This is a genomic window from Natrinema sp. CRL1, assembly GCF_059162405.1.
Genome location: NZ_JBLVOY010000001.1, coordinates 881,109 through 937,706, shown reverse-complemented (window position 1 = coordinate 937,706; position 56,598 = coordinate 881,109). Strand labels below are relative to the sequence as shown.

The following is a 56,598-nucleotide window of genomic DNA, read 5'->3' as shown; positions in this document are numbered from 1 at the left end:
TGATCGATGACGATGTCGACCGGGAGTTCCATCTCGCTCGAGGTCGCGTGATCGACCAGGGCGACGGTGTCGTAGACCGAGTGGTCCTCGATCTCGTCCCACTGGACGAGGTCGATTCCCAGCAAGTTGACGAACGCGCGGTTCTCCTGATGGCCGACATCGCCGAGGTAGATGATGTCAGATTCGATGCCGAGGTGGTCGGCGATCGCCTGTAAGGCCGCCGCGCTGGCGATCGAGTCCGGATCGGGACTGTCCTGCGTGATGATCGCCAGCCGGGTCGAGGTCTCCTCGACTAACCCCGCGAGTTTGCCCGCGTTGTACTCGAGTTCCCCGGACTCGAGGGCTCGAAGCGCCGATTCGGCGATGACCGAGGACGGGTTGATGACGATGTCGGCACCGAGATCGGAGAGCTCGTCGCCGGAGACAGGATCGCTCGCACGGGCGACGATGAACTGGGTGTCGCCGTTGTTGCGGATGTGCTCGACGGCGCGCTTGTTCGATTCGACGTCCGAGGCGAGGATGAGGACGACATCGCGGTCGGCCACTAACTCGGCGATCTCGGATTCGCGAATGTCGGCCGTCTGGGCGTCGAGGTCCTGATCCCGGAGCGATTCGACGCGGCTCTCGTCACGGTCGATGATGGACACGTCCTTGCCCTGTTCGACGAGTTCCTCCGCGACCGCGTACCCCACGCTCCCACAGCCCAAGATAGCGTAGTCAGAAATCGACGAAATCGTAACCCCCGTGCTCATATGCCCGAGTGGTCGGACCCGTTGCACTTAACGCTCCCGAAGCGTCCGACGCCGTGAAACTTCGAACCGAACGCTCGAGGGCGGTAACGCCCCCGTGGATCACTGCCACGGTGCCCGCCAAGGGAAACGTATTTGAACGACCGAGGGAAAGTCGGGGGTACAGGGCCGGTAGCTCAGTCCGGCAGAGCGTCTGACTCTTAATCAGACGGTCGCGTGTTCAAATCGCGCCCGGCCCGCTACTCTGCTGCGAACAAATTCGTGAGCAGCAGGTCGCTGAACCGGCGGGATTTGAACGCAGGGAGGTCGTGCGCAACGTAGTGAGCACGTCCGACCGTGTGTTCAAATCGCGCCCGGCCCGCTTTCTGACGGCGAACAAATTCGTGAGCCGTCAGTAACGGATCCGAAGCGATTTGAAGTAGACGAGTCGCAGTCCGCGAGCGAGTGAAACGAGCGAGCAGGAACGTCTCGGCGTAGTTCACAATCGCGCCCGGCCCGCTTTTGCCACGAGCAAGTTCGCGAGTGGCAAAACGATCACAAGCGATTTGAACTAGACCAGAAAGGCGCAGCGAAGCGAGCATTTCTGGGCGTAGTTCACAATCGCGCCCGGCCTGCTTTCTGACGACGAACGGTTTCATGAGTCGCGAGTAACGGATCGAAGGGGATTCGAAGTCGATGAATCGCTATCAGAACTGTTCGACGTACGTTTCTATGACCGACGTCGTATCATGCGTGCTCCACTGGTACTCCGTGAACTCCTCGTACAGTTTCACCTCGTCCGTCTTGGTCGTCCCACCAGGATTATCGTTCCGGGGGACACCCCCGGTTGTAATACCGACGACGTTCCCCTCGAGCGTGACGAGTGGACTGCCACTGTTTCCACTCAGGTTCGGGACCGATGTCAACAGGGTATCGCCGTGGCCATCTCTCACGTATTGCCCGATCGAAACTACCCAGTTTCCGATCGCGAAGGGGTGGCCGACCTGTACGGCGGGTTGATCGGTCTCGAGTGAGCTCGACGATCCGAGCGACAGATCGTTCGGCGGGGAAAAACTCGTCTCCAGCACTGCCACGTCGTGATACGGTTGACTCATGTGATCGGAGGATCCGACAAGTTCGGGAGTGAAGGAGTCGCCATCCACGGTTCGGCATTCGAAACTGGAGTTCCCGTCGACGACGTGACTGTTCGTTATTAGATCGCCGGTATCGAGAAACCAGGCTGTTCCGCCACTTCCACGGTCACCCTCGATCGTTACGACTGCCTCGCGTACTTGCTTTGCGAGCGTTCGCGCCTGTGTTAGTTCCGCATCAGAAAACTCGGCAAACGCCTCGTTCTCCGTTTCCGGCGTCGCCCCCTCCTGCTCTTTCAGTTCTTCGAGCTCGGATTCGAGCGTTTCGATACGGTCGTCCCTCTCAGATAACTGCTCTTTGAGGAGTTCGATTTTCCCCTCGAGTTTCGCCATCCGTTCCCGCAACTCCTGCTTCGTGGCGTCTGTCGTATTCGTCGATGTGTCCGACGGGTCGGATTGGCGTACCCGCGAACACCCCGCGAGACCCGCAACGATTCCCGAAGAACCGATTTTGAGAACGTCACGTCTCGAACGGCCATCCATGAAGCACACAGATCAGTGAAATTGTAAATAGATTCTGGCCTTTTCACATACTCACGCGGAATGGGAGCCGAAATCGTCGGACCGTCCATTGCTACGGGTAGTGACACCGACGTAGGTACGAACACTCGGTCTCGAGGAGGCATCGGTATCCGATTGTCTCGGTGATTGGCATATCCCGATCGCCAGACGGCAAACTGAACAGCCGACCTATAAGACGACCCCTGACGTACTCTCGAGCCACGATGACCGTCACGCACGAGGGACTCGAGTTCGACCGACTCGGCCACGCGAGTGTCCGCATCGAGACCGACGACGGACTCGTCGTCTACGTCGATCCGTGGGGCGAGGTGCTCGCGGACGAACCGGGCGACGGCGACGTGGTCTTGGTCACGCACGACGATATGGACCACTACGATCCGGACGCGCTCGAGGCCGTCGCGAGAACCGACGCCACCGTCGCCGTCTACGAGGGGGTCGACACCAGCGACCTCCCGTTCGAGGTCATCGACCTGCCACTCGAGGGCGAGACGACCGTCGCGGGGATCGACGTGCGGACGGTTCCGGCCTACAACGACCCGGAGGGGGATCACCTCGACGAGGATGGCGAACCGTTCCACGCAGAGGGGGAGGTGATCGGCCTCCTGCTCGCGCTCGAGGGGACGACAGTCTTCTTCCCGTCGGATACGGATTTCCTCCCACATCACGAGTCGATCAGCGCCGATGTCTTCGTCCCGCCGATCGGCGGCCACTTCACGATGGATCGCCGCGAGGCCGCGGCCTTCGCGCGCAGCGTCGATCCCGACCTCGTCTTGCCCGAACACTACGATACGTTCGAGCCGATCGAGACCGACGCGGAGGCGTTCGTCGACGACCTCGCGGCCGACGGGATTCGCGTCGAACTGTTCTGACTCAGTGAGGTGTTTTCGCGCTGCCCGCTCGAGGGTGGCTCTCTCGAGATCGGTACTATTCGTCTGACCCGTAGAGACGCCCCCGTATTTAAAGACCCCCAATTCGGCGGATTTTGGCGGTAGCGTCCCCAACGCGTGGGAACGGACGGGTTCGGTTAAAGAATAGAGTGGATAGGTCCCCGTGTATGCTACCGAAACGCTCCGCCACACGAGGTGGTCGGTGATGAGTCTCTCGCGACGCGATTTCCTGGCGGCGGCCGGGACGGGGTCGGTCGGTGCCCTGCTCGGCTCCGCGTGGGGAGCGACGCAATCGGTCGATACGATCACGCAGGTCGACAACCCGCTCAAATCCTATCCGAATCGGGACTGGGAGCAGGTCTATCACGACATTTACTCGTACGATCGGGTCGACTGGACGGTCTGTCACCCCAACTGTACGCAGTCGTGTGCCCTGAACTTCTACATGAAAAACGGGGTCCCGATTCGGGCCGAACAGATCTACCACGAAGAGGAGGGCAGCCCCGGACCGGGAAGTCCCGGCGGGTACGAGGAGGCGGGTGTGAGCCGCCACTGGAACCCCCGCGGTTGCATGAAGGGGCTGACGCTCCACCGCCGAACGTTCGAGCCCAGCCGGATCAAGTATCCCATGGTCCGCAAGGGCTGGAGTCCCGACGACCCCAACCCCGAGGGCCGCGGCGAGGACGAGTTCGAGCGCGTCTCGTGGGACGAGGCCATCGACCTGATCGCCGAGAAGATGGCGAGTCTCGAGGACGAAAAGCGGTTCCACATCTTCAACGCGATCAAGTCCGACGGCCTGATCACCCGCCACGGGGCCGGGCGACGGCTGGCCTCGATCTTTGGCGGCTGCGAGTGGACGGAGTACGACTGGTATGCCGACCTACCTCCGGGCCACGTCATCACGACGGGCTACCAGACCAGCGACGCAGACGCGTCGGCGTGGCGGGCCGCCGACTACACCATCATTCAGGGGAAGAACCTGATCCACAACAAGCTCGCGGACAACCACTTCTTACAGGAGACCCGCGAGCGCGGCGGGAAGATGGTCGGTGTCTACCCGGACTACTCGCCGACGGTCCAGAAGTGCGACCGCTGGCTCCCCGTCCGGCCGGGCAGCGACCCCGCGTTCGCGCTGGGTGTCGCCCACGTCATCATCGACGAGGAACTGTACGATGCCGATTTCATGCGGAAGTTCACGACGCTGCCGCTCCTGATCCGGCAGGATGACGGCAAGTACCTCCGCGCACACGAGGTGTTCGCGGACCACGAGCCGCCGGCCGAGGACAGCGAGCAGCGCCACGAGGAAAACGACTGGGGCGACTTCGTCGCCCTCGACGAGAACGGCGACCCCGTCCCCGTCACCCGAGAGGAGGTCGGCGACGAGACGCCCGTGACTCCCCAACTCGAGGTCGACACCGAACTCGAGTTGGCCGATGGCGCGTCGGTCGGCGTCCACACCGACTTCACTCGGCAGAAGGCGAACATCATGGACAACTACGATCCGGAGACGGTCGAGGACATCACGACGATCCCGGCCGACGCGCTCCGGACGACTGCTCGAGAGTTCGCCGACGCCGAGAAGGGCCAGTGGTTCACCGGCGAGGGGATCAACCACTGGTTCCACTCGAACGACTCGCTCCAGCGGACGATCTTCTTCGTCCAGTCGATGCTCGGCAACATCGGCGAACGGGGGGCCGGCTACTACAACTACTCCGGCCAGTACAAGATCGAGTTGCTCGACGGCTACCCGTCCTACGTCAACCCCGACGGGAACGCCGCCCACGGGATGTATCCCGGCTACGCGTTCGCGTTCTTCGGCGGCGAGCAACTCGACGCCCACGAGATCCGCGGGGACTTCGACCGCGAACTCGATCTGGTTCCACAGGGCGACGCCGAGGAGCCGGTGATGCCGACGAACGCGGAGTCGTACACGATGTCGAAGCCGACGATCCTGTGGACGATGAACTGCAACCTCCTGAACCAGACGAAACATCAGGAGCACGTCATCGAGAACTTCGTCAAACATCCGGACACGAGCAACGAGCTCTCGATCGTCTCGGACATGCACATGACCTACTCCGCGCGCCACGCGGACATCGTGCTCCCGGTCCCCTCCTGGCTCGAGTGTGAGTATCCCGACATCACGGTCGGCCCGGAGAACCCGTTCATCCACATGGACCACGGGGTCATGGACTCGCTGTACGACACGAAACAGGACGGCGAGGCCGTCGCGCTCGTCGCCGAGAAGTTAGACGAGAAGATCCCGCCCGAAGAGCGCAACGTCGACTCCTACCGGGCGTACTTCGATAAGTTCCTCGACGACGACAAGGACGTCCGCGACTACATCCAGCAGACGCTGGACGCGGGCATGACGACCCGCGACATCGACGTCGAGGACATCGAGGACGGCCCCGAGCGGCTGCAGCTCAAGACGTATCCGCGGATTCCCTTCTACTCCCAGATCAACGAGGACCGGCCGTTCTACACCAAGACCGGCCGCATGGAGTTCCACAAGGAGGAAGACCGCTTCCTCGAGCTGGGCCGAGCGGATCTGGATCACATCGAGAGCCCCGAGGGAACCCCATACGGGGTGAACCAGAAGTGGGAAGACGCGAAAGACGAGGAGAACCCGCTGTATCACGACGAGGAGTACCAGTTCTACTACAACACGCCCCATCCGAAGTACCGGACCCACTCCTCGTGGGGGATGACCGACTGGAACCTGATCTGGTCGGCGCGTGACTTCGGGTCGACCAACGCCGATCCAGAGGGGACCGAACGGTTGGTCGACGACTTCTCGTTCCCGCAAGGCGAGGGCGAGACGGAGGAGACGCCGCCGCTGGGCGAGGCCTTCGTCGAGATGCACCCCGAAGACGCCGCGAACATCGACGTCGAGAACGGCGACTACGTCCGGATTACCGGTAAGCGCGGCGACCTCGTCGTCCGCGTGATGGTCAGCGAGCGCCAGCGGCCGCGCTCGGCCGGTGACATGGGTCAACTGACCCTCTGGCACGGCTGGTGGCCCCAGCAGTTCCCCGACGACGAGGAGAAAGAGGACGGCATCAAGGGGTACAACGTCACGACGAACATCTGGCTCGATCCGGCCCAGGAGACCGACGACCTCGTCCACAAGGCCGTCTTCGGCGATCCGAACATCTCCGAACACGTCGAGGACGACATCGCGTGGAAGGGGGCCGAACTCGAGCACGGCTACGAGGAGACCGTCTGGGCACCGACGGGAACGAACCGTGACGACCTCGTGGAGGTCGAGAAGTACGAGGAAGCGGACTGGTGGCCGGGCGACGCGCGGAAAGACGAGTTGGTGCAGGACTACATCGGCGGTTCGTTGCAGGGAGGTGACAGCTGATGCCGGAAACGTACAATCCACAACTCGGGCGCGAGCACAGCTATCCGTACGAACACCGCGAGGAGGAACGCGACTGGCACTGGGGGATGATCATCAACATCAACCGGTGTATCAACTGTAACACCTGCTCGTTCGCCTGCAAGTCCACGTGGACGAGCGGGGAAGGCGAGGAGTACATGTGGTGGATGAACGTCGAGACCGAGCCCTACGGCGGCTACCCGATGGGCTGGGACATGCGATTGCTCGACGACCTGGGCAAAGACGAGACGATCTTCGAGGCCGCCGAGGAGGGCGAGGCGGCCAAGGGCTACGTCGCCCAGAAAGAGGAGTGGGAGTACCCCGCGCTGGGTGACGACCAGGTCCACGGCGAGTACCCGACCGGCGACGTCGTCGAGAGCGACCTCGAGGAAGACGAGTATCACGACATGTGGCAGTTCTACCTGCCGCGGCTCTGTAACCACTGCAAGAACCCCGCCTGCCTCGCGGCCTGCCCGCGGAAGGCGATCTACAAGCGCGAGGAGGACGGCATCGTCCTGCTCGATCAGGAGCGGTGTCGGGGCTACCGCAAGTGCGTGAAATCCTGTCCGTACCACAAGCCGATGTACAACCCCGAGACGGGCGTCTCGGAGAAGCCGGTGGGCTGCTTCCCGCGCATCGAGGAGGGCAACGTCCCGCGGTGTGTCTCCTCGTGTATCGGGAAGACGCGCCTGCACGGCAACATCAACCGCGGTCCCGACGCCGGCCATCCCAACGGGAACACCGACGCGGCGGCCGGCCGGAGTCCGGTCAACTACCTCGCCAAGAGCGACGAGAAGATCGCGCTCCCGCTGTACCCGCAGTTCGGGACCCGGCCCCAGGTGTTCTACATGCCACCGTACCACGTGCCGCCGGAGTTCCTCACACAGATGTTCACGCCCAACACCGAGGACAAGCAAAACGAGTGGCCCGGCAGCACCTTTGAGGAATCGATCAAGATCGTCCAGGACCGCGTCCGAAATCCGAGCCACCACGTCCTCGGTATCCTCCAACTGTTCGGCGCGACCACCCGCCTCATCGAGACCTACACGGTCAAAGAACACCGCGTGAAGGGGTGGGACCGCAAGGGGAACAAGGTCGTCGACATGCCCTTCGAGGAAGAGATGGAGGTCCGCGAGGGCGAGATGTGGACCAATCAGCCCTAACAGACCGATGACACCGAGTACTACCACAGCCGATTCCGACTACCACGCCGCGCGGGCCACGCTGTACTGTGCCGCCGCCGCGGCGCTTACCTACCCCGACGAGGACACCGTTCGCGAACTGCTCGACCCCGAGGCCTGCGAGGGAATCGAACGCGCCGCCGCGGAACTCACAGTTGCCGAGGAGGCGACCGCGCTGCTCGAGGCCCTCGAGGAGACCCCGGTCGAGGACCTGCAGGTGGCCTACAACCAACTGTTCGGCCTCCCCAGCGACGACGGGACCTACGCGGTGATCCCCTACGAGGCCCACTACACGACCCGCGACGAGATCAGCAGCGAGCAGCGCCGGATCGCGACCGTCGTAGGCCTGATGGAGGAGTTCGGCCTCGAGCCGAGCGACGACTTCGCCGAGCGCCAGGACCACGTCGCCGCCGAACTCGAACTCGCGCAGGTACTCGCCGGCCAGCGAGCGGTCGCACTCGAGTCGGGCGAGATCGCGGCCGCCGAGCGCGTCGGGAAAGCCGAGGCGACGGTGCTCGCCGACCACCTGGTCGAGTTCGTGCCGGCTCTGGCCCACGACCTGCGGCGGGCGACCGAGGAAGACGCCTATGCGGCCGCGGCGGACCTCCTCGAGGAACTGGTCACCTACGACAACGGCCAGCATCCGGAGCCGACGGTGTCGGCGGAGGCGGCCAATGGGGGTGAGGCCCCGTGAGTTCACAATCGTTCGAGATTGGCTCGGTTTCGATCGACCGCAGCGCCGCGCGCTACGCGACGAAACTGGCCGTGATCGTGCTGTGTCTGGTGCTGGTCGCCCAAATCGCGGTGGTCGCGGTCCTCACGGGCGGCCCGCTGCCGTTCACCTCGGTCGACACGGTGCCCGCGGAGCCGGACGCCGCCGCGTGGGACGACGCATCGACGAAAACGGTTTCGCTCGATAGCCAGCAGATGGCCCAGCCCCACGGCGGCGGGAGCGTCGACAACGTGACCGTCCAGGCGGTGACCAACGACACGCACGTCGCCTTCCGCATGGAGTGGGAGGACCCGACCGCCGATACGGAGATCAACGAGCCAAACGCCTACAGCGACGCCGCGGCGGTCATGCTCCGGAGCGGCAGCGAGCCGCCGGTCGCTATGGGCGCGGCCGGTGAGCCGGTCAACATCTGGTACTGGCGCTCGAGCTGGCAACACTCCGAGTCCGATCCGGGCGGCGACATGTACTCGTATCCCCACCCGGACAACCAGACGAAGCCGGGCGAGGCCGCGGGGAACCCGCTCTCGCAGTCGAACTACAACCGCTACGGGCAGAACTACTACGCTACCGGCTACGGCTCGCTGACCAACGCGGAGACTCAGCCGGTGGCGGCAAACGGCGAGCGAACTGAGGACGGCTGGGCGGTCGCGTTCCAGCGAGAGCACGACGCCAGCGGCGAGTACGACGCCTCCTTCGAGGAGGGCGAGCAGATGTATCTCACCTACGCGGTCTGGAACGGCAGCGCCGGCGAGGCGAACGGCGAGAAGTCGCTGTCGTACCAGTTCCTCACCCTCGACACCGACGACGGGACCCTCAGCGCGGTGGACTCCGACGGCGGCGACAGCGCCGACACGGAGAGCAACGACGGTATCGTGGCCAGCGCGACGGCGTCGGCGAGTTGGCTGGCCGGGGCTGCGACCAACTGGCCCGCCGCGATCGTCCTCGCGACGGTCGGCGCGTGGCTGGTCAGCTACTGGAGAGCGAAACCATGACCGAATACGCGAACCGAAGTGCCCGCGGCCGGGCACCCGACGACGACGAATCGACGCTCCGGACCCGACTCGAGGCTGATCGGGAGCGCGACCGCCGCCGCGCCGTACTCGGACTGATCGATCTGGCCGAGGACGGCGGGCTGGCACCGACAACGATCGGCCAACTAGCCGAACTGGCGACCGATGACGGCTCCGAAGACGTGCGGCAGTTCGCCGTCGAGGCGCTCGGGCTCGCCGCGGGTGCCGCCGAATCGGCCGCCGAAGACGCGGCCAGCGAGGCGATCCGGTCGGCACTCGCCGACGACCGCGAGTGGGTCCGCGCCGAAGCCGTCGTCGCGCAGTCTCGAGCCGCGCCGGGGAACGAAACCCCGCTCCAGGCGGCACTCGAGGACGACAGCGGCTGGGTGCGGCGCAACGCCGTCATCGCCCTGTCGAAGACGGGCGCGGCCTCCCAGGAGCTGCTGATCGAGCACATCAAGAACGATCCCCACTCCGGCGTTCGGGAGTACGCGGCCGACTATCTGCGGGAGTACGCCAACGACATGAGCGAGAGCGTTCGCATCCTCGCCGCGGTGCTGGCCCGGGACCCGGAGGCGTTCGTCCGGGCGAAGGCCGCGACCAGTCTGGGCGAACTCGGGACCGAGCGCGCCGAGGCCGTCCTCGAGCGCCACGGACTGAACGACCGCAGCGACGACGTGCGGCGGTCGGCAAAGCAGGCGCTCGCGACGGCCCGCGGCGTCGATCCCGACCAACTCGACATCGAACTGGATGACGAGGCCGCGCCCGGCGGCGGCCCCGGCTCGCGGCGCGAGCGCGAACGACAGGGGCCCGGTCCGGGACGTGGTCCCGCAAATTCGATTGACGGCCTCACACAGGGACAGCGTGATCGACGATGACCTACGAACTCGATAGCACACCCACGGACGAATCGCAGCCGGCCGACGGTCCACACGCGACCGGCGAATCAAACGCGGCCCCCGACCACGAGCACGAAAGCTCGGAGGAGGGCTGTACGACCGAGAGCAGCGCCACGGGGACGGGCTCGGGCCTCGAGGAGTCCCTCGGGGTTACGATCCCGGACGACCACGTCGGCGCGTTCGTCGCGCAGGCGTTCGAGGACGTCGAGCGCTCGACCGAGTGGACGGAGGCCGTCGAGGCCGTCGTCGCCGACGAGGCCCGCGACGCGTGGCGGTCGCTCTCCGCACAGCAACAGGTCGTCGAACTGCTGACGATGGCAGACCGCTACGACGAGCGAGCGACCGAACTGCTCGAGGGGATCCCCCTCGATCGGGGCGGGCTCGACGACGACCTGCGCGAGCGGTTCGAGGAGGCGACGCGACTGCGCAGAAACGCCGACGTCCTCCGGGACGGCATCGCCGCGGGCTACGCCGAGGGCCGCGTGACCGACGACGACCTCGTCGCGGCCGTCGAGGACTTCGAGTTCGATACCGCGTCGATCGCCGAACGCGAGGACGCGCTCGACACCGTCGCGAACACGTACGATCTCGACTTCCGGCCCTACGGCGGGACGTTGATGACCGAACGGGAACCCGACGAGGACGCCGACGAATTCGAGGCTTGGTAACATGGCAAAACACGATATCGTCCCCGAGGAGGTACCGACCGACGACCTCGCCGACCGCGTTCGCGCCGGCCTGCGGTCCGTCGAGGACCCGGATCTCGGCGGAAGTGTCCTCGAGTCCGGCCTGGTAGCGGACGTGTCGGTCGATGATCGGACCGTCCGAATCGCCGCCGATCTCGTTGGCTTCGACGAGCCGACCGCCGAAGATGTCACCGAGACGCTCCGGCGAAAGGCCCTCGCCACCCCCGGCGTCGAGCGTGCGACGGTCGAGGGCGAGACACCCGCAGACGCCGCGGCCGAGGATATCGACGGCGCGGCGGGCGTCGACACCGTGATCGCGGTCGCCAGCGCCAAGGGCGGCGTCGGCAAGACGACGGTCTCGACGCAGCTCGCTCGAGCGCTGGCGGCCGACCCCGACCGCGAGGTCGGCCTCTTCGACGCCGACCTCTACGGGCCGAACGTGCCCGAACTGCTGGATCTCGAGGGGCCAGTCTCGGCCAACGCCGAGGGCGACGCCGAACCGATCGATGACGGCGACCTCACGGCGATAAGCGTCGGGCTCATCGCGAACGACGAGCCGCTGGCGTGGCGCGGCGCGATGGCCCACGAGGCCGTCAGCGAACTCTTCGAGGACACCGCGTGGGGCGATCTCGACGCGCTCGTCATCGACCTGCCGCCGGGGACCGGCGACATCGTCCTGACGGCGCTGCAGTCGCTGCCGATCGACGGCGCGGTGCTGGTCAGTACGCCACATCCCACGAGCGTCAGCGATACGGCCCGCAGCGCCACCCTGTTCGAGGAAAACGGCGTTCCGCTGCTGGGCACGGTCGTCAACATGCGCGGCTTCACCTGCGAGTGCGGTCGCGAACACGACCTCTTCCCCGAGGCAGACATCGAGGCCGAACTCGATCAGCCGGTGCTGTGCGAACTCCCCTTCGACGAGCGGGTTCGGGACTTCGGCACGGAGGTGCCGGAGGAGACCGCGGCGCTGGCCGATACCGTCCTCGAGCGACTGGAAGACGTCGGCGACCTCTCGGTGCCCGACCACGCGCTCGACCTGCGCGGGCTCCCGAAGTCGATCCGCCACGAGCAGGCGACCGAGGAGTTCCGCGCGACCGAGCCCGGCGAGGCGTTCTACCTGATCAACGACCACGATCCGTCCCCGCTCGCGGCCGAACTCGTGACGGCCGTCGGCCGCGAGGGGCCGCCCGGCGACGCGTTCGCGGAGTACGCGGTTCGTCGGCAGGCCCCCGACGAGTGGGTGATGGTCGTCGAGCGATAGCGCCAAGTCGGCCGTCGAGCGGCCGCCTCGCGGGATCGTCCCCGGCCGCACCATCGGTCGGTCGAACGGATCTTGTCGGTATGACGGTGATCGAAACACATGTCTCAGGACTCGAGGCTGCGGGTCGTCTGTCTGGCCGGCCCGAGCGACGCCGGGAAAACGTCGCTCGTCGAGAGCCTCGTAGACCGACTCGCCGCGGACGGTCGCGTCGCGACCGTCAAGTCGATCCACCACGACATCGAGATCGATACGCCGGGAACCGATACCCATCGCCACCGGACCGCCGGTGCCGAAACCGTCGTCGGCATCACGCCGACCGCCACCTTCGACATCACGACGCGCGGAAAGCGAAATCCGCCTGTGTCCGCGATCGAGCCCCGCTTCGAGTCCGACGACCCCGAGATTCGGGCGCTGGCGAGCACCCTCGAGCGACTCGCAAGACGGGGTTACGGTACCGTGCTCGTGGAGGGGTTCGCCGAGTCGCCGCTGCCGACGATCCTCGTGGGCGATCGAGAGCCCGCAGCGGTGGGCGGGCCCGTCGTCGGCTGCGGCGACGACCCGATCGACGAACTGGCCGAGACGATCCGCTCGCTCGAGGGGCTCGCGATCGATGATCGGGAAACCGGAAAGCCGGACGACGACGCGGAGTAGCCGGCCGAGTAGGTCGCGGTTCGACGGCCGGTTGCGGACGGAATCGTCAGCAGTACGTAACCGAATTCGGTTATCTTCTCACAATATAGGAACCAAAACCAGTTGTATTTATGCAGGGGGTCGAACGGGACGTATGCACAGTCCCGACGGTCGCGACGACCGCGCCGGACCGTCCTGCTGGAGCCGGCGGAACGCGCTCACCGCGGCGGGCGGACTGACGGCGGGGCTCGTCGGTACGGCGGGTTGTCTCGGCGGCACCGCCAGCGTTCGCGTCCTCGCCGCGGGCAGTCTCGCCGTCGCGCTCGAGGACGGCGTCGGGCCGGCCTTCGAGTCCGAATCGGGGCTGGGATACGAAGGCGAGTACTACGGGACGAACGCCCTGTTGCGGCTGATCGTAGACGGGACGAAACATCCCGACGTCGTGATCGGAGCCGATGTCGATCTCCTGCGGGAGCGACTCTATCCCGCGCAGGCGGACTGGGACGTCGAGTTCGCCGCCAACGAACTCGTGATCGCCTCCGCGCCGGAGACGGAGCCGGGCGCGCGGCTCGCGGACGGCGAGCCGTGGTACGACGTCTTCGCCGACGCCGAGGAGGGCGCGATCGCGATCAGCGATCCGGACCTCGATCCGCTCGGCTACCGGGCTCTCATGCTCTTCGAGCTCGCCGAGCGCGAACACGGCCTCGAGGGCTTTCGCGACGCGATGGCCGACCGAGTCACCCGCGTCGCCGACGAGCCGCAACTGCTCGCCGGCCTCGAGAACGGCACGCGAGCCTGCGCGGTCGCCTACGGCAACATGGCCGCCGAGCGCGATGTCGCCGTCCGCGAACTCGACGACGCTTACAACTTCGGCGATCCCGCCCTCGCGGACCAGTACGCGACGGCGAGTTACACCACCGCCGACGGCCAGACGGTCGAGGGGTCGCCGGTCGTCTACAACGCGACGGTCCGAACCGACGCGGACGACCCGGACGCGGGCCGGGAGTTCGTTTCGTTCCTCCTCGAGAACGGCGACCTGCTCGCCGATCACGGGCTTCGCGTGGACGACTCCTTCCCTCGATTCCACGGTGAGCCGCCGGAGGGGATCGACCCGTGAGCCGAACGGATCGGGGGCTGAATCGGGACCGAAATCAGAGCCACGTCCGCGATTGTGACGGCGACGGCGAGTCGCCGGAGCCGACCGCGGACGCGCCCCGGTTCGACGCGGGTCTCGAGCGACTCTCGAGCGGGCTCGCCGTGCCGGCGCTGCTCGGCGCGGTGTTGCTCGCCTATTTCGTCGTCCCCGTCGCGGTCTTTCTATCTCGAATGCGAACGATCGACGTTCTCGGCGGGCTGGCGGATCCGACGATTCAGGACGCGATTCGAACCTCACTGGTGACGGCACCGGTTTCGACGGCTATCGCGACCGTCTTCGGCGTTCCGCTGGCCTACGTCCTCTCGCGGGGGTCGTTCCGCGGGAAGCGGCTGGTCGAAGCCGTCGTCTTGCTGCCGCTCGTGGTTCCGCCGATCGTGGGCGGCGTGATGCTGTTGACCGTCGTCGGCCGGTACACGCCCGTCGGCGCGGCCGCCGCCGCGCTCGGGATGCCGCTGACCGACAGCCGCGCCGGCGTAGTCCTCGCACAGACGTTCGTCGCCGCGCCGTTTCTCGTCGTCACCGCCCGCGCAGGCTTCGACGGTGTCGATCCGCGGCTCGAGGAGGCCGCACGGACGATGGGGTACGGACGGCTCCGGACGATTCGGCTGGTATCGCTGCCGCTCGCGCGCAACGCCATCGCGGCCGGGGTCGTACTGACGTTCGTCCGGGCGCTCGGCGAGTTCGGCGCGACGATGATGGTCGCGTACACCCCGCGGACCATGCCCACCCAGATCCGGGTCTCGTTTATCGCCCGCGGAATCGACGCGATCGTCCCGATCGCGCTCACTCTGCTCGCCGTCGCCGCGATCGTCGTCCTCGCCGTCCAATTGCTGGTCGGGACGCCCCGCCGACACTAACTCGTCGCGTCCGCGACGCTGTCGCTGTTTCCACCAATCGAACCGATCAGAACGCGTGTAATTCGCTCAAACCGCTTCTAAGTGCTTTGGAAGTGGGGTTATGGATGTCGTCGCCATACCCATAGATGAGACTCATGACATCCATCGCAGACATCGAGATCCCGGCCGACGGAACCGGAACCGGCGAGCTGTTCGAGGCCGTTCCCTCTCTCGCGTGTGAAATGGAGCGCGTAATCGCCTCGAGCGGCCACGGACTCTGGCTGTCGGGGCCGTCCCAATCGGAGATCGAGGACGCCCTCGACGAGGCCGGCGCGATCGGTGCGTACTCCCAGATCAGCAGCGACGAGGACCGCTGGCTCTACGACATCGAGTTCGAGCCGGACACCGTCGACCCCTTCGAGATCATCCTCGAGGAGGGGGGGACGGTCCTGAGTGCCTCGGCCTCGAACGGCACGTGGCTGCTCAGTGTGCGCGTGGTCGACCGCGAGAGCGTGAGTTCACTGTATGACCGCCTCGATAACAACGACGTGCCGCCGACTATCGTCCGACTGTTCGATCTGGCCGAGGAGAGTCACTCCCAGTGTGGCCTGACGACCCGCCAGTACGAGACGCTGGTCGCGGCGATCGATCACGGCTACTTCGAAATCCCCCGCGAGGTCTCGATGCAGGAACTCTCCGAGGAACTCGGTATCTCCCACCAGGCGCTCTCCGAACGCCTGCGCCGAGCCTACCGCGCGCTCGTCACGTCCGAACTCAATGTGACCGAAGAGGACACTGCCGCGCCGCCAATCGCGACGAACTAACTCACGGCCGAGTAGCCGACGCCCGACCAACCGGCCAGACTCGATGCTTTTCAGCGACCGCCCGATCGACTGCGAGTCGAACCGCCGTCCCGGCTGACGATCGCTCGAGCCAGCAAACGGGCTCCGATGCCGTGTGACTCGCGGACCGCCGACCGTTAAGAGCCGGGGCCCCGTCGATTCGGGCATGCAGATCGATACCGACGACGGCGTGTTGCGACTGCGGTTCGATCGACCCGACGCACGCAACGCGCTCACGACCGAGACGGCCGACGAACTCGCCGACGCGATCGAAGCCGCGACGCCCGAGGAGTACGACGCGATCGTCATCACCGGCGAGGGAACGGCGTTCAGCGCCGGCGGCGACCTCGAGTCGCTGGCCGAAACCCCGGAGTCCTCGCAGGCGGCCTACGAGGAAGTCACCGAGACCTTCGGCCGCGTCGTCGAAGCGATGCTCGAGTGTCCGGTGCCGATCGTCGCGAAGGTAAACGGCGACGCTATCGGCGCGGGGCTCTCGATCGTCGCGCTCGCGGATCTCGCGTTCGCCGCCGAGGACGCGACGTTTTCCTGTGCGTTCGTCAGGGTCGGGTTGATCCCCGACACCGGCGGGACCGTCATGCTGCCCCACATCGTCGGGCTGCGGGCCGCAAAGCGACTGGCCTTTACCGGCGAGTTCTTCGACGCCGAGCGCGCGGCCGACCTCGATCTGGTCAACGAAGCGGTTCCGGCCGACGAACTCGACGATCAGGTCGCCGAGACCGTCGCGGGGCTCGCAAACGGGCCGACGGCGACGATCGGAATGATGAAGCAAGCGATGCACGAGAACATGAGCCGTTCGTGGGACGACGCGCTCGATTACGAGAACCTGCTCCAAGCCCAGGCCCGCACGTCCGAGACCCACGAGGAAGGCGTCGCCGCGTTCCTCGAGGATCGCGACCCGGACTTCGAGTAGCTATAGTAGCCACTGAAACGATGTACAGCCCCATTCATCAACTGGAAAACACGTCCGCAAGCACCAGCAAGCACCACCGCCTTGCGGGAATATACCGTTAGTTAGACTGCAATGTCCCCACAGTTTACCGACGACGACATCGGCAAGCACGTCGTCAACGCCGACGGTGACGAGGTCGGAATGGTCGCCGACGTCCAGCAGGGTACAGCACACGTCGAACCGGATCCGGGCATCACGGACACGATCAAGGCGGCACTCGGCTGGGGCGGCGGGAGCGAAGACACCTATCCGCTTCAGGACGAAGCGGTCGGTCGCGTGACCGACGACGAGGTCCACCTCGAGGGCGATCTCTCCGGGAGCGGGACCGGAGCGACCGGCGGCAGTACAGGCGCAGAAACCGGAATGACGGACACAGGAACCGACACCGGGATGACTGACACCGGAACGACCGGAGCCGGCGGCACCGGAACGGGCACCGATCGGGGAATCGATCGGGACGAGGACGATATCAGCGGCACCGACGACGAGGGCGTTATCCGCGACGATGACGACGACGGTCTCATCGGTGACGACAACGATGATGGCTTGATCGGCGATGACAACGACGACAGACGCGGCACCGACGACGATGATGGGCTAATCGGTGATGACGACGACAGTCTCATCGGTGACGACGACAACGACAGGCGCGGGGCGAACGACGACGACAGCCTCATCGGTGACGATAACGACGACAGCCTCATCGGTGACGATAACGACGACAGGCACGACACCAACGACGATGATGGCCTCCTCGGTGACGATGATGACGACGACGATGGGCTGCTGAGCGACGATGACGACGATACCCGCACCGGAAGCAACACTCGATAACCCCGGTTCTCAGTGCCTCTCGAGCCGAACTCCTGCGGCTCCGAGTCGGAATCTGATTTTGTTTCTGTGATGGCGCAGTCGACCGACTGCGCCCGCTCCCAGCGATCGCCTCGAGCGGCGGGGCGGCGCGGACGACGTCGCGTCAGTCCGCCGAGACGGGACGGCGATTACTCCTGATTCGGGCGGTCCTCATCGCTACGGCTGCTCTCGTTCGACTGGGGCTGCTCGGACGTGATATCCGTTTCCTCCATGGCGCGCCGTTCGGGTGGACCCGTCTCGCCGCGATTCCGGTCGCGGTCGGTCCCCTCGGAGTCGTGGCGCTGGGTGCCCTGTGCGGACGACTGCTGGCCGCGTCGTTGGGTGTCCCGCATGGCCGATCGGTTCGGCTCACTCCCTTCCTGTCGGTCCGTATCGATCCGCTGTGAGTACTGATCGCGCAGCCGACCCTGACCCGTTTGGCCCGGCGTAGCCTGGTTTCGATCCGTCGGCTGGTCGTACTCCCGGCCGCGCTGCGACCGGTCGCCGCTTCGGGACGGGGCGCTCTGTTGACTCGAGCCCCGTTGCGATTCGGACTGTGGCTGTGCTCCCTGCGATCGAGTCCGGCGTCCCTGCTGGTGGCCCTGCTCGAATTGGCCGCGAGACGGTCGCTGGGAACCCTGCTGCGGTCGGTCGGAACCGCCGTATTGAGGCTGGCGGCCGCCCTGTTGGGGCTGTTGTCCGAACTGCTGGGCCTCGTCCCCTCGAGAGTGAGCGGGCGCGGCGGTCATCGGCTGTTGCTCGGTGCCGGTCGCACCGGCTGACTCGCCGCCGTATTCGTCCGGTGAGACCCACTCGCCGGTTTGGTGGACCTCTCGAGGCTGTTGGGGGAGTTGGGTCTGGGACTGGCCGCCCTGTCCCTGCTGGCCGCCCATCTGTTCGTGCGACTGCATCTGCGGTTGTGGCTGTGTGTTCGTCGGCTGTGATTGTGGCTGTGTGTTCGTCGGCTGCGTTTGCGGTCCCTGCTCGCTCAGTTGGTGTCCGCTGCGTTGCTGACTTCTCATCTGCTGGCTGCCCATCCCCTGCATCTGACTCCCCATCTGCTCCATCTGGTTCAGCTGGGGCTGTGTAGCGGCCTGCATCCCCCGTTCCATCACCTGCTCCATCTCCGGCATGACGGCCTCGACCCCTTGGAGATAGCTCTCGACCATCGACTCCGTAAACTGCGGGCCCGGCGCGCTCTCGAGCATCGATTTCGTCATCTCGAGGCCCTGTCGCTGGGCGGTTTCCTGCCACTCGAGTGCGCTCAAGGTCATGCGGGCCATGTTGCGCTGGAGGTCGATCAGTTGCTCTATGGCCTGCTGGCTCTGGTTCATCGTCGATTCCGCCATTCGCTCCGTGTCCGTCTCGGTGGACTGTTGGGTCTGTCGGTCTCTCATATGTATCACCTGAGGATCTACAGCCGGGGTCGCTCGATCCTCGGTCACGACTGAGGGCGACCGAGACGCAAATAAAGGCCGCCGTCAGTTGCAGTCGGGACTCGAGCCCAATCACCGGTAACCGGCGGCCGCAAGCGGCGGCCGCGGCTCGGCGAGACGACCGCGCTGTCGCCGAGTAATCGGGGATGGGACCGCCGCCACAGGGCATAATACCCGCTTAGGGACGATTGGCAAGAACTGAGAATCGACCGTCTCGGTCGGCGGCTCGCGGTTACCCGTCCGAGTCGGAGTCCGGTTTGCCGTGTGTTACGCCGTCGCGCTCGTCGGCTTGCATCCGGCGCAACGCCGCGCGCCCGTTGCTCGCCTCGTAGCCGAAGAAGACCCCGTTGCCGTACTCTTCGGCGACCTCGACCGCGTGGATCAGGTTGTCGACGTCGACGTTGACCGCGTACAGTTCGATATCGAACGGCGTCTCGAGTGCGCTCTCGAAGCCCTTCGCGATCGTCTCGAGCCAGTAGGTTGTCCCGTAGGCCGTATCGTACAGCGGCACGACGAACTCGTCGACGTACTGCTCGATGGCCTCGAGATCGATCCCGGCGCGCTCGTAGAGGTGGCCGGGGTAGGGATCGGGGTAAAGGGTCATGTAGACCGTTCCGGGGATGCGATCGGTGGCTTCCGCGACGAACTCGGTGATGACGCTGGCTCGCCACTCCATGCGGTCGTCGTACTCGCTCTGCTCGAAGTCACGCTCACAGACGCCACAGCGGCAGTACTCCGCGCGGGGAAAGCCGATATCGTCGAGGCGGACGTCCTCGTTTGCGGCGACGCAGTCGTCGATGATCTCGAAGAGCCCCTCTCGATAGTCCTGTCGAGAGGGACAGATATAGGCCCAGTCGAAGTACGACCGCTCGCGGTCGGCCGGCCGCCCCATGTCGTCGACGGGGAGCAGCGACGGGTCGGCGTCGGCGGCGGCGTTGTCGCCGAAACAGGAGACCATATTTACCCCGTCTTCGATCGGTTCGGCGGACCTGCCGGTCACGTCTTTGACCTCGTAGAAGCCGCGATCGAACTCCGGCCACCGTACTTCTTCGGCGTTACGGGTGACGACGCCGTACATAGCTCAGTGTACGCCGCCGTCCCCCTAAGCGATTCGGAATCGAGCGCTACTCTTCGGCCGGTTCGAAGTCGACTTCGACATCCGACGAGCCGCCGAAGGCGACTTTATAGAGGACGGCGATGACGAACAGGGCGAGTACGATCTTGACGGTACGTGACATGTACGAGTAGAGAATGCGTCGGCAAACACTTAGCTATTCTGGATGGTCTTCTGACCGTGAAAGACCTCCCACGAGCGCCGCGGTCGCCCGACTCAGGTATCGATCAGCGACGCGATCTCGTCGCGGACGATCGTCTCGCAGTACGAGCAGCGAACGCCGTCCTCGAGGACCGAAAACCGAGAGGTCACGGGCTCGTCACCGGTCGTGATACAGCCGGCGTTGGGACAGGAGAGCACGCTTTCGACGATTTCGGGGCGTTCGACGCGGTGTTTCTCGACGACATCGTAGTTCCGAACGATGTTGATCGTCGCGTCCGGCGCGATTAGCGAGAGGACGTCGACCTCGTCCTGGCTGAGCTCGCGGCCCTCGACCTTGACGATGTCTTTGCGCGCGAACCGGTTGGAGGGGACGTTCATCCCGACCGAGACCTCCTCGCCGTTGGTGCCGTCGATGCCCAGAATCGCGAGGACGTTCAGCGCCTGCCCGCCGCGGACGTGATCGATGACGGTACCATCACGGATCTTGCTGACGCGCAGTTCGTGGTCGGCGTCGCCGTCGTGGTGGTCGTGTTCGTCACTCATCGGTCTCACCCCAGATTCCCTTGTCGTCGCTCAACAGGAGGTCGAGCAGTGCCATCCGGACCGGGACGCCGTTGTGTGCCTGTTCGAAGTAGGCCGCGTGATCGGTCTCGTCGATCTCTGGCGCGATCTCGTCGACGCGAGGCAGCGGGTGCATCACTGTCAGATCGTCGCTCGCGGCTGCGAGCGTGTCGGCGTCGATCTGGTACTCGCCGGCGATCTTCTGGTACTCGTTCTCGTCGGGGAACCGCTCGCGCTGGATCCGGGTGACATAGAGTACATCGAGCGAGGGCAGGATCTCCTCGAGAGAGTCGTGTTCGCGAATCCCCGCGCCGTCCTGTTGCTGGTGGAGGTCGTAGACGACCTCGCGGGGCAACTGCAGGCTCTCCGGACTGATGAAGTGCTGGCGGGTGTCGAAGTTCGTCAGCGCGTAGGCCAGCGAGTGGACGGTCCGGCCGTACTTCAGGTCGCCCATGATGCCGATCGTTAGATCGTCCAGTCCGGCGTTTTCCCGGATCGTGTAGAGATCGAGCATCGTCTGAGTCGGGTGATGACCCGCCCCGTCGCCCGCGTTCAGCAGCGGGACGTCGACGAACTCGCTGGCCATCGTCGCCGCGCCCTGCTTTGGATGGCGCACGACGAGCGCGTCGGCGTAGCCCTCGATGACCCGGACGGTGTCGGCGAGCGTTTCCCCCTTCTTCACGCTCGAGGAGTCGACCGGGCCCATGTCGACGACATCGCCGCCGAGGCGCTTCATGGCGGTTTCGAAGCTCATCTTCGTCCGCGTGCTCGGCTCGAAAAAGAGCAGACCCAGCAGCGTTTCCGCGTGCCGTCCGGTGACGGACGACGGATCGGCGTCGATCTCGGCCGCGTGGTCGAGGATGGTCTCGATGTCCTCCCGAGAGAGTTGTTTGCTCGTGATGAGGTGATCGTGGCGCATTCGTTCGTGTAGGCTGTGGCGTGCCCCTTGAATCTCTCCATTCGGTGACGCCCGGGTTGCGGACCGAAACCGAACCGATCCGTGGCCGGCCCCAACGGGCCATGGTACCAGTGTTCGTGAACATAAGGCAAAGAGTTATACAGACACTACAGCTATTGACCATAATTGTATGGTCGGTCGGCTAGAGACGGGAATCGACGTGCTCGATCGGAAACTCGACGGCGGGCTTCCACCGGGGTGTATCGTCGCGTACACCGCCGAGCCGGCCAGTCAGTCCGAACTTCTCTTGTACGAACTCACGGCCGCACGCGGAACGCTGTACCTCTCGACGGAACGCTCCGACGACGCCGTGCGCCACGCCATCGAGACCTCTCCCTCTTCGGTCGGCAGTCCAACTGTCAGACACGTCATAGGTGACGACCCCCTCGAGGAGGCGACTCGACTCATCGGCGCGCTCCCCGACGGGGCCAACCTCATTATCGACACGATGGACGTCCTCGAGCGGGCCGACACGGACGCGTACGTCGCCTTCCTCAACGAACTCAAAACGAAGATGCTCGAGACTGGCAGCCTCGCCGTCCTCCACTGTCTGAAAGCCGACGACGAACCCGAAAACCGGTCTCGGACCTACCACGCCGCCGACGCTGTCTTCGATCTGCGGACCGAAATCGCCGGCACCGAACTCGAGAACCACATGACGATCCCGAAGTTCCGCGGCGGGAGCCAGCCGACCGACGCCATCAAACTCGAGCTCACTGAGGAGGTTGCGATCGACACGAGCCGCGACATCGCGTGAGTTACAGCCGGCGGCGATCGCAAACCGATTGCCGTCGAGGAATAGCCACTATTTGAATCGGCCGCTCCGGGTCTCGGATGCCGGTCTCGCCCTGCCCGCTCCTTGAGCCGACCATCGCGGTCGCTCGGCGTGTCGGCCTCGCGGGCGAAAAAGTCGATCTGCGTAGGTTCCGGTCGACGGAGACCGGTGACGACGGGTTGCGTTACTCTTCTGCGCCTTCGAGTTCGTCGACGATTTCGTCGGCATCGACATCGGCGTCCTCGAGGGCCTCCTCGATGTCGCCGCCGCCCATACCGCCCATGCCGCCCATCATACCGCCCATGCCCATGCCACCCATGCCGTCGATGACTTCCTGGACGATGACGCGGTCGACGCCGACCTTCTCGATGATGTCTTGGCCGATCTGCTGTTTGCCCATCATCCACTGCTGGTTCATGGTCATCTGGGGCGTGGCCTCGAGGTAGAGCGTCTCCTTCTCGACGGTTTCGGTCTCGAACTCGGGCTCTGCGTCCTCGTCGTCCTCGTCGGGTTCGACGGGGACCTCTTCCTCGACCTCGTCCGTCTCGATCCAGAGTTCGGGCTCCATCCCGAGGTACATCTCGAAGAGGCCGGCGGCCTGCTGCTCGCGGTCGTCGACCTCGTCGGCGACGGTGTACTCGTACTCGACATCCTCGCCGGCCAGCGGGTGATTGAAGTCGACGCGGGCACGGCCGCCGATGATCGTGCTGATGTAGCCCTGCTCGCCCTCGATCTGGACGTTTGCACCGGGGTAACGGTCGTCCTCGTCGATCTTCTCGGCGCTGACGGTCTGGACGTCGTCCGGGTCGTACTCGCCGAAGGCGTCCTCGGCAGCGATCGTCACGGTGCCGGAATCGCCGGGTTCGGAGCCGATGATGGCCTCCTCGACGCCCTCGAAGATGTGGCCCTCACCGAGAACGATCGTTCGCGGCTTGAACTCCTGGCCCTGATCGTCGACGCCCTCTTCCTCGGCGACCTCCGGGTCGGTCGTGTCGACGAGTTGCTCGTCTTCGGTGGTGTACGCCGTGTATTCGAGTTCGACGAAATCGCCTTCCTGAAGCCCCTCGGCTTCGTCGGCTGCGTCCTCGCTTACTTCTTCATCGACGTCATCGGCCTGCTCCTCGAGCTCGGCCTCTTGTTCCTCGGTCATACGTGGTACGTCCGGCCGTCTACATTTAAGTACCGCGTTTTCGAGCGAGAGCGACCGATACTTACGACCCCCGTCCGTCCACCCGCCCATGTACGAGGTCGAAGTGAAGGTCCCCGCCGATCTCACGGTCGTTCGGGACCGTCTCGGGGCTCTCGAGGCGACGCCCGAGGGCGCGGTCGTCCAGGTCGACACCTACTACGACGCGCCCCATCGGGAGTTCGCCGAGACCGACGAAGCCCTGCGGATCCGCTCGGAGCGCCCCGAAGACGCCGCCGCGGAGACGCGGGTCACCTACAAGGGGCCGCTCGTCGACGACGAGTCGAAGACCCGCGAGGAGGTCGAGACGAGCGTCGCGAACCACGAGAAGACCGACGCGATCCTGACGAACCTCGGCTTCGAGCCCGCCGCGACGGTCCGCAAGGAGCGCGAGCGGTTCTCGCTCGATGGCTACACCGTCACCCTCGATTCGGTCGAGGATGTCGGCGAGTACGTCGAGGTCGAGACCGAGGTCGAAAGCGAAGCCAAACTCGAGGCGGCTCGCGAGGGTGCCTACGACGTCCTCGAGCGATTGGACCTCGACCCGGCCGACCAGCTCCGAACCTCGTATCTCGGGTTGCTGCTCGAGTCCTGAGCGGGCGAGCGCATAACTCAGGGGTATTTTCTGACCCGTATCTGTTTCCGCAAGTTATACGACTCCGCTCCGTCAAGTCCCGGCAATGAGCGAGCGGAACATCCGGATCGAGTCTATCGATCGACAAGCCGTTGAGGACCAAGAGGTCGAAATCGTCGAGCGAAAAGGGATCGGACATCCCGACTCCATCTGCGACGGGATCGCCGAGAGCGTCGCGGGAGCGCTCGCACGCGAGTACTTGGATCGCGTCGGCGAGGTACTGCACTTCAACACCGACGAGACCCAACTCGTGGCGGGCGAGGCCGCCCCCGCCTTCGGCGGCGGCGAAGTCATCGATCCCATCTATCTGCTGATCGTCGGCCGCGCGACCAAACACTACGAGGGCCAGACCATCCCCGCCGAAACCATCGCGCTGCGGGCCGCCCGCGAGTACCTCGAAGAGTACATCCCCCAGCTCACCGTCGGCGAGGACATCGTCGTCGACGTGAAACTCGGTGAGGGCAGCGGGGATCTTCAGGAGGTCTTCGGCGAGGACGAAGTATCCGTTCCGATGGCAAACGACACCAGCTTCGGTGTCGGCCACGCGCCCCTGACCGAGACCGAACAGATCGTCCTCGAGGCCGAGCACCGGCTGAACGGCGAGTATGCCGACGAAAACCCCGAACTTGGGCCGGACGTGAAGATCATGGGCAAGCGCGAGGGCGACGAGATCGACGTTACCGTCGCGGCGGCGATGGTCGACGACTACATCGCCGATCTCGACGACTACATCGCGGCCGTCGAGGATGTCCGCGAGTTCGTCGACGGCGTCGCACGCGAACACACCGACCGCGCGGTCGATGTCCACGTCAACACGGCTGACGACTACGACGAGGGCTCGATCTATCTCACCGTCACCGGCACCTCCGCCGAGCAGGGTGACGACGGGTCCGTCGGCCGCGGCAACCGCGCGAACGGGCTCATCACGCCCAACCGCTCGATGTCGATGGAAGCGACGAGCGGGAAGAATCCGGTCAACCACATCGGAAAGATCTACAACCTGCTCTCGACGGAAATCGCCGAGAGCGTCGTGAGCGAAGTCGACGGCATCCGCGACCTGCGCGTGCGACTCCTGAGTCAGATCGGCCGGCCGATCGACCAGCCCCACGTCGCCGACGTGCAGGTCGTCACCGACGAGGGCGTCGCGGTCTCGGATGTCGAAGGCGACGTCGAAGCGATCGTCGACCGCGAACTCGCCGACGTGACCGGGATCACGCGTAGCGTGATCGAGGGCGAGCTGTCGACGTTCTGAGCCGCGGGTTTTCCGTACACGTTGTCTCACGTTCCCGGCTCGAGCACCGGCCTTGGTCTAGTCCGTTACCGCGAGTTAGTACCCGAAACCGGCACGGCGAGTGTGCTGCCCGAATACTCAAGAACGGGCCCGGCGTACCGGGTTCCGAATCGAAATACGGAGGCCGCTAATGGCAGACTCGAGTTCGGAATCGACCGCCCGTCCCGTCGTCTACGCCGTCGTCGCGAGCACCTTCTTCGTCGGCTTCGGCGGCGGCGTCGTCTTTCCGATCCTGCCGAACCTCGGCGAAGTGTTGGGAATCTCGGCCTTTCTGGTCGGCGTTATCCTCTCTGCGAACCGCTGGACACGGCTGGTCGCGAACGGGCCGGCCGGCGTATTGGTCGACCGAATCGGCACCCGAAAACCGTTCGTCGCCGGGTTGGCGATCGAGGGGCTCGCGACCTTCGGCTACGTGATCGCGATCGAGTCCGCGATGCCGGAGGTTTGGTTCATCCTCGCGCGGGTCATGTGGGGAATCGGGAGTTCGCTCGTGTTCGCGACGGCTTATACGATCACCGCCGACGTCAGCGAGGCCGCCACGCGGGGGACGAGCATGGGCATCGTCCGTGCCGGAATCACCTTCGGTTTCCCCGCCGGCATGGTGCTCGGCGGAATCGTCAGCGAACTGCGTGGGAACGTGACCGCGTTCGTGCTCGCGGCCTCCTTCGCTGCCCTCGCGAGCGTCATCGCCTTTTTCATCGTCCCCGAAACCCACGTCGAGTCCGCGGACTCATCGATCAAACCGTGGGACCTCGAGATCACCCTGCCCGCGCTCACCGTCGGACTGGTCAACTTCGGGCTCTATTTCGCGTACATCGGCGTGCTCTTCTCGACGCTCGTCCTATACCTCGAGGTCGAAACGCTCACCCTCTCGCTGGACTTTGCGGGCTACGGTATCGACTACGGGGAACAGGGAACGTCCGGACTGTTGATGGCGGTGTCAGCCCTCTCCGGCGCGGTCTTTACGGTCTCCGGCGGGAAGATCAGCGACGCCGTCGGGGCTCGCATGCCCGTGCTCCTCGCTTTCCTCGCGACCAGCTGTGCCGGGTTCGTCGTCCTCACGGTCGCGCCCTCTTTCGGTGCCGTCGTCCTCGCTTGTGGCCTGATCGGCGCGGGACAGGGCGGCGTCGGCGGTCCCCTGACGGCCCTGCTCGCGGACCTCACGCCCGAGGATCGCATGGGCAGAGCGATGGGGACGAACAACATCTTCGGCGACGTGGGCGGCGGCCTCGGGCCGCTGATCTCGTTGCCGTTCGCCAACGCGGTCGGCTTCGACGTACTGTACGCCCTCAGCGCGATCGTTCCGTTGGTGGCCGGCGTCGTTCTCATCGCCGGCATCTACAGCTACACGGGAAGTCTGAGCCCGACGGTCGAGGAATCCGTCGTCTGAGCCCCGCTCCGTCGTGGCTCGAGCCCGATCCCGTCCTCGTAACCCCCTTATAGCCGCGGCCATCTATCACAGTCCATGCACCCGCCGGGAGCCGAGACGGTCCTCATCCGTCACGGGGACCTCAACACCAAGAGCAACACCGTCAAGCGGTACATGGAGGGGCTCCTCGCCGAGAACCTCGAGGCCCTCCTCGCGGAGCGGTCGATCCCCGGCGAGGTCGAGCGCCGGTGGAACCGGCCGCTGGTCCACACTGACACGGACGCCGTCGAGGACGCGACCGCGGCCGCAGCGGACACCTTCGGCGTCGTCTCCGCCAGCCCCGCCCTGACTGTCAGCACCGAAAAGGCGCGGATCCTCGAGGTGCTCGAGGAGACCGCCCGCGAGCACTACGACGGCGGGACGTTCGCGGTCGACGCCCGCCGCTCGGACAAGAGCCTGCCCTACGACAGCGAGGACCTGGCCCGCGAGGCCGGGACCGCGATTTGGGAGACCGTCGAGGACGAGTTCGAGCCCGAAGTCGACCTCGACGATCCCGACCTGACCTTCGGCGTCGAAGTCCGCGAGGACATCGCTTTCGTCTACCTCGAGCAGCGCGAGGGACCGGGCGGGCTCCCGCTCGGTTCCCAGGAACCGGTCATCGCCCTGGTCAGCGGCGGCATCGACTCGCCGGTCGCGGCCTACGAGATGATGAAACGCGGCAGCCCGGTCGTCCCGGCCTACGTCGACCTCGGCGACTACGGCGGGATCGACCACGAGGCCCGCGCGATGGAGACGGTCCGACTCCTCTCGGAGTACGCGCCGAACCACGACATGCAGGTCTACCGGATTCCGGGCGGCGAGACAGTCGACCTGCTGGTCGACGAGATGGAGCAGGGTCGTATGCTCTCGCTCCGGCGCTTTTTCTACCGCGCCGCCGAATCGCTTGCCGAACGCGTCGACGCCAACGGCATCGTCACCGGCGAGGCCGCCGGCCAGAAGTCGAGCCAGACGATCCGGAACCTCGGCGTCACCAGCCGCGCGACCCGGCTCCCGATCCACCGCCCGCTATTGACTCGAGACAAACAGTACATCGTCGCGCAAGCCCGCGAGATCGGGACCTACACCGACTCGACGATGGACGCCGGCTGCAACCGCGTCACGCCCGATCAAGTGGAAACCAACGCCCGACTAAAACCGCTGCTCGAGGCTGAGCCGGACGACCTGCTCGAGCGGGCCGAAGAAGCCGCAACGCGGGCGGAACTGATTGAGCCCTAACCACTGTGACTCACCGTTTTCCCGTCTGCTCGTAGCCGACGCAGCTAGCCACTGCCGGGTGGGACTGAAAGGGGCTGCTCCGTTCGGCGAAGACGGGCGATGCAAGCACTGGAGCGGTGAACGCAGTGAACCGCGAAGCGCACAGCGAGCCCCTCGAGTCGAACGGAGCAGGGGCTTTCATCATCGCTGTCGTTGCAGAGGGGTTCACGCGTCGAACGTGGCAGCTCCCGAGAAACTCAGCTAGAAGCCGAAACCGACATTACACCGTCGCTCCCACCACACGATAGTGACCCGCGTCTGTCTCATCGGCGAGGCCGGGACCAACCTCCAGTACGAACTGCTCTCCCGCGAGACGGCTCGCGAAGCGCTGGCGACGTACGACTTGGCGCGGCCGTTCGAGAACTCGCTCGCCCTCGACACGGTCAGCGTCGGCGCTGCCGTCTCACTGCTGAACGACCTCAACTGGTATCTGACCCGATTCGTCGACGAGGCGCTCGTCCAGGAGCCGAGCATTAGCGACGACGAGTGGCTCTCGCGGCCGCTGGCCGAAGCGCTCCGAAACGGCGACATCGAACCCGCAGCGACGGCCGAATTCTGCAAGATCTACGGCCTCGAGCGAGCCGAGCCGAAAGCCGAGTCAGCTGACGACGCCGGGGACGGGGCCGCCGACTCGAGTCCGGACGCTGACACCGGCCCGGACGCTGACACCGGCCCGGACGCTGAGTCCGGCCCGAACGCGGCTGCCGACTCCGAAGGCGGGGTCGACGGTGGGACGGCCGCAGCCGGTGACGGCTCCAAGGAGTCCGACCGGCCGGGCGTCGCCGAGCCGACGTATCGCCTCGTCGAGCCGCTGTACGTCCGCCGGACCGACGGCGAAATCCCGGAGTACGATCTCCGAGATGTCGAGGACACGCTCGTCGTCCGGCTGACTGAGGCGGAATACGCACCGTAACTCGCCGCTCGAGCTGTCGGCCGCGTTACTCGCTGTCCGAGTCGCTATCCGTAGAACCGTTCGTTTCGCTCGTGCTCTCGTTGTCGGTTCCGCCGTCGCTCTCGCTCGTGCTTTCGGACACGCTCTCGCTTGCCACCGCGATCCCGTGGGCCTGTCCGTGCCGGTCCGTGATACTGACCGAGAGCTTCGACAGCGGCTCGGACTCGAACGTCGCCCGGACGAGTCGGCCGACGGTCGTCTCCTGTGTGGCACAGGCTTCCGTCTCGTCGGCCGTCTCCTGAACCGTCGCCCTGAGCGCGAGCGCGTCGTCGTTTTCCTCGCTCTCGTCGATGTCGATCGAGTCGAGAGCCATCTCGTAACACGGGGTCGGCGCGCCGGCCTCGAGTTTGGCCAGCACCGACACCTCGAAGTCGGTCTCTTCGACGAAGTCGGTCAGCGACTCGGGCGGGGACTCTTGTACGGCGAGCCAGTCGTCGACCGCGTCGCGATCTTGGAGCAACTCTGCGCTCGGCGACGTCGTCCGGTCCGGGGTCTGGAAGGCCTGGGTTTCGTAACTGGCCAGCGCGTCGGGGAGGTCGTCGCTTTCGCCGTCGCCGTCGTCCTCGGGATCGCCGGTTCCGTCGTCGCTGGGCGACCCTTCGTCCGCATCGCCGCTGAGACAGCCGGCCGAAAGCGCGATTACCGAGGCCGTTCCGCCTAATACCGCTCGTCTGGAGGGGCATGTCATCGGATCTGAATGTACGGCGCAGTTCCTAAAAGGGGTTCGGGTAGGTAAAAGAGCGCTTTTCGTCGCGGGTCAGTCGAAGAGCCCGGTCGAAAGGTAGCGCTCGCCGCTGTCCCAGAAGACGGTGACGACCAGCGGGCAGTCGTCGGCCGCTCGGCCGCCGTCGGTTTCCGGCGATGCCGGTTGCGTCCCCTCGTCGAACGCGGTCGGGACCTCCGGACACTCGAGGTCCGGTTGCGCGATCTCCCGAGCGATGCGTTGGGAGACGAGACTCGTCGCGCCGCTGGATTGGCCCACGAGGACGCCCTCGTCGCGGGCGAGGCGACGGCACTCGTCTTCGGCGTCCTCGAGTTTCACGGTCTTGACGCGGTCGATGAGGTCCAAATCGAGGTTGTCGCTGACGAAGCCGGGCCCCATCCCCTGGAAGTCATCGTGACCGGACTCGCCGGTCGAGAGAACGGCGTTTCGCGCGGGTTCGACCGCGACGATCTCCATCTCGGGGAACTCTTCGCGGAGTCGGCGTCCGATGCCCGAAATCGTGCCACCGGTGCCGACGCCGGCGACGAAGGCGTCGATCTCCCGGTCGCCGACCTGCTCGAGAATCTCTGGGCCGGTCGTCTTGTAGTGGGCCTCGGGATTCGCGGGATTCTCGAACTGGCCGAGTTGGATCGCGCCCTCGGCCTCGAGCGTCTCGGCCCGGGCGCGGGCGTCTTCCATGTCGCCGTCGACTAACTCGAGGTCAGCGCCGTAGGCGGCCATGACTTGCTGGCGCTCTTTTGACTTGTCCGAGGGCATGACGATCGTCAGGTCGTAGCCGCGGGCGGCGGCGACCAGCGCGAGGCCGATACCGGTGTTCCCGCTCGTCGGTTCGACGAGCCAGTCGCCGGGTTCGATCAGCCCGTCGCGTTCGGCGGCCCGAACCATCTCGCGGGCCGGCCGGTCCTTGGCCGAGCCGCCGGGGTTGAACGATTCGATCTTGGCCGCGACCGTTGCACCCTCCGGCGAGTCGACCTGGACGAGCGGCGACCCGATGGTATCCAGGATGCTCCCTTTCATTGGCCAGCCATAGGGAGTCGAGACGTATACTGTTTGCTGTAACGAGTTACACGAAGTCGGCAGTGTCGTTCGCGCTCTCTTCGAAGCGAGACCGGGGACCGCAAACACCTCGAAAGCCCCTTTCAGTCCCACCCGGCGGTGGATGGTCGGCCGGTTACGAGAGGGCGGCCAACCACTCGAGCGAACTCCCCTGTCGGAAACACCGCGGTTAAGCCCGCCGAGCCATAATCCGTGCGTATGAGTCTCGAGACCATGCGGCCGAACCCCACGTGGGACGCGGCGTCCTACGAAGACGCGGTCGATACGCTCGCAGCGCACAACGACGAACTGGTGTACAAGGTCTGGGGCGGCGACTGGTGTAAGGACTGTCGCGCCCTACTGCCCGATTTCGGTGCGGCACTCGAGGCCGCCGAGGTTCCCGACGACCGACTCGAGGAGGTCAACGTCGATCAGGACAAACAGGGGCCGGGCGTCGAGGAGTACGGCATCGAGTACATCCCGACGATCGTCGTGGAGGACGACGACGGTGTGGAGATCACCCGCTTCGTCGAGGAAGAAGACGTGCCGCCGGCGGTCTGGCTCGCCGAGCAACTCGAGGACGAACTGGCGTAAGCGACCCCGTTGTCCCCGTCGCTGTTCCGGCCGTTCGATTCGGTTCCCCGATACTCGGATACCACACCAGCGACGCGTCTCCGGAACGGGCCCAGGACTATCCGTTTCGACGTTGGAGAAACGTCATGGCAGCCGACGGCAACGGTCCGGTCTACTACGTGATCAGCGACCTCCACATCGGCGGCGACGAACAGTTGGGCGAAGTCGACTTCCTCGACGAATTGCTCGAATTCCTCGAGCGATTAGCGACGACCGAGGAGGACGCGGAACTCATCATTAACGGCGACGCGTTCGGGCTGTGGGAGTTCACCGACGTCGACGGGCTTGCGAAGTTCGACGTCCTGACCGACCGGTATCCCGAGCTGTTCGAACAGTTGCGCGAGACGGGCGATTCGGTCCCGATCACGCTATTGCCGGGCAACCACGACAACGAACTCGCGGCCTACGACGAGTACGTCGAGCGGCTGGCCGCGTACAACGTCAACCTCGTCCGGGCCGAGTCGATCACCCGCCCGGTCGGCGATCGGACGATCTACTTCGAACACGGCCATCAGCGCGATCCCAACAATCGGTTCGAGGACTTCGGCAATCCCTACGAGACGCCGCTGGGCTACTACTACAACACCAACGTCACGAGCAGGGCCGGCCGGCTGTCCGAACGGGGGCGGTTCAACTGGTTGAAAGACGTCCAGGCGGTGACGCCGACCGAACGGGTCCCCGGCTGGCTCCTCTCGAAGTACTTCTACCGCGAGATGAATCCCCTCTTGCGCTACGCCGTGATCCCGATCCTGTTACTGTTCAATATCAGCGTTCTGCTCGCGGTGCTCGCCGGACTGGACGTCGCCGGCGTCTGGGCGATGCCCGTCGAGACGGCGGACGCGGCCCTCGCCCGGCTGGGTCTCGTCGGGGAGGCGGTCCACTTCCTCCTCGTCGCGAACGCGGCGATCGCCGGCGTCTTGGTGCTTGCAGGCGTTCCGCTCTACTTCATCCTCCGCGATGTCGAGCAGACAGTCGATCGATTCGGCGTATTCGAGACGGACCTCACCGTCGACCCCGACGAACCGTACGCGGCGGCCGCCCGCGAGGTGTTCGCCGAGCGCCCCGAGACGGCGGTCTTCTGTTACGGTCACACCCACCGTCCGCTGCTAAACGACGTCGAGGGCCGTGTACTCGTCAACACCGGCACGTGGCTGAAGCGCCTCCACCGTCGCGACGTCGTCGCGGGGGTGCTTCCGCCGGTGTTCTATCCGTCCTATCAGCTGTGTGTCGTGCGGATCGCCGCCGAATCCGACGGCGTGGCCGTCGAATTCGAGCGACTCGAGAAAGACGATTCTAGTCCGAACGAGATCACGCGCACCGAACGCCTACTCACGCTGGGCCGAGCGCCGACGCCGACGCTGCCCGATCGAGCTGTCGTCACCGACACAGGCCTCGAGTCACCGTCCGATTCCAACGACTGAGCGGGCGGGCGAACGTCCCGCTCGACCGGTCAGAACGGGCTTTCGTCCTCTGCCAGCGTCCCCGCTTCCGAGCCCTCGGCCGCCGCGTTCTCGCCCAGCCACTCGAGGGCCTCGGTCACCTCGTGGGTCGGCGGCGAACACGTCCGATCGCGACAGACGTACAGCGTCGGTTCGCCGTCGCGGGCCTCGCGGCCGGCCCAGATCGGCGGGGCGTCTTCGAGTCCCAGCGTCTCGAGCCAGTCGTCGAGCCCCGCTTCGGTCGGCGGCCGTCGCGCGAACAGCCGGTCGGGCAAGTACCGCGACGCGAACCCCTCGCGCCACTCGGTCGGCAGCGCCTCGGCGGCGACCGTCACCTCGAGCGCGCCGGCCTCGAGCCGGTCGGCGGCGAGACAGAGCGTCGCGTGTTCCAGCGCGCTCGACTCGAGTTTGTTCGCGTGGGTTTCGAGGACGGTCGCGGCGATGTCCGCGAAGTCCTCGTCCGCAAACTCGTCGAGCTCGAGCAGGGCTTCGACCGCCACGCCGGCCGCGGAGGGCGTCGATTGGTCGCCGAGTTCCTGGGGCCGAGTGACCAGCGACTCGCCGCTCTCGGGCGTGAAGTAGAGCGTGCCGCGGTCTTCGTCCCAGAACTCGGCCTCGATGACGCGGGCCAACTCGAGGGCGAACGCGAGATGGTCGACCTCGCCGGTGGCCTGATAGCAGTCCAGTGCGCCCCGCGCGAGGAAGGCGTAGTCCTCGAGGTAGCCGTCGACCTTGACATCCCCGTCTTTGTAGCGTCGCGAGAGCCGCCGGTCGTCCTCGTTCCAGAGGCGATCGCGGACGAACTCGAGGGCGTCGACGGCGGTCGCGGCGTAGCCGTCCTCGCCCAGCACGAGCGCCGCCTCAGCGTACGTCGAGATCAGTAGCCCGTTCCAGCCGGCGAGGACCTTCTCGTCGCGGGCGGGTCGCGGTCGCTCCTCGCGGGCCTCGAACAGCCGCTGTCGGGCCGAGTCGAGTCGCTTCAGGATCTCGCTTTCCTCGAGGTCGAACTGGTCGGCGAGTTCCGAGACGGTGGCCACGCGGTTGGGCTGGTTCCGTCCCTCGAAGTTGCCCGACTCCGAGATGTCGAACCGGGCACAGAAGAGGGCGGCGTCGGTCTCGTCCTCGAGTACCTCGTGGACTTCCTCGGGCGTCCAGACGTAGAACGCGCCCTCCTCGTGCTCGCCCGTTTCGGGCGACTCGCTCTGGGCGTCGAGGGTACTGAAGAAGCCGCCCTCGTCGTGGGTCAGCTCCCGATCGACGAACTCGAGCGTTTCCGAGACGACGGTGGCGTAGCGGTCTTCGCCCGTCAGTTGGTAGCCCGAGAGGAACGCCCGCGGGATCTCGGCGTTGTCGTACAGCATCTTCTCGAAGTGGGGGACCGTCCAGTCCCGATCGACGCAGTACCGATGGAACCCGCCGCCAACGTGGTCGTAGAGCCCGCCCGCGGCCATCGCGTCCAGCGTCTCCTCGAAGACCTCGCGGTACTCCTCGCGACCGGTGCGGTCGTAGGCCCGTGCGAGCACGCGGAGACGCGAGGGTTGCGGGAACTTCTGGCCGGATCCGAACCCACCGTGTTGACGGTCTGCGCTGCGGAGTACCATATCCGCGGCCGTTTCGAGTACATCGCTCGAGGGCGGTTCCGAACCGGTTCCCGCTCCCGCGGTGTCCGGGGTCTCCTCGAGTTGGTCTTTCGCCGCGTCGGTCCACTGCTCGGCGCGGTTTTCCATCTCGGAGCGATCCTCATCGCTCTCCCACGAATCGCTGATCCGCTCACAGAGGTCGAGGAATCCCGGTTGGCCTTGTTTACCCTCCCGCGGGAAGTAGGTCCCCACGAAAAACGGCTTCCCCTCGGGGGTGAGCCACGCCGAGAGCGGCCAACCGCCCCGGCCGGTCACGAGTTGGCAGACGGTCATGTAGATGCTGTCGACGTCCGGGCGCTCCTCGCGGTCGACCTTGATCGGGACGAAGTTCTCGTTGAGTACCTCGGCGACCGCCTCGTCCTCGAAGCTCTCGTCTTCCATGACGTGACACCAGTGACACGCCGAGTAGCCGATCGAGAGGAAGATGGGCACGTCCCGCTCTTTTGCGGCCTCGAGTGCGGCGTCGTCCCACGGCTGCCAGTTGACGGGGTTATCCGCGTGCTGGCGCAAATAGGGGCTCTCCTCTTCGTCGAGCCGGTTGCGCCGGGTCTGGGAATTCATGCTGGAACCTAGGTCCGCGACCGATAAAAGACACGGGCTCACGGAACTCGATGATCGGGTCGGACTCGAGTCGGACGGTCGCCGTCCGTTGCTAGTCGCCGTCGTTCTCGCCGGGTGGCGAATCGATACGACGGACAGTCGTCTGCAAGAGGGACAACTGCGTACTGAACACCTGCGCGTTGGCTTCGAGCATATAGTACGCGCCGTTCTCGAGCGATTCGCGCGTGAACACGACCGTCGTCGAATGGACCTGCGTCTCCCCAGGTTCGGATCGGACGACGTAGCCAACGTACTCGTCTGGCTGTGTCAGGACCGGGACCGTGTCGTCGTTCGGAAGCCTGAGGAGTTCGACGACGATCGGCGCGGGCAGCCGATCAACGACTCGGACGGTCACTCCCGGCCGATGTTCGCGTATCGGTATCAGTACCGATCGATCCCGTTCGGATTCGTTCCTCCGCTCCGAAACGCAATCGTCGGATGGACGCACGTCGGACGGGCGCACGTCGACGGTGATGTCCGTCGATCGGTTCGCTTCTTTCGAAGCACCGCCGACCGAATCTGTCGTCTGCCGGTGCTGTTTCGCCACAGTACTCGAGGAATCGGTTTCAGCCGCTGGACCGTCGGAGTTGCCCGAACCCCTCGGTGTCTCGTTTATCATATGTCGAAAGCGTACGGTTGTTCGGTATGTTTCCGAAATGTCAACGATGCGAGTGCAGATCCATCGGCGACAAGGAAGAGGCCGCTGCCTGCAAGCCCGATAAAAATAGATCGCGATAAGTTACTCGATCGACGTGGAGATGAGATTCAGTCGGGTACTGAACATCTGAGCGTCTTCACCGAGGGTCGCGGAGTCACCGCTGCTGTAGCTCTGATCGCGGGTGAACAGGAGGACAGACGGGGCCTGTGGCCCGTCATCGACCGAATATCGGACGACGTGACCGGTGTACTCGTCCGGTTGCGAGATTTCCGGAACGGTCTCCTCGTCGGCGGTCTGGAGGATGCTCACCGTCGTCCCTGTCTCGAGTTGTGAGACGACGTCGAAGCTTTCCCCGGCTTCGTAATTGTACGTGAACACTAGCACTTGTCCGTCATCATCATCTTGAACCATTATTATTCACCTCCGTTTGCGGCGGCCGACTCGTTTCCGCTCTCGGTCTCGTTTCCGCCGTTCGTCTCAGTCTCCGTCTCCGTCTCCGTATCGCCGTTTCCACCGCCACCGCCGTCTACCGACGTATTCATGAGGTTCAGATCGGGACTCAGCACCGACGCGTCTTCTCCGAGCGTTCCGCTGTCACCCGAGCTCAGGCCCGCGCCGCGGGTGAATAGGAACGACGTAATTCCCGATTGCTGACCGATGTCGTATCGGATGATGTGCCCAGTCCACTCGTCGGGCTGGGAGATCTCCGACACAGTTTCGCCGTCTAGCTGTAGGATATCGACCGTCGTGCTCGCCTGAAGCTGCGCGAGAACGTCGAAATCAGCGCCGGGATAGAGATCGCTTGCGAAGACCGCTACTTGATCTTCCTGTGCTCCAACCGTGGCGGTCCCGAAAGCGCCCGTTCCGAGCGTGAGTGCGCCCGTTGCGAGGGCACCCTTCGTCATGAACGACCGCCTTGAGTCGCCTGTTGTGTCTTGTTCGCTCATTATTCTCATACACCCCTAGCGGGGTGGACGGACCTTGGCCGAGTTATCGAATAAACGCCGCCGACCGTTTCTTTCCGTATCAATTAATTTAACCAGTATGGGAGTATCCTCGAGTGGTCGCGTTTGAAAGACGTTCCGTGCCTCGGACTCGCCGTCTTCAGGGAGACTCGATCACTGACAGGTCTTCGCTCGAAAACCCGAATTCGCGGAGATCTGTCGTGGGCTCTTGAGTATCAGAAATCGAACTAGTACGGTTGTTGAGCGGAAAAAGGAAATTACGTCGTCCACGGAACGGAGCGATAACCGTGATGGCCGACTGCCGTACATCCGCGAGTGGCGGCCCAGTACGTCCACTGGGCCTGAACTCGAGGAGACAGCACACGCGGCGTCAGTTCGTAATCATCGTCAGCCGTGAACGATCGGCCGGCGCATCCTGAATCGATTTCCTCGATCGTGTCGACTACCAAACCAACCGTGATGGCATAGAGTGGTCGGTCCGGGCAATTGCCACATTCCGAGGGAACGAAACGAACGTGACAGCGTATACTCCAATCGTGAGCCGAACGCGCGTTCCTGCGACAGTCAGGCGGTATGAGAGACGGACCGCGACGGAGAGCGCTCACCCATACTATAGTAGCTCTTGAAAGTCAATGCACACCCGATCGCAGGATAGCGTTGCGATCGGTGTGTAAATCGTTTCAAGAGCTACTATAGTGTCCGAACCCGTGTGCTTACGATCTCGATCCGAACGACATCCTCACCGCCGGAATCGGGACGATTCGTCCCGGATCGTCGCGTTTCGTATCAGGACCGCTCCGGGAGACGATTCTATCGACCTCGGTACGTGTCTCGGTTCCGACATCGGTGCTCGAGGCGCGGTCAGTTCTCCGAGGAAAGTCGATTTTTGGAGCAGTAATAAACGGCGTATCGAGTGGTGCGTGGAAACAACAGCGACATACGTCGGAAACGGTAGTGGACTTTATCGGTTTCCGCCGTCGACCTGTCCCAACTATGGTAACTAATAACAATGAAGGAGGGCCGCGCGACCGAGCAGTCCGTCGTCGACAGTTCGTACAGACTGCGGTTGCCGGAGTTGGACTGGGAGTCATCAGCGGACGTTCGTCGGCGCAACGAGGGACGGGCGATACCGCCGTGACTGGTACTCCGACCGCTCGACGCACAGCAGTCCGACGGTTCGACGAGGAGGAAGCGGCCCTCTACACCTACCGGAAGCGGCGCGCGCTCGAGGTGCTCCTGTCCGATCCTGAAGTCCACGCCGCCGCTGAAGACATGATCTCGAGTTACGAGGCGTACGAACCGTTGACGGGTCGCCTCGATACGGTCAGCGTGCAGGGAAGTCCGGACATAGAGATCGAGGGCGGGGTCGACGAGGGCCGGTTCGACGTCACTGCCGTCCAACGGCAAGTCGCCTACGGACAGGTCGATCGGCAGACGGACGACCTCGTCGCGCTGACGATCACCGAACCACAGGACGTTTCCTGGCGAGCGTGGGAGGCAACCGAACCCGAGACGGAACAGCTAGAGCGGGTACTCGACGATTCCCGCGTGCAAGCGTTCGTCGACGACACCGACTGGTTTCCGCTGGTTACGATCTCCGAGTCGATCACGTCTGCCAGAGGGATCCGACACGGCGGCGTGAATCCGATCGTCCTGTTCCTCGCGGATGCGGAAGACGACTCGACGCAAGCGGTAGTCGCCTACGTGGACATCCGAGACGGCGTCGGCGAAGTGATCGACGTGAGTCCGGTAGACCGGTTCGTCGAGTATCCACCGCACGAACTGGCTGCCGCTCTCGTGCCCGCGGACGAGAGCGTCGTCGACGCCGTCCCCGACGTCCCGGTTCAGGGGCGACCGTGGTACACCGCGGACGACGGCGTCCACCGGACCGAGGACATACAGGCATCGTTCGACCGGTCCGGATGGACCATCGACTGGGAGCCACCGGGCCAACACGGCGTCGAGATTACCGCCTCGTATCGGGAAACGCCGGTCTTTGCGAGCCTCGAGTCGCCGATGACCGTCACTGGATATGGCTTGCCGGAACGCACCGGAGAGACGACGCTAGACTGGTTCTTCCCGGAGGATGAGCCGGTCTTCGCCGGCGAACTGCTCCGCTGGGATATCCACAGTATCGAATTCGGCGGGCCGGGGCCGCTCGGCGTTATCGAGCACCCCGAAGCGGGTGACCGTCCCTCGGGGTTCCGGTTCAGATCACACTACGAGACGGGGGCGCAAGCGCCCGACGGGCAGGACCACCACTCCGGATACCGGTTCGGCCAGTCAAGCCACGAACTCGCCTACGACTTCTGGGCAGACGGTGCCATCACGCCGGTCTGGCGACGAAAGGGGCCCGGATTCGTTACCGAGTATGTGACTGACGGGGGCGACGATGAGGACGGGGCCACCGACGACGATGGTGACCCCGAGTACGCCGTCGCTCACCACTCCATCTCGACGATCGCGATGGACCCCGTTCCGGGGACCACGGACGGCGTTGAGGTGGGAATCGTCGATGATACAGGGCGGTCGACGCCCCGGACCGAATTCTATCTCGTCGGCGAACCGGGGACGGTCCTCCAGTTTACGAATCCCGAGGGGGCGGAGACGATCGAACTGCCGCTCGACGACGGCACGGAAGTCGTCGTCGTCCGTCGGAGCGCCGGCGAGATCCCCGGACAACAGCGACTCGAGGAGCCGTCAGTGGAGTCCGGGTTCTACCATCCGGCGCAGTACATCGGAGAGGAGCCGATTCAAGGGGAACGCGTCGTCGTCTGGCTTTTGGTAGAGGCCGCGACGGCGGCGCTCCCCCATCCAACCGGAACCACATCGTTCGTCGCCCGGAGCGAAATAAACCTGTCCGGGTACTGAATGGTCCAAGACGACGACCGTCCGATCTTTTGCCGGCCCGCCGTCGCGTTCTCCATCCCCCTCGCGTTCGGGTAGATTCCACGAGTCCGGGCTCCTTTTCCCTATAGTAGCCACTGAAACGATTTACACACTGACCTCGACGTAGTCATGCGGTCAGGTGTGCACTGACTTTCAGTGGCTACTATAGTCCAACGGTGATCACGTCCTGACGTACTCGACGAACGCGAATCCGTCGTGCTCGTCTCGAGATACCTCGTCCCATGTCTTCCGATCCCAGTCAGGGAAATAGGTGTCCCCGTCGGGGTCGTCGTGGACCTCCGTTACGACCAACCGGTCGACTACGGGAAGGAACTGCTCGTAGACCGTCGCCCCGCCGGCGACGAAGATCCGCTCGGCGTCGTCGTGGTGCTCTCGAGCGGCCGTCTCAGCCGCGTCGACGGCGTCCTCGAGATCGTGGGCCACCACGGCATTGCCCGGCGTCTCGAGGTCCCGATTCGTCAGGACGACCGTCGTCCGGCCGGGCAGCGGTTCGCCCAGCGTCTCGAGGATCCCCTCGTAGGTCACCCGACCCATGATGACGGGGTGGTCCATCGTCGTCTCCTTGAAGTGCTGCAGATCGGCGGGGACGTGCCACGGCATGTCGCCGTCGGCCCCGATAATGCCGTTGTCGGCGACGGCTGCAATGGCGACGAGTTCGCGGTCGGTCGCCGACAGCGCGTCTCGGTCTTCGCTCATTCGGCCACCGAAAACACGAGTCCGTCGTGTGACTCGTAGTCCCGAAGCTCGACATCGTCGACGGAGAGGTCGTCGATCGAGACGTCGGCAACCTCGAGGGTCGGGCGCTCGAGTGGCTCTCGAGAGAGTTGCTCGAGCAGGCCGGGGACATGGTCGAGGCGTTCGTCGCCCTCGGCTTCCGCCGGCGCTTCGGACTCGAGCCAGTCTTTGATCTCCAGATAGTCCCCGCGCTCGTCGGCGCCGGCCAGTCTGGTCTGCAGGGCCTCGAGATTGTCGGCATACCAGTCGCCCCGGTCGCCGCGGCCGCAGTAAACGTGGGTGTCGACGACGGTGTGGGCGAAGGTGCCCGGTTCGAAGCCGGTCTGCTGAGCGATCACTTTGGTCAGCAGCGCGTAGGCCGCGATGTTGAACGGAATGCCGAGTGCGGTATCGCCCGAGCGCTGGGTTAAATGGCAGTTCAGCCGGTCGCCTTGGACGTTGAAGACGAACGAATAGTGACAGGGTGGCAGCGTCGACACGGCCGCGTTGGCGGGGTGCCACGCGTTGACCACGAGCCGTCGCGAGTTCGGCGAATCCGAGAGCGTGTCGATGACGGACTGCAGTTGATCGAACGTCCGGCGGCCGTCTTCCTCCTCGGTGACCCACTGCTGGGTCTCGTCGGGCCAGGACTCGCCCTCGAGTTGGGCGTCGCCCTCGGGGACCGGGAACCGACGCCAGAAGCGGCCGTACGCGGTATCCAGTCGCCCTTCCTCGTCGGCCCACGCGTCCCAGATCTTGGTCTCTTCCCGGAGGTTCCGGATGTGTTCCTCGCCGGAGAGATACCAGCAGACCTCGTGGAGCATCGAGTTCCAGCGGTAGCCGTCCATCTCCTTGGTCGTGAGCAGGGGATACCCCTCCTGTAAGTCGACCTCGTAGTGCTCGCTGAACGACGAAATCGTGTCGACGCCGGTCCGGTTGGGCTTGTGGGTGCCCTCGGAGAGGACCGTGTCAACGAGATCGAGATACTGTTGCATTATCGCCCCGTTTCGTCCGCTGGTTCTTTAGCGTTGAGTTCTGGGACCCGCCACGGTCTCAGTAGGACTCGATATCGAGGCCGTCGATCCGTCCGAAGTGATCGACGTTTCTCGTCAGAACTGGCTCCTCGTGGACGAGCGCCGTCGCGCCGACGATCGTGTCTCCGATTCCGATCGCCCGCCCGTCCGAAGCGAGGCGGCCGTCGATTCGACCGGCCTTCTTCATCACCGCGCTGTCGGCCGGATAGGTCTGCTTCGTCTCGAGGACGGTTTCGATCTGTCGCCGTCGCTCACTGGGATCGTCCACTCGCTCGAGACTGTAAAAGAGTTCGAACTCGGAAACCGCCGAAAGGCGAAGCGGGGCGCGCCGGTCTTCGAGGTCGGAGACCGCTCGTTTCGCCCGGTCGGCGTCCTGCATCAGGTCGATCAAAACGTCGGTGTCGACGATCACGAGTCCATTCGGTCGGCAAGTTTGTCGAGTTCGCCTCGAGATCGGTCGTCCCGCTCGCGAATCGCGTCGCGCATCTCTTGGGCCTCCTCCTCGGAGAGAATCCCAGCGAGGTCGAGGAGCGAGCGCTCACCGGCGATTCGTTCGACGGTATCGGAGAACGATTCCCCGGCCTGTTTGCGACGTTTGAGCCGTCGATACGCGTCCTCGGTCAGCCGAACGTTTCGGTACTCCGTATCGCCCATGTATACATGTGTGCGCAGATCACGCTTAATTGTTTCGGCGCTCGGTCAACTCGACTCGTTTCAGTACGGGCTGACGAGATGATAGCCACGAACGTGCATATTTCCGCTCGAGGAAAGAGCAACGCTTACAGGTTCGTGCGTTCCGCTATCGACCATGCGAGAGAACGTCCTACTGATCGGGGGTGGCGGTCGCGAACACGCCATCGCCCGCGCGCTCGAGGACAGCGAGGCCGACCTGTACGCCTGTGCCGGCAACAAGAACCCCGGCATCGCCCGCATCGCGTCCGGGTTCGAGACGCTCGAGACGACCGACCCGAAGGCGGTCGTCGACTACGCCGAAGAGATCGACGCGACGATCGCCGTCGTCGGTCCCGAGGCACCGCTCGAGGCCGGCGTCGCGGACGAACTCGAGGCTGCGGGGGTCTACCCCTTCGGTCCGAAGGAAGACGATGCCCGCATCGAGACGGACAAGGCCTTCCAGCGGCGGTTCATGGCGGAGAACGACATTCCCGGTTGTCCCGACTTCGAGACGTTCGACGACATGGAGGCCGCCTGCGAGTTCATCGACGAGTACGACGGCGACCTCGCGATCAAGCCCGCCGGCCTGACCGGCGGCAAGGGCGTCAAGGTCATCGGCGATCAGGTCACCGCCGAGGAGGGCAAGCAGTACATCCGCGAGTCCGGCTACGACCGGATCGTCCTCGAGGAGCGGCTGATCGGCGAGGAGTTCACGATCCAGGCGTTCGTCGCCAACGGCGCGTTCGAGACCGCGCCGGCGGTCCAAGACCACAAGCGCGCCTACGAGGGCGACGAGGGGCCGAACACGGGCGGGATGGGCAGTTACTCCGACGCGACGAACGAACTGCCGTTCATGTCCGAATCCGACTACGACGACGCCGTCTCGATCATCGAGGCGACCGTCGATGCGCTCGAGGACTATCGCGGGATCCTCTACGGCCAGTTCATGCTGACCGAGACTGGCCCCCGCGTGGTCGAGTTCAACGCTCGCTTTGGCGACCCCGAGGCGATGAACACGCTGCCCGTTCTCGAAACCGACTTCCTCGAGGTCCTTACCGCCGCCCGCGACGGCGAGGCCCCGCCGGAACTCGAGTTCGCCGACCAGGCGACGGTTTGTAAGTACGCCGTGCCCGACGGCTACCCGACCGATCCCGAAGCCGGTGCGAAGGTCCAGGTTGATGAGGAAAGTGCGGGTGACGCGTTGCTCTACTACGCCAGCGTCGACGAACGCGACGACGGCATCTACACGACCACCTCGCGGTCGTTCGCGCTGGTCGGACTCGCGGGCTCGATCACCGAAGCCGAGGAGATCGCGGAAGACGCGCTCGCGGTCGCCGGCGAGGAGGGACTGCACGTGCGCCACGACATCGGCAAACCCGATCTCGTTCAGCGGCGGATCGACCACATGAGCGAAATCCGCGGCGAGTGAGGAAGAGACGAACGTTCGCGTTGTTCCGCGTCGTCGCTTCGGACGGCTGATATCCGCCGGTTTGACTGTACGCCCGCGATAACTTTCATCATCCCATCAAGCACCGTGGAAAGAAGTGGCTACGGGACCACAGTACGAGGGAAACGGGTGTTCGAGAGCACGGACATCCGAAGGGATTCCGATGGAGGTTATCGATCCGCTCGGACACCACGAACTGCTCCTCGTCATCGTCCAGCTCGCGCTGTTGCTCTTCGTCGCACGGGCACTGGGCGAGGCGTTCGGTTCGATCGGCCAGCCGACGGTCGTCGGCGAACTGCTCGCGGGCGTCGCACTCGGCCCCTCGGTACTCGGGCTCGTCGCACCGGGGGTCTACGAATCGTTGTTCGCGGTCTCGCAGGGCCAGTTTCACCTGCTCGAGGTCGTCTCCTGGATCGGGCTCATCATGCTGTTGATCGTCACCGGCCTCGAGACGGACGTCGATCTCATCCTCAGTAAGGGGCGAACGGCTGTCATCCTCTCGCTGGGCGGCATCATCGTACCGTTTACGACCGGCTTCGCGCTGGGGAGGGTGCTTCCCGTGGCGTTCATCGGCTCGCCCGACCAGCGGCTCGTGTTCAGCCTCTTCATCGGAACGGCGATGAGCATCTCCGCGATTCCCGTCATCGCGAAGGTGCTCATCGAACTCGACGTCGTTCGTCGCGACGTCGGGCAGTTGATTCTGGCCGCCGGGATGGTCGACGACACGATCGGCTGGATCCTGCTGGCCACCGTCGCCGGCCTCGCTCGGACCGGCGTCCTCGATCTCGGAGCCGTCGCGACGACCCTCCTCTCGGTGCTCCTCTTTCTTGCACTCTCGTTTACGATCGGACGCCGATTCGTCGCCGAACTCGTCCGCTGGGTCGGGAACGTCTTCGGGAGCGACGTCGCCCTGATATCGACGGTGATGGTACTCGCGCTCGCGGCGGGAGCGATCACCCAGTACATGGGGCTCGAGGCGATCCTGGGCGCGTTCGTCGTCGGTATCTTGGTCGGCCAAGTCAAGCGGTTCACCTACGATCTTCGACACATGCTCGAGGTGATCACGCTCGCCGTCTTCGCGCCGCTTTTCTTCGCGATCGCCGGCCTCCGGATGGACGTCGCCGCCCTGTTCGATTCGACCGTGTTCACCGTGGGGCTCGTCGTCCTCGGGGTCGCGTGTTTCGGGAAGTTCGCCGGGATCATGGGTGCGTCGTGGCTGGCCGGCCTCTCGCGGTGGGAAGGGATCACGATCGGGGGCGGGATGAACGCTCGCGGCGCGATGGAGATCATCGTCGCTACCGTCGGGCTGGGCGCGGGCATCCTGACGACGGAGATGTACAGCATCATCGTCGCGGTCGCCATCGTGACCTCGCTGATCGCGCCGGCGATCATGCGGTGGTCGATCCCCAAGATCGAACCGAGCGAGGACGAACGCGAGCGCATCGAGCGCGAAGAGTTCCTACAGAAGAGCTTCGTCAACAACCTCACGAGGATCCTGCTCCCGACGCGGGGCGGTTCTGGCGGCCAGTACGCCGCCCGACTCCTCGATTCGCTCGTCCGCGATCGCGAGATCGATCTGGACGTGATGTACGTGAGCGACGACGACGCGAACGGCCGGCGCGGCGTGCTCCGCCGCGTGTTCCGGACGGGGCGGAGCACGTCGGGACAGCCGAAGCGGCGCGAGCGAACGACCGACACGTCGGACGAAGTCGATAGATGGTTCGAATCGATCGACGGTCAGCTGCGCGACCCGGAGCAGCCGTCGCGAACGTTCGTCCGCAACGCCCGCGGCGGCGTCGCCGGGACGATTCTCGACGAACTGACCGCCGGCTACGACCTCGTCGTCCTCGGCGAATCGGCCGCTGACGACCGCCCGGACGAGTCCCTGTTTACCCCGACGGTCGACCGCGTCGTACAGGAGACGGCGTGTCCGAAGTTGGTCGTCAGCACGCCGGACGGGGCGACGCCGTCCGATTCGGCCGACGACCCCATCCGCCGAATCCTCCTCCCGACTGTCGGGACGGTGTCAAACCGCCACGCCGCCGAGATCGCGTTCGCCATCGGCGCGGAGGAAAACGCGCTCGTCGAGGTCGTCCACGTCGTCGACGAGCCCCACACCGACGACCGGTTCGCCGCTCGGCCGGACCTCTCGAGGGAGATCCGAATCGGCGAGCAGATCGTCGAACGAGAGGCGGAGTTCGGCAGACGGCTCGGAGCCAGGGTGCTGACGACGGTGACGCTCTCGGCGTCGCCCGAAGCGGAAATCGTCGACCTCGCCGATCGGACCGACGCCGACGTCATCGTCATGGGAGCGAGCGTGCGTCCGATCTCGCGACGGGCGTTCCTCGGCCAGCGCGTCGAGTACGTCGTCCGGAACGCGCCGTGTCCGGTCGCGGTCCTCAGTTTGCTGTGACTCCGGTTCGCCGTCTCATTCGGTCGCGAACGCCGCGGTAGTTCCGGTGCCACCACATCGATGAAACCACTTCGGACGGACGTATTCGCGACGCCGGACGATCCGACGGAAACGACACGTCGACATTCCCACCGAACGCGGGTAGAGCAGTTGCACGGCGGTCGATCCGGAGCGCGAATTCGCCGCGATCTTCGCGTCGAAACCGGCGGTGGCCTCGAACGGCCTGAGAAGGAGTGGTATCCGCGATCGACGCCGATATCGACTGTCGGCCGATCACTGCTACGACCGGTCTTCCGAAACGGCCTCGGTCGCCTCGAGCAGCAGTTCGGCGCCCAACTCGATTTCGCGTTCGGTGGCATCCAGTGGCGGAAGCAGGCGAAGCGTCTTGTAGCCACAACCGAGCGTCAACAGCCCGTTCTCGAAGGCGGTCCGGAGAACGGCGTCCCGCCGCTCTGTGGTGTCGAACTCGACGGCGAGCATGAGCCCGCGACCGCGAACGTCGATCATGCCGGGCGCGTCGCCGTCTTCGACGGCGTCCTCGAGTCGGGCGCGGAACTGCTCGCCGCGCTCGCGGACGTTCGCCAGCAGGTCGTCCTCGTGGATGACGTCGATGGTGAGCACGCCTTGCATGGCCGCGATGAGATCGCCCGCGCCCCACGTCGAGGAGAGGCGGCCCTTTTCGCCGGGGAAGACGTCCGAGCGCGAAATCGTCGCGCCCACGCGCAGCCCTTTCCCGCTCGTGATGATGTCCGGCGTGAGATCGAGGTGATCGACGGCCCACAGCTCGCCCGTCCGTCCGATTCCCGACTGAATCTCGTCGGCGATGATCCGGAGGCCGTACCGCTCGCGGAGATCCTCGAGGTCGCGGGCGAACTCGGGGTGGGCGACTCGATAGCCACCCTCGCCTTGAATCGGCTCGAGAATGAGGTAGGCGACCTCGTCGGGGTCGACGACGCCGCGCTCGGGGTGGATGGCATCGGCGACGACGTTGCCGCCGGGACCGTCGGTCCGCCAGCGGGTTTCGTAGGCCTCGTCGGTCGCGGGATAGGGGACGCTGACGACGCCGGGAATCTCCGGGTAGCCCTTGCGGTGGACGGCCTTCGAGCGGTTGAGCGAGAGCGCGCCCAGCGTCCGGCCGTGGAAGGCACCGTCGAAGGTAAAGCCGCGGTGGCCGCCCGCCGCATAGCAGATTTTGATGGCGTTCTCGACGGCCTCCGCGCCGGAGTTCGAGAGGAAGACCCGGTCCATGTCGTAGTGGTCCGTCATCGCGACCAGCCGGTCCATCAGCTGGGTCGGGCCGGGAAACTCGGGATCCTCGGGTCGGCCGCCGCCGCTGACGTAGAAGTCCTGTCCGGCGATCTTCAGCGGGTCGACGAGGTCGAACTCCCGAAGTTTCTCGCGGATCGTCGGGTTGTTGTAACCGAGCGGCGCGGCCGCGACGTGGCTCGTGAAATCCAGCAAGACGTTGCCGTCGACGTCGGTACAGAACGGGCCGACCGCCTCGCGGCTCGCGTCCCAGACGAACTCGTAGACGTACGTGCTCGGGGCGGCGAACCGGTGGTGGTAGTCGACCCACTCCCTCGCCCGTTCGCCGGGCATCGCGTCTACCTGCGGTTCGACCGTTGCTCGGTCCATACGGTATCTTCGATCGCCGGCGGCTAAAACTACTCGATGGTCTAGATGACGATGAGAATCGACGCGATGGCCCCGCCCAGCAGCAAAATTGTGCTGTAGGCCGCGACCCGGTTCCGGAAGCCGTCGTTCGTCGAGGTCGCCGCCAACAGCGCCTTGACCACGATGCTCGAGACCGTCGCGAGCAGGATGGCGATCGTCGCCTCGGCAGGGCTCAGCTGGCCGCCGCGGTAGAGGACGACCGCCGAAGTCGTCGCACCGGCACTCGAGACGAAGCCGCTGGCGACGGCCGTCGCGTAGAAGCCAAGCGTTCCGAACCAGGTCTCGGCCAGCGACCCGAAGACGAGGACGACGAGGAAGACGGCCCCGAACGCGAGGGCGTTCTTCAGCGAGAAGGGACTCTCGAGTTCCATCGGGCCGGACTCGCGCCAATCGGCGGTGAGCGCGGCGACAGCGAACGCCAGCAGGATGACGGCACCGAGCGGGACGACGGCCTCGATCAAGATGTCACTCTCGCTACCGGCCGTAAAGCCGACCGCGATCGCGAGGTTGCGGGCGGCCATGGCGGCGTTTGCGAGCAAGATCGCGGCGACGGCGTAGGAAGACGCTTCCGGCCGCTGGTCGACGTGATCGAGCATCGTCCCGACGACGGCCGTCGAGGACGCTAACCCACCGAAGAAGCCGGTGATCGCGATGCCCCGGCCGCCGTAGGTCGAGACGATCGCGTAGTTTGCGATCCCGATCCCCGCTACCGCGACGACCATCAGCCAGATGACTTGGGGCTCGAGCGGGATCGTGATGCCCGCAACTTCGGGTTCGTAGGTCGCGGGGAGGATCGGGTAGATGACGAACGCGAGGATGGCGAACTCCGTGGTCGAGCGCATCTCCTCGCGGGAGAGCCCCCACGCGAACTCGTGGAGTTCCCGCTTCAAGATCAACAGGAGCGAGGAGAGGACGGCGACGGTGACCCCCTCGATGATGAATCCGACGGCGACCAGCGAGCCGACGCCGTAGGCGACGAGCATCGACACGGAGGTCGTCAACGAGAGACCGGTTTCCGCCGGATCGTCCTCCATGAGCCCTTGGACGGCAAGCAGGATTCCCTGCACGATGACGAGCAGTCCGCCCAGTAAGAGGAGGCTCTCGCCGACCCCGCCCTCGTTGACGAGGACCGTAAAGACCGCGCCGAGCAAGCTGATCAGCGAGAACGTCCGAATCCCGGCGGACTTCTGGGACCACTCTCGCTCGAGCCCGAGGAACATCCCCAGCGCACTCGCGAGGGCGAGCCGGACGACCGTCTCCTCGAGGGGCGGATCGGCGAGTTGCAGCGCGACCTCGTTCACTGCAGATCATTTACCGTGATCGCATATAAGCGACGTGCCGGGATCTCGGCGAGCGATAGCGATCCTGCAGGTAGCCAGTGGTCGTGACGGAATCGACCGTTCCCGACGAGTCGGGTTACAGATCGACGTACTGGGTCTCCCACTCGCGGCGGGCCTCGAGTTCGCGGCGGCCGCGGCGGGTGAGCGTATAGAAGTTGGTCCGCCGATCGCGCCGGCCCTTTTCGACGAGTCCCTTGTCGACGAGGGTGTCGAGGTTGGGGTAGAGCCGCCCGTGGTGGATCTCCTTCTCGTAGTACTGCTCGAGTTCCTCCTTGATCGCCAGTCCGTGGGGCTCGTCCTCGCCAGCGATGACGTAGAGCAAGTCACGCTGGAATCCTGTCAGGTCGTACATTGGGAAAGTACCACTCTCACTTACTGTCGAATTTTAATAAGGCTATCGGGTTGTTACGATCGAAAGAGGGCTATTACCAGTGAGACATCTCGTTTTCAGTGCTGACGACCCATAACACCCGTGACGAATCCCCTGTCGAACCACACATAATGCGCAGTTCATGTTTACAGTTCACCAGTTACGTTTCGGTACAATTATATTGAACGAGCACGATAGACAACGGGTCGAGATCGATCGAGAGAAGCCGAACGTCGCCACTCTGGTGGTTGCATTCGAAACAGGAAAGCAGATCGCGTGACGGAAAATGTCACGCGATCGCTTGCCGCCCTGAATTGGTCCCCGCTGACGCTTCGGCCCTCCAAGCGAAGCGTCACGTGGATGGTTCCGCTGAGTGTACTTAAATGTAACGACACAGATCAACCTCGAGTCGTGTCGGGTCCCGCCGCACAGGCGCGATTAGATGTGTTCTTCCTCGAGCACCCAGCCGATCGCGCGCTTGTAGTAGGTAAACATCTCCTCGACGCCGTCGTGGCGCATCTCGTCGCTCTCGAGATGTTCTTTGAGGAACTCGTACTGCTCGCGGATTTCGTCTTCGTCACGCATGCCCGTCACTACCGACCGAGAGGGGAAAAAAGTCGCCACGCGGTGGTTCGATCGGCGAGCGAAGCCGCCGGCAGCCCGCGGACGCCGTCGCTTTCGCCGTTTCGCTCGAGAAGGTCCCTGTTTCCGGCGTGAAACGATTGCGAACGGTCGCTCTCGCGACGGGACAACCCCTGTGCCGATCCCGCGGAGCCGCCGCTCCGTGCTGTGCACACCGGAAAAGGAGGCCGAACAACGGCCGTTCTCGAGTGAATACTTTGCTCGAGTCGCTACGACACGACGCAGGGCCGAGAATCGATTACCCGCTCTCGTTACTGTCTTCGCTTTCGTTGCCACTCTCGGTTTCGTTACCGTTCTCGGAGTCGGTCTCGTTCCCGGCACCACCGTCGCCGAACATCAGCGTGACTTCCTCGTCGTCGCCATCGATCTCGACGTCGTCTTCGGTTTCCTCTCCCTCGTTTTCGGCGGTGACGGTGTACTCTCCGTCCTCGAGTTCCTCGAACTCGACTTCGCCGTTCTCGTCCGTCTCGTCTTCCATCGGGAACTCCTGACCGGTGTCGGTTCCGGTCGTGGACTCGTTGTCCGACTCGTTCATTCCCGACTCGTTATCCGATTCGTTCATTCCCGATTCGTTGTCGGCCATCGACTCGTTGTCCGACTCGTTCATCCCCGACTCGTTCATCCCTGTCTCGTTGTCCGATTCGTTCTCGGACTCGTTGCCCATTTCGCCGTCGTCGGACATCCCCATACCCGCTTGCTCGAGGGTAACCGTCGCGCCTTCGACCGCTCCCTCGGCGTCTTCGACCGTGACGGTTAGGGTGTACGTTTCGTCGCTTTCGGACTCGTCGCCTCCGCTCTCGTTTTCGGTATCGTTCGTATCGTTTCCGTTGCCTTCCGATTCGTTGTCGCCGCCGGGACCGCTGTCGGCACAGCCGGCCAGCGCGAGCGCACTTGCTGTTCCTGCCGCGGTTACGAACGTTCGCCGGTTCAGTCGTTTACGGGACATATATCCCAGTAGGACGGTCCGTCTGGTTTCTATGTGGCCTGCACCTGCCGTCCGTTAATCACCTATTGAACGACGCCCAGAAACTGATGATCGTCACCGCTTGCGCACCATCAACGAACCGGAAATAACACGGAAAGCGACACTCGCCGAAGGACGACCGGTGTCGGTAGCCGGACTATCCGGCCGCTATTCAGTGTCGCTCGCGACTCGAGGGGCTCTCCGTAGTTCTCCCTCGAGTCGCCGTTCGACCCATGTCGCACGGATCGGGGTCGCGTCGCGACGGGTCCGGTGAGACTTTCGGTGTCCCGACCGTACCGCCGCCCATGAAGATCCGGGGTGAGCGCGAGTGTACGGAGTGTGGGACCCGTTGGTCGTACTACGAGACCGGCAGCGTCGGTTGTCCGGCCTGTGGCAGTCTGCGCAGCGTCGGCGTCGACGAACGCACCGAGCACACGGACCTGCAGGTCGCGTTCGATCTCACACCCGTTCGGAACGCGATCGACGAGACCGCAACCGACGAGCTCGCCGAACGGGCCCGCGATCGCTGTCGCGAGTACGTCCGCCGGCGCGGCTTCGTCAATGCCGGCACCCTCCGCGACCTCGATGATACCTACCTCGGGGCGACCGAACTACTCCACGTCGCGGACATCGTCGCCCGTGAGATCCGACTCGAGGACCGCGAAGAACTGTACTTCCTCTCACTGCTTCGGGACGCCGACCAGGGCGAGCGTCCGCCCGTCGAGGACGTCCCCCGAACCTTGCGAGCGGCCCGCGGGCTCGCGTACGCGAACGCCGTCCGGGAGTACCGCCGCGATATCCGGACGTGGGCCGAGGACCGCAATCTGACCGCGAGCGAGCGGACCGCCCTCGAGACCCTCGGCGAGCACGTCAAGCGGATTCGGATGCTCGACGGCGACGTCGACCCGCGGACCGCCGAACGGCTCGTCGAAGCGACCCGCGATCTGGCAAACGGCCTGCGCGGCGACGAGTTCGCGTTTTCACAGGCCCAAGAGCGACTGGACAGTCTCGAGTTCGGTTCGATCGACTAACGCGGGACTCGGCGGGTGGTGATCGGGTAGTTGGAGCGCAACTTCGACCCGATCCGATGGCGGCGGCGATCGAAAAACAGGCTCGAGCGACGTGTATCGATCGATCAGGGGAGCTCGACGTCGACGTCTTCCTGCAGGCTCGCGGCTTTGACCGTGTTGTAGAGCAGCATTGCGCGAGTCATCGGGCCGACGCCGCCGGGGACGGGCGTGATCGCGCTGGCCTTCTCCTTTGCGCTCTCGAACTCGACGTCGCCGACGAGTTCGTACCCTTTCTCCGTATCGGCGTCGACGCGGTTGACACCCACGTCGATGACGACGGTGTCGTCCTCGAGCATCGAGCCATCGACGAGTTCCGGGACGCCGGCGGCGGCGACGACGATATCCGCGTCCCGGGTCTTGGCCGCGAGGTCGTCGGTTCGGGAGTGACAGACCGTCACCGTCGCGTTGCCGTCCTCGGCCTTCTGGATCAGCAGGTTCGCGAGCGGTTTGCCGACGATGTCCGAGCGGCCGACGATGGTCACGTCCTTGCCCTCGGTGTCGATATCGGCGGACCCGAGGAGCTTCTGGACGCCGTGGGGGGTACAGGGACGGAAGCGGGCGTCGCCGGCGACGAGTCGGCCGACGTTCTCGGGATGGAAGCCGTCGACGTCCTTCGCGGGATCGACCCGGCGGATCACGTTGCGGTAGTCGACGTGGTCCGGGACCGGGGCCTGGACGATGTAGCCGTGGACGTCGTCGTTCTCGTTGAGGTCGGCGATGGTGTCGAACAGTTCCTCGGGCGGGGCGTCGCCGTCGACGTCGACGTGGTGGCTCTCGATGCCGACCTCCTCGCAGTCGCGCTGTTTCATGTTCACGTAGGTCTGGCTCGCGGGGTCGTCGCCCATGAGCACAGTCGCCAGTCCCGGCCGTGACCCCGCGTCGGCGAGCGTCTCGATCGCGTCGGTCAGATCGTCCCGGATCTCGCTCGCGACGGCGTTGCCGTCGATGATCTCGGTCATTACCTGAGTGGGCGGCCGCGAGGCTCATTAATCCCCGGATTCGTGCCCAGAACCGTCCCGAATCTGGTCGGAATACACACATCCGTGTACAACACCTATAGACTATCGGACGGAAGTGAGCACCCGCCCGATCGCGTCTCGACGCTCTGGGCGTTCCGCGACGACGTCTCGAGTGCGATCGGTCCGAGAATCGGTTCGTCCGACGGTATCAGAACCGCTCGTCGAGGAACGATCTGATCGCGTCGGTCACCGGCTCCGGGTTCTCCAGCGTCGAGGTGTGACCGGCCTCGGGAATCAGTTCCATCTCGGCGTCGGGCAGTTCCTCGAGCATCGGCTCGGCCCGCGACGGCGGGAGCGTCGAATCCTCTTCGCCGTGGACGATGAGCACCGGAACGTCGATTTCGGACAGCCGATCGGTCACGTCCTCGCGGCCGAGCCACGAGTTGAGTTCGTGGTAGACCGCTTTCCCGGGATAGGTCGCCCAGCGGTCGACCCACGCCGCGACGAGTTCCGTGTTCTTCTCGAGGGTCGTCTCGCCGAACAGTTCGGCCGTCGACCCCTCGGCGATCTCGCGGGGCAGCGCCTCGAGTGTGTCCTCGTAGGGCGCTACCAGCGCGCTGTACTCTGCGCGCTCCTCGTCGGGATGCGGGGTCGCGATCGAGTCGATCAACACGAGCCCGTCAACACGGTCCGGATAGGCGAGCGCGAACCGGAGCGCCGTGAAGCCGCCCATCGACATGCCGGCGATGACGGCGCTGTCCTCACCGAGGCCGTCCAGCAACGCCGCGCAGTCGTCGGTGAGATCCCACAGGTCGTAGCCCGGCGCGTACCGGTCCGTCCGCGCCCGCAGATCGTAGGCGACGGCTCGGTACTCCTCGCGCAAGGCCTCGAGTTGCGGCGCGAACATCGTCCGGTCCATCAGCGTCCCGTGTGCGAAGACGATCGGTTGTCCCTCACCGAGGTCGGTCGTCAGCGCGTCGGTTCTGGTCCGGTACATCTCGGTGGCCGTCTGGTTTCCCATGTGGGTTGATAACGATAATCTCTCTGAAAAGGATACGTTATGCGGAAGCACACACCATTCGCGCGCGACGCTGGCCGCTGTTCGAGACGGCAAACCTCCCGACGCTCGAGTCAAACGGGAAGCGCTACCGATTCAGACCCGGTTCGGCCACGTCCCACTCGGTCGTGTCCCGCGCGTCAGTCACAATCAGCGCGTACTCGTCGGCGAGCCCCTCGTACTCGGTCGTCTCGGCCGCGTCGATCAGGAGTCGGGCCTGTCGCTCGTGGACCGCTCGAGCGACCGCCAGCGCGTCCGGGTCCACGTCTACACCCTCGGCCTCGAGTTCGGGGCCGAGCCGCGCCGTCCAGACGTCGTCCTCGAGCAGGCAGACGGCCCGTTCGTCGGCCGACAACGGCGGGACGCCGGCGACGTGATCGCCCGTGCCGACGAGGTCGAAGCGCTCGATCGCCTCGAGAATCCCGATCACGTCGATCACCGAGGCGTCGCGGTCGGCCTCGACGATCGCCGACTCGAACGCGTCGGCGTCGATCGGCGCGCTCATCGTCTCGGGTCGCGGCGTCGGATCGCCGCGGTCCTCGTGCTCGATGACCCCCTCCGCGACGGGGTCGCTGTCGTCCGCGACGCCCGGCAGCGGGTCGGCGCGGTAGGTCTCCCCGTCGTCGAACCGAACCGGGACGAGTCCGATCGTCTCGCCGGTCGTGATGGCGTCGAACAGCAGCGGGTCGTCGGCATCGTAACTCTCGAGGTCGAGACCGAGCCCCTCGGGCGGATCGGCCCGGATCAGGGGGTCGGGGACGGGGGCGACGATTTCACCTCCCTCCTCGCGGAGTTGCCGCGGATACGGCGCGTCGGCGGTGGCCGCCGCCTCGATTCCGCTGCAGACGAGCATGGGAACGTCCGCGGCGTCGTCGACGTCCCAATCGATGTGGTCGCCGCTCGCGGCACCCATGGAGTCGGCGACCGGCGTCACCACGACCGCTAGCGCCGAGGCCGCCGTCTCGTCGGTCTCCCGGAGCTCGAGCAACCGGTCGTCGTCCAGCACCGTTCCGGTCGGACGTGTAGCCATTGCTCGCGGTACGATCAGGCTGCGGAAAAGCCGCGTGCCGGCGAGTGACAGGCGCGGTTGCGAGCGACTCGAACACTGAGTCGAAGCGTACGTTCTTCCCCTCGGGGTTCGAGGGATACCTATGGCCTCGAGATCGACGACGCGCGAATCGGTGCGCTCGCTCTCACCGGTCGTCGGGCTCGGTCTCACCGTGGCGATCACGCTGGCCGCGGCGATCGCTATCGCCGTCCTTGCAATAATTGTCGTCGGGTGAGAAGGTGGACGATGATCCGGTCCGAGAGAACCGGTCGGACCGATAGCAACTCTTCTACTCGTACAGCGGGTTCTCGTCGCACAGCGTCGCGACTTCCTCGCGGACCTCCTCGATGACGGCCTCGTCCTCGGGGGCGTCGATAACGCGAGCGATCAGGTCACCGACTTTGCGACAGTCGTCCTCGTCGAAGCCGCGCGTGGTCAGCGCCGGCGTCCCGGCGCGAATGCCGCTCGGGTTAAAGGGCGAGCGCGTCTCGCCGGGCACCGTGTTCCCGTTGAGGACGATGCCGGCCTCCTCGAGTGCTTCCTCGGCGTCGCCGCCGGTAGTGTCGGGGTGACTGTCGCGGAGGTCGACGAGCACGAGGTGGTTGTCCGTGCCCTCCGAGACCAGCGAGAACCCGTGCTCGGAGAGGCTCTCTCCGAGTGCCTTCGCGTTCGCGACGGTCTGTTCGGCGTAGTCCTCGAACGCGGGCTCGAGGGCTTCCTTGAAGCCGACGGCCTTGCCGGCGACGTTGTGCATGAGCGGGCCGCCCTGTCCGCCGGGGAAGACGGATGCGTCGATGTCGTCGGCGTACTCCTCGCTCGTCATGACGATGCCGCCCCGACCCGAGCGGATGGTCTTGTGGGTCGAGCCGGTGACGAAGTCGGCGATGCCGACCGGCGAGGGGTGGACGCCGGCGGCGACGAGGCCGGTGATGTGGGCGATATCGGCGAGGTGGAGCGCGTCGACGTCGTCGGCGGCGTCCTGAATGCGCTCCCACTCGATCTCGCGCGGGTACGCGGAGTACCCCGAGACGATGATGTCGGGGTCGAACTCGGCGGCGTGGTCGGCGAGGTCGTCGTAGTCGATGTAGCCCGTCTCGGGGTCGACCTCG

The 56,598-nt window shown here is 65.0% G+C and carries 54 protein-coding genes and 1 tRNA gene (2 of these 55 running past the window's edge); 28 read left to right on the top strand and 27 right to left on the bottom strand.

Translation table 11 applies throughout. The features are described 5' to 3' along the window. A protein-coding gene (locus tag ACJYUO_RS04875; RefSeq protein ID WP_494344269.1) for a DHH family phosphoesterase crosses the window boundary here: on the bottom strand, positions 1–752 show its 5' portion. Its footprint begins 703 nt before the window's first position; only the first 752 of its 1,455 coding nucleotides appear in the window; it begins with the start codon at positions 750–752; its stop codon lies off the left edge, out of view. 162 nt (positions 753–914) lie between these two features. Here ACJYUO_RS04875 and ACJYUO_RS04870 point away from each other — a divergent pair. Continuing rightward, positions 915–988 (top strand) — tRNA-Lys (locus ACJYUO_RS04870). Here the strand turns inward: ACJYUO_RS04870 and ACJYUO_RS04865 are convergent. Next, the gene (locus ACJYUO_RS04865; RefSeq protein WP_494344268.1) at positions 989–1,387 is read right to left on the bottom strand and encodes a hypothetical protein; all 399 of its coding nucleotides are present in this window, start codon (positions 1,385–1,387) and stop codon (positions 989–991) included. A gap of 48 nt (positions 1,388–1,435) precedes the next feature. Further along, on the bottom strand, positions 1,436–2,362 hold the full coding sequence (locus ACJYUO_RS04860) for a S1 family peptidase (protein ID WP_494344267.1): 927 nt from the start codon (positions 2,360–2,362) through the stop codon (positions 1,436–1,438). Between the two features lie 242 nt (positions 2,363–2,604). On the opposite strand from ACJYUO_RS04860, the gene ACJYUO_RS04855 reads away from it, so the two are divergent. From ACJYUO_RS04855 to ACJYUO_RS04790, 14 genes are all read left to right on the top strand, one after another. Next, complete coding sequence (locus tag ACJYUO_RS04855; protein ID WP_494344266.1) at positions 2,605–3,270, top strand: MBL fold metallo-hydrolase; 666 nt, start codon at positions 2,605–2,607, stop codon at positions 3,268–3,270. 223 nt (positions 3,271–3,493) lie between these two features. Next, positions 3,494–6,655, top strand: coding sequence for a molybdopterin-containing oxidoreductase family protein (locus ACJYUO_RS04850; protein ID WP_494344265.1), 3,162 nt, complete (start codon positions 3,494–3,496; stop codon positions 6,653–6,655). Further along, positions 6,655–7,836, top strand: a complete 1,182-nt coding sequence (locus tag ACJYUO_RS04845) for a 4Fe-4S dicluster domain-containing protein (protein ID WP_494344264.1) — start codon at positions 6,655–6,657, stop codon at positions 7,834–7,836. Before ACJYUO_RS04850 ends, ACJYUO_RS04845 begins: the two co-directional genes overlap by 1 nt. A gap of 7 nt (positions 7,837–7,843) precedes the next feature. Further along, entirely contained in the window at positions 7,844–8,548 is a 705-nt protein-coding gene (locus tag ACJYUO_RS04840; RefSeq protein WP_494344263.1) for a TorD/DmsD family molecular chaperone, read from the top strand. Then, on the top strand, positions 8,545–9,579 hold the full coding sequence (locus ACJYUO_RS04835) for an ethylbenzene dehydrogenase-related protein (RefSeq protein WP_494344262.1): 1,035 nt from the start codon (positions 8,545–8,547) through the stop codon (positions 9,577–9,579). The genes ACJYUO_RS04840 and ACJYUO_RS04835 overlap by 4 nt, the downstream gene beginning before the upstream one ends. Further along, complete coding sequence (locus ACJYUO_RS04830) at positions 9,576–10,475, top strand: HEAT repeat domain-containing protein (protein ID WP_494344261.1); 900 nt, start codon at positions 9,576–9,578, stop codon at positions 10,473–10,475. Before ACJYUO_RS04835 ends, ACJYUO_RS04830 begins: the two co-directional genes overlap by 4 nt. Beyond that, on the top strand, positions 10,472–11,164 hold the full coding sequence (locus ACJYUO_RS04825) for a hypothetical protein (protein ID WP_494344260.1): 693 nt from the start codon (positions 10,472–10,474) through the stop codon (positions 11,162–11,164). The genes ACJYUO_RS04830 and ACJYUO_RS04825 overlap by 4 nt, the downstream gene beginning before the upstream one ends. Position 11,165: 1 nt before the next feature. Beyond that, the gene (locus tag ACJYUO_RS04820) at positions 11,166–12,443 is read left to right on the top strand and encodes a P-loop NTPase (protein WP_494344259.1); all 1,278 of its coding nucleotides are present in this window, start codon (positions 11,166–11,168) and stop codon (positions 12,441–12,443) included. A gap of 99 nt (positions 12,444–12,542) precedes the next feature. Then, positions 12,543–13,094 (top strand): molybdopterin-guanine dinucleotide biosynthesis protein B, encoded by a 552-nt coding sequence (gene mobB / locus ACJYUO_RS04815; RefSeq protein ID WP_494344258.1) that lies wholly within the window; start codon positions 12,543–12,545, stop codon positions 13,092–13,094. Positions 13,095–13,227: 133 nt separating this feature from the next. After that, positions 13,228–14,190, top strand: a complete 963-nt coding sequence (locus ACJYUO_RS04810) for an extracellular solute-binding protein (protein WP_494344257.1) — start codon at positions 13,228–13,230, stop codon at positions 14,188–14,190. Then, positions 14,187–15,086: an ABC transporter permease gene (locus ACJYUO_RS04805; RefSeq protein ID WP_494344256.1), complete on the top strand. Its 900-nt coding sequence runs from the start codon at positions 14,187–14,189 to the stop codon at positions 15,084–15,086. Before ACJYUO_RS04810 ends, ACJYUO_RS04805 begins: the two co-directional genes overlap by 4 nt. Before the next feature lie 134 nt (positions 15,087–15,220). Further along, a complete protein-coding gene (locus tag ACJYUO_RS04800; protein WP_494344255.1) occupies positions 15,221–15,889 on the top strand; it encodes a helix-turn-helix domain-containing protein in 669 nt (222 codons plus the stop codon). 184 nt (positions 15,890–16,073) lie between these two features. Next, positions 16,074–16,838 carry an enoyl-CoA hydratase/isomerase family protein gene (locus ACJYUO_RS04795; RefSeq protein WP_494344254.1) on the top strand — a complete coding sequence of 255 codons (765 nt, stop codon included), beginning with the start codon at positions 16,074–16,076 and terminating at the stop codon, positions 16,836–16,838. A 111-nt stretch (positions 16,839–16,949) separates the two neighbouring features. After that, positions 16,950–17,711, top strand: a complete 762-nt coding sequence (locus ACJYUO_RS04790; RefSeq protein ID WP_494344253.1) for a DUF8593 domain-containing protein — start codon at positions 16,950–16,952, stop codon at positions 17,709–17,711. A gap of 167 nt (positions 17,712–17,878) precedes the next feature. On the opposite strand, the gene ACJYUO_RS04785 is transcribed toward ACJYUO_RS04790, so the two are convergent. From ACJYUO_RS04785 to pyrB, 4 genes are all read right to left on the bottom strand, one after another. Next, positions 17,879–19,126, bottom strand: a complete 1,248-nt coding sequence (locus tag ACJYUO_RS04785; protein WP_494344252.1) for a hypothetical protein — start codon at positions 19,124–19,126, stop codon at positions 17,879–17,881. Positions 19,127–19,397: 271 nt separating this feature from the next. Beyond that, positions 19,398–20,243, bottom strand: a complete 846-nt coding sequence (locus ACJYUO_RS04780) for a hypothetical protein (protein WP_494344251.1) — start codon at positions 20,241–20,243, stop codon at positions 19,398–19,400. Between the two features lie 252 nt (positions 20,244–20,495). Further along, positions 20,496–20,984 carry an aspartate carbamoyltransferase regulatory subunit gene (gene pyrI / locus ACJYUO_RS04775; RefSeq protein ID WP_494344250.1) on the bottom strand — a complete coding sequence of 163 codons (489 nt, stop codon included), beginning with the start codon at positions 20,982–20,984 and terminating at the stop codon, positions 20,496–20,498. After that, positions 20,977–21,921 (bottom strand): aspartate carbamoyltransferase, encoded by a 945-nt coding sequence (pyrB, locus tag ACJYUO_RS04770; RefSeq protein ID WP_494344249.1) that lies wholly within the window; start codon positions 21,919–21,921, stop codon positions 20,977–20,979. Before pyrB ends, pyrI begins: the two co-directional genes overlap by 8 nt. A gap of 169 nt (positions 21,922–22,090) precedes the next feature. Here pyrB and ACJYUO_RS04765 point away from each other — a divergent pair, with 169 nt between their 5' ends. Next, positions 22,091–22,717: an RAD55 family ATPase gene (locus tag ACJYUO_RS04765; RefSeq protein ID WP_494344248.1), complete on the top strand. Its 627-nt coding sequence runs from the start codon at positions 22,091–22,093 to the stop codon at positions 22,715–22,717. Between the two features lie 202 nt (positions 22,718–22,919). On the opposite strand, the gene ACJYUO_RS04760 is transcribed toward ACJYUO_RS04765, so the two are convergent. Continuing rightward, a complete protein-coding gene (locus ACJYUO_RS04760) occupies positions 22,920–23,885 on the bottom strand; it encodes an FKBP-type peptidyl-prolyl cis-trans isomerase (RefSeq protein ID WP_494344247.1) in 966 nt (321 codons plus the stop codon). A gap of 88 nt (positions 23,886–23,973) precedes the next feature. Between ACJYUO_RS04760 and cyaB the strand changes: the two genes are divergently transcribed. From cyaB to ACJYUO_RS04735, 5 genes are all read left to right on the top strand, one after another. Next, a complete protein-coding gene (cyaB, locus tag ACJYUO_RS04755; RefSeq protein ID WP_494344246.1) occupies positions 23,974–24,516 on the top strand; it encodes a class IV adenylate cyclase in 543 nt (180 codons plus the stop codon). Positions 24,517–24,601: 85 nt separating this feature from the next. After that, positions 24,602–25,807 (top strand): methionine adenosyltransferase, encoded by a 1,206-nt coding sequence (locus ACJYUO_RS04750; RefSeq protein ID WP_494344245.1) that lies wholly within the window; start codon positions 24,602–24,604, stop codon positions 25,805–25,807. Positions 25,808–25,976: 169 nt separating this feature from the next. After that, positions 25,977–27,236 (top strand): MFS transporter, encoded by a 1,260-nt coding sequence (locus ACJYUO_RS04745; RefSeq protein ID WP_494344244.1) that lies wholly within the window; start codon positions 25,977–25,979, stop codon positions 27,234–27,236. A gap of 75 nt (positions 27,237–27,311) precedes the next feature. Continuing rightward, positions 27,312–28,490 carry a tRNA sulfurtransferase gene (locus ACJYUO_RS04740; protein ID WP_494344243.1) on the top strand — a complete coding sequence of 393 codons (1,179 nt, stop codon included), beginning with the start codon at positions 27,312–27,314 and terminating at the stop codon, positions 28,488–28,490. A gap of 286 nt (positions 28,491–28,776) precedes the next feature. Then, positions 28,777–29,442, top strand: coding sequence for a DUF5804 family protein (locus ACJYUO_RS04735; protein WP_494344242.1), 666 nt, complete (start codon positions 28,777–28,779; stop codon positions 29,440–29,442). Positions 29,443–29,467: 25 nt separating this feature from the next. Here the strand turns inward: ACJYUO_RS04735 and ACJYUO_RS04730 are convergent, their stop codons facing one another. Both ACJYUO_RS04730 and ACJYUO_RS04725 read right to left on the bottom strand, forming a co-directional pair. Then, positions 29,468–30,169, bottom strand: coding sequence for a hypothetical protein (locus ACJYUO_RS04730; protein WP_494344241.1), 702 nt, complete (start codon positions 30,167–30,169; stop codon positions 29,468–29,470). A 69-nt stretch (positions 30,170–30,238) separates the two neighbouring features. Continuing rightward, a complete protein-coding gene (locus ACJYUO_RS04725) occupies positions 30,239–31,222 on the bottom strand; it encodes a PLP-dependent cysteine synthase family protein (RefSeq protein ID WP_494344240.1) in 984 nt (327 codons plus the stop codon). Between the two features lie 237 nt (positions 31,223–31,459). Here ACJYUO_RS04725 and ACJYUO_RS04720 point away from each other — a divergent pair, with 237 nt between their 5' ends. Continuing rightward, positions 31,460–31,834 carry a TlpA family protein disulfide reductase gene (locus tag ACJYUO_RS04720; protein WP_494344239.1) on the top strand — a complete coding sequence of 125 codons (375 nt, stop codon included), beginning with the start codon at positions 31,460–31,462 and terminating at the stop codon, positions 31,832–31,834. A 125-nt stretch (positions 31,835–31,959) separates the two neighbouring features. Further along, positions 31,960–33,294 carry a metallophosphoesterase gene (locus tag ACJYUO_RS04715; protein WP_494344238.1) on the top strand — a complete coding sequence of 445 codons (1,335 nt, stop codon included), beginning with the start codon at positions 31,960–31,962 and terminating at the stop codon, positions 33,292–33,294. A gap of 29 nt (positions 33,295–33,323) precedes the next feature. Here the strand turns inward: ACJYUO_RS04715 and ACJYUO_RS04710 are convergent, their stop codons facing one another. The 4 genes from ACJYUO_RS04710 to ACJYUO_RS04695 form a co-directional block, all read right to left on the bottom strand. Continuing rightward, positions 33,324–35,513 (bottom strand): thioredoxin domain-containing protein, encoded by a 2,190-nt coding sequence (locus ACJYUO_RS04710; RefSeq protein ID WP_494344237.1) that lies wholly within the window; start codon positions 35,511–35,513, stop codon positions 33,324–33,326. A gap of 91 nt (positions 35,514–35,604) precedes the next feature. Then, positions 35,605–35,907, bottom strand: a complete 303-nt coding sequence (locus ACJYUO_RS04705; protein ID WP_494344236.1) for a hypothetical protein — start codon at positions 35,905–35,907, stop codon at positions 35,605–35,607. A gap of 384 nt (positions 35,908–36,291) precedes the next feature. Further along, positions 36,292–36,621, bottom strand: a complete 330-nt coding sequence (locus tag ACJYUO_RS04700) for a hypothetical protein (RefSeq protein ID WP_494344235.1) — start codon at positions 36,619–36,621, stop codon at positions 36,292–36,294. Positions 36,622–36,623: 2 nt separating this feature from the next. Further along, the gene (locus tag ACJYUO_RS04695; RefSeq protein ID WP_494344234.1) at positions 36,624–37,157 is read right to left on the bottom strand and encodes a calcium-binding protein; all 534 of its coding nucleotides are present in this window, start codon (positions 37,155–37,157) and stop codon (positions 36,624–36,626) included. A gap of 1,152 nt (positions 37,158–38,309) precedes the next feature. Between ACJYUO_RS04695 and ACJYUO_RS04690 the strand changes: the two genes are divergently transcribed. Next, positions 38,310–40,046: a hypothetical protein gene (locus ACJYUO_RS04690; RefSeq protein WP_494344233.1), complete on the top strand. Its 1,737-nt coding sequence runs from the start codon at positions 38,310–38,312 to the stop codon at positions 40,044–40,046. 198 nt (positions 40,047–40,244) lie between these two features. Here the strand turns inward: ACJYUO_RS04690 and ACJYUO_RS04685 are convergent, their stop codons facing one another. From ACJYUO_RS04685 to ACJYUO_RS04670, 4 genes are read right to left on the bottom strand one after another with little or no spacing between them, the layout of a single operon-like run. Next, positions 40,245–40,781 carry a dihydrofolate reductase gene (locus ACJYUO_RS04685; RefSeq protein WP_494344232.1) on the bottom strand — a complete coding sequence of 179 codons (537 nt, stop codon included), beginning with the start codon at positions 40,779–40,781 and terminating at the stop codon, positions 40,245–40,247. After that, positions 40,778–41,794, bottom strand: coding sequence for a thymidylate synthase (gene thyA / locus ACJYUO_RS04680; RefSeq protein WP_494344231.1), 1,017 nt, complete (start codon positions 41,792–41,794; stop codon positions 40,778–40,780). The genes ACJYUO_RS04685 and thyA overlap by 4 nt, the downstream gene beginning before the upstream one ends. A 58-nt stretch (positions 41,795–41,852) precedes the next feature. Further along, positions 41,853–42,245 (bottom strand): PIN domain-containing protein, encoded by a 393-nt coding sequence (locus ACJYUO_RS04675; RefSeq protein ID WP_494344230.1) that lies wholly within the window; start codon positions 42,243–42,245, stop codon positions 41,853–41,855. Then, on the bottom strand, positions 42,242–42,487 hold the full coding sequence (locus tag ACJYUO_RS04670; RefSeq protein ID WP_494344229.1) for an antitoxin VapB family protein: 246 nt from the start codon (positions 42,485–42,487) through the stop codon (positions 42,242–42,244). The genes ACJYUO_RS04675 and ACJYUO_RS04670 overlap by 4 nt, the downstream gene beginning before the upstream one ends. Positions 42,488–42,641: 154 nt before the next feature. Here ACJYUO_RS04670 and purD point away from each other — a divergent pair, with 154 nt between their 5' ends. Continuing rightward, positions 42,642–43,934 carry a phosphoribosylamine--glycine ligase gene (gene purD / locus ACJYUO_RS04665; RefSeq protein ID WP_494344228.1) on the top strand — a complete coding sequence of 431 codons (1,293 nt, stop codon included), beginning with the start codon at positions 42,642–42,644 and terminating at the stop codon, positions 43,932–43,934. A 115-nt stretch (positions 43,935–44,049) separates the two neighbouring features. Beyond that, positions 44,050–46,365: a cation:proton antiporter domain-containing protein gene (locus ACJYUO_RS04660; protein WP_494344227.1), complete on the top strand. Its 2,316-nt coding sequence runs from the start codon at positions 44,050–44,052 to the stop codon at positions 46,363–46,365. A gap of 279 nt (positions 46,366–46,644) precedes the next feature. Here ACJYUO_RS04660 and ACJYUO_RS04655 read toward each other — a convergent pair whose 3' ends face one another. The 5 genes from ACJYUO_RS04655 to ACJYUO_RS04635 form a co-directional block, all read right to left on the bottom strand. Continuing rightward, positions 46,645–48,000: an aminotransferase class III-fold pyridoxal phosphate-dependent enzyme gene (locus ACJYUO_RS04655; RefSeq protein WP_494344226.1), complete on the bottom strand. Its 1,356-nt coding sequence runs from the start codon at positions 47,998–48,000 to the stop codon at positions 46,645–46,647. Positions 48,001–48,041: 41 nt separating this feature from the next. Then, positions 48,042–49,340, bottom strand: a complete 1,299-nt coding sequence (locus tag ACJYUO_RS04650) for an MgtC/SapB family protein (protein WP_494344225.1) — start codon at positions 49,338–49,340, stop codon at positions 48,042–48,044. A 115-nt stretch (positions 49,341–49,455) separates the two neighbouring features. Then, the gene (locus tag ACJYUO_RS04645) at positions 49,456–49,731 is read right to left on the bottom strand and encodes a PadR family transcriptional regulator (protein ID WP_006429947.1); all 276 of its coding nucleotides are present in this window, start codon (positions 49,729–49,731) and stop codon (positions 49,456–49,458) included. 456 nt (positions 49,732–50,187) lie between these two features. Then, positions 50,188–50,334: a DUF8555 family protein gene (locus ACJYUO_RS04640; protein ID WP_006429946.1), complete on the bottom strand. Its 147-nt coding sequence runs from the start codon at positions 50,332–50,334 to the stop codon at positions 50,188–50,190. Positions 50,335–50,629: 295 nt separating this feature from the next. Continuing rightward, positions 50,630–51,337, bottom strand: coding sequence for a hypothetical protein (locus tag ACJYUO_RS04635; RefSeq protein WP_494344224.1), 708 nt, complete (start codon positions 51,335–51,337; stop codon positions 50,630–50,632). A gap of 323 nt (positions 51,338–51,660) precedes the next feature. Between ACJYUO_RS04635 and ACJYUO_RS04630 the strand changes: the two genes are divergently transcribed. Continuing rightward, on the top strand, positions 51,661–52,386 hold the full coding sequence (locus ACJYUO_RS04630) for a DUF7117 family protein (protein WP_494344223.1): 726 nt from the start codon (positions 51,661–51,663) through the stop codon (positions 52,384–52,386). Positions 52,387–52,490: 104 nt separating this feature from the next. Here the strand turns inward: ACJYUO_RS04630 and ACJYUO_RS04625 are convergent, their stop codons facing one another. From ACJYUO_RS04625 to ACJYUO_RS04615, 3 genes are all read right to left on the bottom strand, one after another. Continuing rightward, entirely contained in the window at positions 52,491–53,384 is an 894-nt protein-coding gene (locus tag ACJYUO_RS04625; RefSeq protein ID WP_494344222.1) for a bifunctional methylenetetrahydrofolate dehydrogenase/methenyltetrahydrofolate cyclohydrolase, read from the bottom strand. A 208-nt stretch (positions 53,385–53,592) separates the two neighbouring features. After that, positions 53,593–54,405 (bottom strand): alpha/beta fold hydrolase, encoded by an 813-nt coding sequence (locus ACJYUO_RS04620; RefSeq protein WP_494344221.1) that lies wholly within the window; start codon positions 54,403–54,405, stop codon positions 53,593–53,595. Between the two features lie 124 nt (positions 54,406–54,529). Then, positions 54,530–55,471 (bottom strand): hypothetical protein, encoded by a 942-nt coding sequence (locus ACJYUO_RS04615; RefSeq protein ID WP_494344220.1) that lies wholly within the window; start codon positions 55,469–55,471, stop codon positions 54,530–54,532. A gap of 121 nt (positions 55,472–55,592) precedes the next feature. Between ACJYUO_RS04615 and ACJYUO_RS04610 the strand changes: the two genes are divergently transcribed. Continuing rightward, positions 55,593–55,724, top strand: a complete 132-nt coding sequence (locus ACJYUO_RS04610; protein WP_494344219.1) for a hypothetical protein — start codon at positions 55,593–55,595, stop codon at positions 55,722–55,724. A gap of 54 nt (positions 55,725–55,778) precedes the next feature. Here ACJYUO_RS04610 and glyA read toward each other — a convergent pair whose 3' ends face one another. Then, positions 55,779–56,598 carry the 3' portion of a serine hydroxymethyltransferase gene (gene glyA / locus ACJYUO_RS04605; protein ID WP_494344218.1) on the bottom strand. Its footprint extends 428 nt past the window's final position, so only the last 820 of its 1,248 coding nucleotides appear in the window; the start codon falls outside the window, past its right edge — the gene reads right to left on this strand; it ends in the stop codon at positions 55,779–55,781.

Excerpts from the sequence above, each read along its gene's own strand:
- ACJYUO_RS04785 (WP_494344252.1), bottom strand. The coding sequence starts at position 19,126 with ATGAGAGACCGACAGACCCAACAGTCCACCGAGACGGACACGGAGCGA.
- ACJYUO_RS04715 (WP_494344238.1), top strand. The coding sequence starts at position 31,960 with ATGGCAGCCGACGGCAACGGTCCGGTCTACTACGTGATCAGCGACCTC.
- ACJYUO_RS04725 (WP_494344240.1), bottom strand. The coding sequence starts at position 31,222 with ATGAAAGGGAGCATCCTGGATACCATCGGGTCGCCGCTCGTCCAGGTC.
- ACJYUO_RS04640 (WP_006429946.1), bottom strand. The coding sequence starts at position 50,334 with ATGCGTGACGAAGACGAAATCCGCGAGCAGTACGAGTTCCTCAAAGAA.
- ACJYUO_RS04685 (WP_494344232.1), bottom strand. The coding sequence starts at position 40,781 with ATGAGCGAAGACCGAGACGCGCTGTCGGCGACCGACCGCGAACTCGTC.
- pyrI (WP_494344250.1), bottom strand. The coding sequence starts at position 20,984 with ATGAGTGACGAACACGACCACCACGACGGCGACGCCGACCACGAACTG.
- ACJYUO_RS04795 (WP_494344254.1), top strand. The coding sequence starts at position 16,074 with ATGCAGATCGATACCGACGACGGCGTGTTGCGACTGCGGTTCGATCGA.
- cyaB (WP_494344246.1), top strand. The coding sequence starts at position 23,974 with ATGTACGAGGTCGAAGTGAAGGTCCCCGCCGATCTCACGGTCGTTCGG.
- ACJYUO_RS04830 (WP_494344261.1), top strand. The coding sequence starts at position 9,576 with ATGACCGAATACGCGAACCGAAGTGCCCGCGGCCGGGCACCCGACGAC.
- ACJYUO_RS04700 (WP_494344235.1), bottom strand. The coding sequence starts at position 36,621 with ATGGTTCAAGATGATGATGACGGACAAGTGCTAGTGTTCACGTACAAT.
- pyrB (WP_494344249.1), bottom strand. The coding sequence starts at position 21,921 with ATGCGCCACGATCACCTCATCACGAGCAAACAACTCTCTCGGGAGGAC.
- ACJYUO_RS04615 (WP_494344220.1), bottom strand. The coding sequence starts at position 55,471 with ATGGCTACACGTCCGACCGGAACGGTGCTGGACGACGACCGGTTGCTC.
- thyA (WP_494344231.1), bottom strand. The coding sequence starts at position 41,794 with ATGCAACAGTATCTCGATCTCGTTGACACGGTCCTCTCCGAGGGCACC.
- ACJYUO_RS04630 (WP_494344223.1), top strand. The coding sequence starts at position 51,661 with ATGAAGATCCGGGGTGAGCGCGAGTGTACGGAGTGTGGGACCCGTTGG.
- ACJYUO_RS04745 (WP_494344244.1), top strand. The coding sequence starts at position 25,977 with ATGGCAGACTCGAGTTCGGAATCGACCGCCCGTCCCGTCGTCTACGCC.
- ACJYUO_RS04845 (WP_494344264.1), top strand. The coding sequence starts at position 6,655 with ATGCCGGAAACGTACAATCCACAACTCGGGCGCGAGCACAGCTATCCG.
- ACJYUO_RS04655 (WP_494344226.1), bottom strand. The coding sequence starts at position 48,000 with ATGGACCGAGCAACGGTCGAACCGCAGGTAGACGCGATGCCCGGCGAA.
- ACJYUO_RS04840 (WP_494344263.1), top strand. The coding sequence starts at position 7,844 with ATGACACCGAGTACTACCACAGCCGATTCCGACTACCACGCCGCGCGG.
- ACJYUO_RS04625 (WP_494344222.1), bottom strand. The coding sequence starts at position 53,384 with ATGACCGAGATCATCGACGGCAACGCCGTCGCGAGCGAGATCCGGGAC.
- ACJYUO_RS04855 (WP_494344266.1), top strand. The coding sequence starts at position 2,605 with ATGACCGTCACGCACGAGGGACTCGAGTTCGACCGACTCGGCCACGCG.
- ACJYUO_RS04860 (WP_494344267.1), bottom strand. The coding sequence starts at position 2,362 with ATGGATGGCCGTTCGAGACGTGACGTTCTCAAAATCGGTTCTTCGGGA.
- ACJYUO_RS04800 (WP_494344255.1), top strand. The coding sequence starts at position 15,221 with ATGACATCCATCGCAGACATCGAGATCCCGGCCGACGGAACCGGAACC.
- ACJYUO_RS04765 (WP_494344248.1), top strand. The coding sequence starts at position 22,091 with ATGGTCGGTCGGCTAGAGACGGGAATCGACGTGCTCGATCGGAAACTC.
- purD (WP_494344228.1), top strand. The coding sequence starts at position 42,642 with ATGCGAGAGAACGTCCTACTGATCGGGGGTGGCGGTCGCGAACACGCC.
- ACJYUO_RS04820 (WP_494344259.1), top strand. The coding sequence starts at position 11,166 with ATGGCAAAACACGATATCGTCCCCGAGGAGGTACCGACCGACGACCTC.
- ACJYUO_RS04780 (WP_494344251.1), bottom strand. The coding sequence starts at position 20,243 with ATGTACGGCGTCGTCACCCGTAACGCCGAAGAAGTACGGTGGCCGGAG.
- ACJYUO_RS04740 (WP_494344243.1), top strand. The coding sequence starts at position 27,312 with ATGCACCCGCCGGGAGCCGAGACGGTCCTCATCCGTCACGGGGACCTC.
- ACJYUO_RS04810 (WP_494344257.1), top strand. The coding sequence starts at position 13,228 with ATGCACAGTCCCGACGGTCGCGACGACCGCGCCGGACCGTCCTGCTGG.
- ACJYUO_RS04635 (WP_494344224.1), bottom strand. The coding sequence starts at position 51,337 with ATGTCCCGTAAACGACTGAACCGGCGAACGTTCGTAACCGCGGCAGGA.
- ACJYUO_RS04825 (WP_494344260.1), top strand. The coding sequence starts at position 10,472 with ATGACCTACGAACTCGATAGCACACCCACGGACGAATCGCAGCCGGCC.
- ACJYUO_RS04760 (WP_494344247.1), bottom strand. The coding sequence starts at position 23,885 with ATGACCGAGGAACAAGAGGCCGAGCTCGAGGAGCAGGCCGATGACGTC.
- ACJYUO_RS04695 (WP_494344234.1), bottom strand. The coding sequence starts at position 37,157 with ATGAGCGAACAAGACACAACAGGCGACTCAAGGCGGTCGTTCATGACG.
- ACJYUO_RS04610 (WP_494344219.1), top strand. The coding sequence starts at position 55,593 with ATGGCCTCGAGATCGACGACGCGCGAATCGGTGCGCTCGCTCTCACCG.
- ACJYUO_RS04850 (WP_494344265.1), top strand. The coding sequence starts at position 3,494 with ATGAGTCTCTCGCGACGCGATTTCCTGGCGGCGGCCGGGACGGGGTCG.
- ACJYUO_RS04645 (WP_006429947.1), bottom strand. The coding sequence starts at position 49,731 with ATGTACGACCTGACAGGATTCCAGCGTGACTTGCTCTACGTCATCGCT.
- ACJYUO_RS04670 (WP_494344229.1), bottom strand. The coding sequence starts at position 42,487 with ATGGGCGATACGGAGTACCGAAACGTTCGGCTGACCGAGGACGCGTAT.
- ACJYUO_RS04710 (WP_494344237.1), bottom strand. The coding sequence starts at position 35,513 with ATGAATTCCCAGACCCGGCGCAACCGGCTCGACGAAGAGGAGAGCCCC.
- ACJYUO_RS04865 (WP_494344268.1), bottom strand. The coding sequence starts at position 1,387 with ATGAAACCGTTCGTCGTCAGAAAGCAGGCCGGGCGCGATTGTGAACTA.
- ACJYUO_RS04790 (WP_494344253.1), top strand. The coding sequence starts at position 16,950 with ATGTCCCCACAGTTTACCGACGACGACATCGGCAAGCACGTCGTCAAC.
- ACJYUO_RS04620 (WP_494344221.1), bottom strand. The coding sequence starts at position 54,405 with ATGGGAAACCAGACGGCCACCGAGATGTACCGGACCAGAACCGACGCG.
- ACJYUO_RS04730 (WP_494344241.1), bottom strand. The coding sequence starts at position 30,169 with ATGACATGCCCCTCCAGACGAGCGGTATTAGGCGGAACGGCCTCGGTA.
- ACJYUO_RS04720 (WP_494344239.1), top strand. The coding sequence starts at position 31,460 with ATGAGTCTCGAGACCATGCGGCCGAACCCCACGTGGGACGCGGCGTCC.
- mobB (WP_494344258.1), top strand. The coding sequence starts at position 12,543 with ATGTCTCAGGACTCGAGGCTGCGGGTCGTCTGTCTGGCCGGCCCGAGC.
- ACJYUO_RS04750 (WP_494344245.1), top strand. The coding sequence starts at position 24,602 with ATGAGCGAGCGGAACATCCGGATCGAGTCTATCGATCGACAAGCCGTT.